This window comes from Klebsiella sp. HN106, assembly GCF_051209435.1.
GTDB lineage: Bacteria > Pseudomonadota > Gammaproteobacteria > Enterobacterales > Enterobacteriaceae > Klebsiella > Klebsiella oxytoca.
The window spans coordinates 1-57,029 of record NZ_JBLURD010000019.1 but is presented as its reverse complement, the minus strand read 5'-3'; the positions used below and the strand labels follow the sequence as shown (position 1 = coordinate 57,029).

Here is a 57,029-nt window from a genome sequence, read left to right as displayed (position 1 = left end):
GTTTACGCGCCGCGCAATCAGGCCAGCGCCTGGCTGAGCTATGATGTGAAAAGCGGCCCGCTGGATGGTCTGACGCTGGGTTCCGGCGTGCGTTACGTCAACGGTATTACCAGCGACCGCTTGAATACGCATACCCTTCCATCCTATACGCTGGTGGATATGACGATTGGCTATGACCTGTCGCAGGTCGGGATTAAAGGCCTTAGCGCGCAGCTGAACGTCAATAATCTGACCGATAAGAGCTACGTTGCCGCCTGTAACTCGCTCTCTTACTGCTACTTTGGCGCAGAGCGCAGTATCGTCGGCAGCGTCTCCTGGAAGTTCTGATCGTGCTAAAAAGCCCGGAGTTTTTGCTCCGGGCTGCAGGTTAATCTTCCGCTTTATGAGCCCACGCGGGCATGGCCGTTAAATAGCGCATCGCTCGCTTGCGCGATTCCGCAGGCCCAACTTTCTGCCAGGAATCGAGGAACTCAGCCAGGCCGGAAACGGCATCCTCCCAGGACTTAAGCTTCCCCTCGCTATCGCAGCACCAGGCGCAGTAATCGTCGCTTGCGCTTTTCGCCTCCTCGGCGGACATCGGCATTCCGCAGGCCTGACAAAACCGTTCTTGCTGTGACATAGGGCGCTCCTTTCTCGCAAATTGAGCATAAAAAATACAGCATTGTTTGCACAATAACGTTCTGCCAGTTCAAATATCCGTAAATTATTGAGGGTTATTGTTGTATCACCCAGCACTGCTCCCGGTTCTCTGAACGCGTTCGTCTACACTAAACAGGGACAGGTGTTTGACGCAGCTGATTCAGGCGCATCCACGGTTTAAAACAAATCAAGACAGGACGCAATCATGCAACTTAACGACCCTACCCTTTTTCGCCAGCAGGCATTTATTGACGGACGCTGGCGCGACGCCAGCAGCGGAGAAACCCTCGGGGTTACTAACCCCGCCAACGGTCAGCAGCTGGGCAGCGTGCCCAAAATGGGTGCCGAGGAAACTCGCGAGGCGATCGATGCCGCCGCTCGCGCGCTGCCCGCGTGGCGCGCCCTTACCGCCAGGGAGCGCGCCACTATCCTGCGCCGCTGGTTTGATTTGATGATGGAGCATCAGGACGATTTAGCGCGCCTGATGACGCTGGAGCAGGGGAAACCGCTGGCCGAAGCAAAAGGCGAGATCGGCTACGCCGCCTCCTTTATCGAGTGGTTTGCCGAAGAGGGTAAACGCATTTACGGCGACACCATTCCCGGTCATCAGGCCGACAAACGGCTGCTGGTGATTAAACAACCGATTGGCGTAACCGCCGCTATCACTCCGTGGAATTTCCCCTCGGCAATGATCACCCGTAAGGCGGGCCCGGCTCTGGCCGCAGGCTGCACGATGGTGCTCAAGCCCGCCAGCCAGACGCCGTTCTCCGCGCTGGCGCTGGCGGAGCTCGCTAATCGCGCCGGGATCCCCGAAGGCGTATTTAACGTGGTGACCGGTTCGGCCAGCGAAGTGGGTAACGAGCTCACCGGTAACCCGCTGGTGCGCAAACTCTCCTTTACCGGCTCGACGGAAATAGGTCGCCAGCTGATGGAACAGTGCGCGAAAGATATCAAGAAGGTCTCGCTGGAGTTGGGCGGCAACGCGCCGTTTATCGTTTTTGATGACGCCGATCTGGATAAAGCTGTCGAAGGCGCGTTGGCCTCCAAGTTCCGCAACGCCGGACAGACCTGCGTCTGCGCCAACCGCCTGTACATTCAGAATGGCGTCTACGATCGCTTCGCCGAAAAGCTTCAGCAGGCGGTCAGTAAGCTGCAAATCGGCGATGGCCTGCAGCCGAACGTCACCATCGGGCCGCTGATTGACGAGAAAGCGATCGCCAAAGTGCAGGAACATATTGCCGATGCGCTGGACAAAGGCGCGCGGGTGGCTACCGGCGGGAAATCCCATGAGCTGGGCGGAAACTTCTTTCAGCCCACAATTCTGGTGGACGTCCCCAGCGATGCGAAAGTAGCGAAAGAAGAGACCTTTGGGCCCCTCGCCCCGCTCTTCCGCTTTAAAGATGAGGCAGATGTTATCGCTCAGGCCAACGATACCGAGTTCGGCCTGGCGGCTTATTTCTACGCCCGCGATCTGGGCCGCGTCTTTCGCGTTGGCGAAGCGCTGGAATACGGCATTATCGGTATTAATACCGGCCTTATCTCCACCGAGGTGGCTCCCTTCGGCGGCGTGAAATCCTCCGGCCTCGGTCGCGAAGGTTCGAAGTATGGCATAGAGGATTACTTAGAAATCAAATACATGTGTATTGGGATTTAATCAACCCTCGCGCCAGCTTCTGCTGGCGCAGCTTATTTAGCGGTCATTTCCCTCGGTAATAGCTGGAAATACGTTTCGCGGCTGGGTTCATGAGGACATCCCGATATCCTGCCCGTCTCAGCGCCATTCATTATGCTTAATAACAATGCGAAAAAGGGCGTTGGCTATAAGAAAAAGTTATCAATCATCCATTCCGGGCAGGTTCGACATAGGATTAATCGTAGGCTACAATAATCAACGCCGGTCTGAAGCTTAATTTCTTAATAGATTCATAGAGATAAATTTTGCTTTTCAGCGGGATATGACATCATTTTATTGACTATAAAACGAGCAAAAAGATGACGGATAGCACAATTAAAATTTATAACGCCCGCTACAGTAAGCTAATGAAGCTACTGGATTTTTTTGCCGTTAACCTGTTCATTTTTGCTTATTTAAAATACTTTCTCGTCGAACCATCTACGGCCTCTCTGTTCCTCGGAATAATATATTCCCTGATTTTTATCCGGGCCAACGAGCACTTTCAGTTATATTCAGGCCAGTTTAAAGGTCAGTATTTTAAAAAATTAACGAAGCTTTTTTTTAGCGTCTGTATTAGCGGGCTGCTGACGTTTTTATTGTTTGTGATTGCTGAACTATTAATGAACAATCATGCCAGTACGAACGCGCTGCTGCTGGCTGAAGTGATTGCACTATGCTCGCTGGCCATATTCATTAGTATGTTTCTTATTCGTATTATCTCCAGCCGCTATTTTTTCAAATCCAGACTCAAGGTGGCTATTTTAGGTATTACGCCAGCCGGGTTGGCCATTGAGCAGGCGCTGTTTAAGGAGTATACCCATAACGGTATTGAAATTACCTTCTTTGAGGACCGCGCCGTACAGCGCGACAGCCGCCTGCTCAGCATTGAGAAAAAAGGCAACTCGCGCGACCTGCTGGCGCTGGCAAAAGCAGGCGAGATAGATGAAGTCTATATCGCCCTGCCGATGGTCGCCCAGCAGCGCATTCGCCAGTTCTTAAACGAATTTTCCGATACCACCGTAGATGTGTTTCTGGTACCGGACCTGTTTTCCTATAGCTCACATATTTCGCAGCTGCGGATGTTTGGCAATATCCAGACCATCAGCATTTTTACGTCGCCGTTTGAAGGTGAAGGCGCGGTGCTCAAGCGTATCGAAGATATTGTTCTCGGCACCTTGTTCACCCTCGTCAGCCTGCCGGTGATGCTCGCGGTGGCCATCGGCATCAAGCTGACGTCGCCAGGCCCGGTGCTGTTTAAACAAAGTCGTTATGGTCTGAACGGTAAGCAGATCGCGGTATGGAAGTTCAGAACCATGCGCGTGATGGAAAACAGCGCGGTCGTCACCCAGGCCACGCGTAACGATCCGCGTATTACCCGCTTCGGCGCCTTTCTACGCAAAACATCGCTTGATGAACTGCCGCAGTTTTTTAACGTGCTGCAGGGAACCATGTCGATAGTGGGTCCCCGCCCGCACGCGGTCGCGCACAATGAGCAATATCGCGTGCTGGTGGAAAACTACATGATTCGCCATAAAGTGAAGCCCGGCATTACCGGGCTGGCGCAAATTCACGGCTTTCGCGGCGAAACTGACACGATTGATAAAATGGAAAAACGCATTCAGTACGATCTGGAATATATTCAGTCGTGGTCGCTGCTGCTGGATATCAAAATTGTATTTTTAACGTTTTTCCGCGGATTTGTGGGCAAAAATGCGTTCTGAACTCACTTTCCTCGCAGGTCTGCTGGCGATACCTTGCGCATGGGCGGACCTGCAGGCAAAACCACATACCGGCGTGGCTGGCATCGATTTCGAGAGCCAGGTGGGTTATGACGTCGGTTACAATGACAACGTGACCTGGCAACGCTACGGCGGCAACGAAATCGCTTCCTCCTGGCAGGGTATTAAGCCGATTTTTAAAGCGATCGGCGAGCGCTATGAAGACCGCTATTTACTGATGTACTCGGGCGATTACCGCCGCTACGCCAGCGATAGCGCTGATAACCGTGATAACCATTTTTTTATGTTTAACGGTAAGTGGCGCTTCGGCAGTATGCATGGCCTGTCGTTGGATCTTGATGAAACGTTCGGCCATGAAGAGCGCGGCCGCGATACCACTGAGGGGTTTCTGCCCGAGCAGTTCAAAGAGTTTGGCATTAATAAACCCATCGCCACGCGCTTCTTTAACAGTGAACTACGCTATAGCTACGGGGCGCCGGAAGGGCGCGGCAAAGCTGAAGTTGCGCTGATGCATAAACAGCTGCGCTTTCGCAATCTTGACAGCATTGAGGACGCCAGCGCCGACTTCCATTACTACATGCACGATCAGGAGTGGCATGAAAACAGCCTGGTCGCCGAGCTTTTTGATCAAAAAGCCAAAACGCTGCGCTACCGCTACAGTTTTATTACCAACCAGCGTCGCTATGAGCTCAACCCGTTAAAAGACAGTAATGAATACTATCTGCTGATGGGTATGAAAAACCGCCTTTCCGGCAAGACCGAGATCAACGGCAACGTCGCATGGCTGTATAAAGATTTTATCCATAACCCCGACTCACAGGGGTTCAACGGCCTGAACTGGGATATTAATGCCGACTGGAAACCGCTTGAACAGATAAAACTCAACTTACACAGTTCACAACGGATAAAAGATCCTACCGACTCCGGCGGCTATATTCTGGTATCCAATTTTGGCCTGGGCTACGAGCACCACTGGCTGGTCGACAGATTCTCCACCCTGGTTGATTACTCTTATATTACAGAGGATTACAAGCACCAGACCAACGGACGCAAAGATCGATCAAACCTCGTATCGCTGACCTTCAACTACGACTATCGACCATCCGTTAATTTTCAGCTGAAGCTGCAATGGAACACGATGCATTCGAATAAAGAAAAAGATGCCTTTTATATTGGGCCAGACTATGACCATGAGGTCGAGCGCACGCTGGGCTACAACGACTCGGCCATTATTTTTATGACGCAGGTACAAATATGATCCTTAGCTATGGAAAACGGGCGGTGATTTCTCTTCTGGCGCTATGGCTGGCGGGCTGTTCGGCGCCAGCGCAGACGATCCGAACGCCGCCGGATGCCGTTTATCATCTGGACCAAGGGGATGAGATCAATATCGCGGTTTCCGGCGAGCAGGATCTCACTATGCGCGTAAAAATCGATAATAGCGGCAGCGTTGATTATCCTTATATAGGCTCCCTGATGCTGAAAGGAAAAACGCCCGAACAGGTCGGCAATGAAATTGCCGATAAGCTGCGCGGAAGCTATCTGCAGGCGCCAATGGTCACCGTGAGCATTGCCGAATACCGTAAAATTTATCTGTTAGGCGAAGTCAAAAAACCGGACGGCTACGCCTGGGAGCCCGGCTTAACGGCGGAAAAAGCCATTGCGCTGGCCGGAGGGTTCACCGACCGCGCCGATCGCCATGACATCCGCATTCGCCAGTTTCGCAGCGGTAAACTGCTGGAAAACGTCGCCGCCGACTCCGCCGTACAGGCCGGAGATACCATCATCATTGGCATGAGTTTCTTCTGATATGGCTATTTCATTAGTTGAAAATGGAAAGAAGAAAGAAGGCTTTATCGACTTCACGCCTTATTTCAACAAAATCAAGCACAAGCTGATTTGGTGCCTGGTGGTGGTCGTGGTGGCTGCGGCGGCGTCGTGGATCCTGACGCGCTTTATGTCATCCAGCTATACCGCAACCGCAACGGTGCTGTTTAAAGCGCAGTCGCAGGATGTAACCCCCCTGCCGCGGCTGGAAAACTACGATTCCACCCGCAGCGATTACTATGAAACCAAATACGCGCTGATGGGCTCCCGCGTGGTACTGGAAGCCGCAGTGAAAGCGCTAAAGCTGGATCAGGACCCGGAATTTAACGGCGGGGATAAGCTTGATGAGGCCGCGCGCGTCAATAATGCCGTGCGCGCCCTGCAAAAAAACCTGACCATCTCCGGCGTGCGCACCACGCAGCTGGTATCCGTTTCGATGGAGGCGAAATCGCCGCAAAAAGCCGCCGATATTGCCAACGGCGTGGCGCAGGCCTTTATCGATTACAGCCTGGCGCAGAAGCAGAAAATCTTACTTCAGGCTCAGGGCTGGAACGAAAAAATGATGGACGATCTGCGCAATAAACTCGATCGCCAGAAAGCCGATATCGATGATTTTCTCAAACAGAACGGTCTGCTGACTTTTCGCAGCATGGATGGCTACGAAACCGAGCGCCTGGGGATCGTGATTAACCATCTGGCTGACGCGACCCAGCGCCGTTTGAAAGCGCAAACGGTATGGGACAAAGTGCGCCGCCAGCAGGGAAAAGCGCCGGAAGCGATCATCTCACTGCCGGAAATTTCCGGTCATCCGCAGATTCAGGATCTGCGGATCGCGCTGATCCAGACGCGACGTAACTTATCGGAAGCGGCAAAACACTATGGCCCTAAGCATCCGAAATACCTCCAGGCTCAGGCCCAGCTGCAGGTCGTTAACGGACAAATAGGCCAGGTGCTGGGTGAACTGCTCAATGGGTTACGTCAGCAGTATCAGATTGCGCTGGACGATGAGCAGCACTATCAGCAGATGCTCAACGATCAGAAAGCCGACTTCCAGGCACTGGGCGCTAAGCGCGATAAATACAACACCATGATGACCGCGCTGAACAAAACCGAAGAGCTGTATAAATCGCTGTATCAGCGGGCGAACGAGCAGAAGCTCTCCGAGAGCTTTTCGGTTCCTGATGAAGTGATCTACGATGCCGCCGTGCCGCCAAATCAACCGTCTAAACCGCAGCGCGGTCTGCTTATCGTGATGGCGACCCTGATGGCGCTGGCGCTGTACATTATGTACCTGATTGTCAGCACCGCGCTGGATAAAACGGTCAACAGCATCAGCGAACTTAAAGCTAAAACGGGCCTTGATGCCAGCGGTGAATTCCCGCAATTGCCTCAGGCGAACAGCGCGAAGCTGACGTTCCAGAACCTGCTGTATGCCGACATGATCCACAGCCTGCGCCTGGCGCTGCTCGGTCAGAATAATCATGGCGGGATGATACTGGTGACCTCGGCGCAGGCCGATGCCGGCAGCAGCCTGATTGCCGAAATGCTGGCGTGGTCCGCCGCTAAGTCAGGTAAAACGCTGCTCATTGATGTGGACTACCTGGCAAGCGATGGGCTCTCCGCGCGCTATCCGCAGCATAAAACGGGCTTTAGCGAGCGTCTTGATGGCCGCAGCGCCGCGCCTCAGGCGGTGGTCCCCCTGGCCGACACGCTTGATTTTATGCCGCGAGGCGAGCTGAGCGACTCCGCGCTGCTGCTGTTCACCTCTGAGCGGCTCCCGGCGCTGCTGACGACGCTGCGGCAGACCTACGATTATCTGATTATTAATGCGCCTTCGCTCGGGCTGGCGCAGGACGCCCTGCTGCTGGCGCCGCACGTCGATATTACCCTGCTGGCGATCAACGCTGGCGAGCAGGCGTCGCGCATTCGCGACGCGCAGAATCGTCTGCAAACCGCCGCGCCTACGCCAGTCGCCACCATGCTTAACCGGGTTCAAGAAGAGAATCTGGAGACTCAGGAAGGCAAACGCCTGCCCGAGCGCGGCATGGGCGAACTGATTTCACCGAAGTAGCGATTATGAATTTAATTAAGAGTATTTCTTCAATCGCCAGCTCCTCGGTTCTTTCGCAGGCGATCGGCGCATTTTCCGTGTGGCTGATTTCCCATCGCTACGGCATGGCGGAAGTCGGACACTATGCGATGATCTACAGCAACGTGCTGATTGGCGCTCAGGTTTGCACCTTTGCGTCGCAGCTGCTTATCCCGCGCCAGGAGGAGCATGAGCTGGGGCAGAACGTAGTGTTTTGCCTGCTACAAAGCCTGATTCTGGCGCTGCCCTGGGCGGTCATCACCGGGCTGATTTTCCATCTCAATATTGCGTTTCTCTATCTGCTCACCTTCGGCTATGCGCTGGTTTTGATTGCCGAGAACCTCTCGCTGCGCGGCGGCAACTATCAGTTTCTGACCTTTCAGCGCATCGCCGTGTCGCTGGTCGTAGCGATAGCCCTGCTGGCGATGCCGAATACCACGCTGTTCTATATCGCCTGGATGGCCGGTATTTTGCTGCTGCTCAGCCTCTGTCTGCTGCGCTTGTTCCGCTTCAGTACCCTGACGCCAGCGCATTTTTCTCCGCGCGCGAACGCTCTTTTTGCGCGTCAGCACTGGCAGCATCTCAGTCGCGTCGGCAGCGCGGAAGTGCTGGCGATGGCCAGTAATAACCTGCCGACGATGTTGATAAATGTCTGGTTTTCACCGCTGGTCGCGGGCTATTTCTCGGTGGTAAGCCGCTTCTGTTTATCTCCGGTGATGATTGTCGGTAACGCGGTGCGCAACTCCATCTTTTCAAAATGGTCGATGGATTTTCGCAACCGCACCTTTAACTATCCGGAGTACAAAAAGATTCGCCTGCTGCTGATGGCCGCGGCGCTGATCTGTATCCTTGGGATCTGGATTTTCTATCCGCTGGTTATGCGCCTCGGCTTTAGCCAGGAGTGGCTCAATTCCATTCCGACCTCACGCTATATGTTGCCCTATCTGTTCGCCGCGCTGGCCGTCAGTCCGCTGACCGTTATTGAGCTTATCTTTGGTTCTAAACGCTATTTTTTACGTATTCAGATAGAGCAGTTGCTAATCATCGCCGTCGCTTTTGTCGTTCTGCCTAAGTTGGGCCAGAGCTATGAGATAGCCCTGCTGACGTTCTCTCTTCTGACCAGCATTCGCTATCTGTTCATCCTGCTGAAAATGAACAAACGGGCGCTACAGCTCTCCCGGCAGGAGCAGAAAATATGCAGCTAAATACCGGCCGCTATCTGGAAGCATTCGCGCTGACGACCATCGTCTTCTGCGGCACGATTCAGTATTTCACCGGCGTGGCAGCCGTACTGTGGCTTCCTTTTTTCATGGTGCTGGTGATGGTGATTCTGCTGATGATGCAAAGCCGGGCGCAGCCGCTGGCGCTTAGCGCGCGCGAGAAGGTGGTGCTGGCGCTGTACCTGACTTTTATCATCCTCAGCCTCTGCGCCACGGTTTTACAATCCGGCATCGTCACCGCTATCGTCGGCTTTAAAAACGAACTGGCTCTGTCGCTGGTGATGTTTTGCATGCTGCTCGGCATGTTTCGCGAGTCGCAGCTGCATCGCCTGACACAGCTTTTTTACTGGCTATTCTACGTCCAGTTCCCGCTGGCTATCTATCAGGTGCTGGTAGTGGTGCCAAAACGCGTGGCGCTACGCGGTGAGGATGAAAAGTGGGATTCGGTGGTCGGCACGTTTGGTGGCGACCCGATGGGCGGCGGCAATACCGCAGCAATGGGGATGTTCTGCCTGCTGATTATGCTGCTGAAGGTGTCCGAATTTAAGCACGGTATCTGCTCGTTCAAGTCGATGGCGACGCATATCGTGCTGGCCTTTTTCCTCTGCGTGGTCGGCGAGGTAAAATTCGTGATTCTGCTGTCGCCGTTCTTACTGGCACTGCTGTGGATCATGCCCGCTTACGTTAGCGGTATCAGTAAAGTCACCCTGCGCTCATTGATGATTATCGCCGCCGGCATGGTGGTATTAATTTTTGCCGCTATCACTATTCTGGCGTCCAACTACTCGTCGGCCTTCGGCGGAGATCCGACAAAAAGCGCGCTCTCGGTATTTATCGATTCCCTCGGCTATATCTTTGATACCAACTACATTATGGAAAGCGGCGAGCTCGGCCGATTTACCACTATTTTCTTCTGGCTCCAGCATAACGAACTTTTTGGCCCCGGCGGAATGCTGTTTGGTTACGGTCTGAACGCCACCAACAGCGGCAGTACCGTCTCCCCCGGCTATATTGGCGCCTGGTATCACCTTATTCTCGATTCCACCGCGCTGAGCATGCTGTTGTGGGAAGTCGGTATTATCGGCGTGATCTTATTTATCGCCATGATTGCTTCTATTCTCGTCGGTATGCGGCCGAAAGAGACCTTTTCCCGCTACGATCTTAAACGTGAAGATTTACAGCTGCTCAGCTCCGCGCCTGCATTTTACGTCTTTGCCATTGGCTGTTTGCTCAGTCTTCCCTACAGCCAGATCCTGATGATCATTCCCATGCTACAGTTTTTATTATGGCTGGCCCTCGGGGCGCTTATTGTCATTCATCGTTCTGTCCGTCTGAATTCCGGTACCCAATATGAATAAAACGCCATCAATTACCGTCAGCATTAAAACCCTCAACGAAGCGCAGGGTATTGAAAAAACGATCGACAGCGTCCGCAAGCAATTGCAGCCTTATCCGCATCAAATTATCGTCGCCGATAGCCTGTCCACCGACAATACCCGGGAGCTGGCCGTCGCCAAAGACGCGATGGTGGTCTGCCTCGATAACGCGAAAGATCGCTGCTGCGGCGTGGGTCATCAGCTGGGCTGGTTGTTCAGCGAAGGGGATTACCTGCTGCTGCTGGATGGCGATATGGAGCTGGAGCCGGGTTTTCTCGACACCGCTGTGGCTTTTCTCGAAACGCATCCCGAGTATGCGGGCGTGGCGGGCAGCGTCGAGATGGATGACGCCGCTAACTATGAGTTTAAATCGCGCAAGCAGCGTCTGCATCTTATCTATCCGCAGGGCGATACCGATCATCTTGGCGGCGGCGGGCTCTATCGCCGTTCAGCAATCGAGAAAATAGGCTATCTGACTAATCTGAACCTTCACGGTTATGAAGAAGCTGAACTGGGGATCCGTTTGCAGGCCGCGGGCTATAAGCTCCATCGTCTTGCCGCACCCTATTTTAGCCATGCATCCTATACCATGCCGACCTTCAAAATGCTGGCCTATCGCTGGAAGAACGGCTTTTTATGGGCGCCGGGTGAACTATTACGCAACTGCTGGGGAAAAAAGCATTTCCCCGCCGCGCTTAAGATTGTTCGCAACGAACTGATATTCACGCTGTATATCCTGATATTGATTATTTGCCTGCTGACGTTCAATCCCGGGGTGATTATCATCGCCCTGCTTCCGCTGCTGGCGTTTATCGCGCTGAAGGCGATTAAAAATAAATCGCTGCGCGACGGCGTCCAGAGCGTGATCAACTTATCGTTATTTTCCGCAGGCATGGTGCGAGGCGTCATTAACCCCGTTCGCGATCCGCTGAAACAGCCCGCCGTGACCGTCTCTAACCCAAAACATATCCAGACAGAACATGAAAATATTATTCGTTAATAAATTCTTCTTTATTAAGGGCGGAGCGGAAACCGTTTTTTTTCAGGAACGAGACGCCATGCTGCAAGCCGGCTATCAGGTTGTCGACTTTAGCATGCAGCATGCGGAAAATAAGCCTTCGCCCTGGGAGAATTTCTTCGTACATAACGTGGATTATCATCAAAGCCATGGCCTGACGGGTAAGCTCAAAGCGGGTATCGATTTTATCTACAACGCCGAGGCCTGCAATAAACTCAATACGCTGCTGCTGGAACAGCGCCCGGATATTGTGCACTTTCACAATATCTATCATCAGCTGACGCCCGCATTGATTGGCGTCGCTAAACGCTTTGGCTGCAAAACGGTACTGACGGCGCACGATTATAAAATCGTTTGTCCATCTTACACCATGCTGCGCGATGGCCACGTCTGCGATGACTGTCTTACCGGTTCGGTGAGCAATGCCTTTCGCCATCGCTGCCAGCAGGGAGACACCTTTAAAAGCCTGCTGCTCTCGCTTGAGGCCTACTGGCAAAAGTTCGCGCAAAATTACGCCATGCTCGATTGCATTATCGCTCCCAGCGAATTTATGCGTCAGACGCTGCTGCGTAAATTACCCAGGTCGCGGATCGATGTGATCGTCAACGGTATTGATGCCAGCACCACGGTCCCGGGCGATACTGCGGGGGATTATTTCCTCTATATCGGCCGCTTGAGCCGTGAGAAAGGCGTGGCTACCCTGGCGCTGGCGCAGCAAAAAATGCAGCAGTCCATGCCGCTGAAAATCGTCGGCGATGGCCCTCTCGGCAGCGACCTGCGCGCCCGCTTTAGCGGTCCGGAATTTCTCGGCTATATGCGCCATGGAGAAGCGCTCAACGCGCTGATTCGCGGCGCGCGAGCGGTGATCGTCCCTTCCGAATATTATGAAAACTGCTCGATGTCGGTGCTGGAGGCGATGGCGTTCGGCCGCCCCGTCGTCGGCGGCAATATCGGCGGTATTCCGGAGCAAATTCGCGATGGCATTGATGGCTATCTGGTGGAACCAGGAGATGCCGACGCGCTGGCGCGCATCATGGATAGCCTGGCCGCCAATCCTCAGCAGGCGCGTGAAATGGGCATTAACGCACGCCAGCGGTTAGAGGATAAATACGATCTCGCCCGACATATGCAGGTTCTGCAGGAACTCTATCAGCAGCTTGTGGGGGAAGCGAAATGAAGCTTAAAGTGACGGTGCTCGGCACCCGCGGTATACCGAACGTCCAGGGCGGCGTGGAGACCCATTGCCAGAATTTGTATCCCGAAATCTATCAACAGAATCATGCTGATATCTGCGTCATTGCCCGCTCGCCGTACGTCGACTACCGCCGTAGCGAATATAAAGGCGTACAGCTGAAAAGCCTGTGGGCGCCCAAAAGCCGCAAGTTCGAAGCCATTATTCACTCTACGCTGGCCGCCTTCAGTACCCTGTTCGACGGTTCAAATGTCGTGCACGTTCACGCGGTCGGGCCTGGCCTGGTGGTCCCGCTGCTGCGCCTGCTCGGCAAACGCGTCGTTTTTACCCACCACGGCCCGGACTATGACCGGCAGAAATGGGGGAAAATGGCGAAGGAGATGCTGCGCCTCGGTGAAAAATGGGCGGTGAAATATGCCAACGAGGTCATTGTTATCTCGGAAGTGATTAATACGTTGATTCAGACCAAACATGGCCGTTATAACGCGAACGTGATCTATAACGGCGTGCGCCAGCCGCAGCTTCCCGCCGAAGAGGCCCGGCAGGCCACGTTGGATCAGTACTCTCTCAAAGCCGGGCAATACGTTGTCGCCGTCGCCCGCTTTGTTGAAGAAAAAGGGCTGCACGATCTGATTGCCGCCCACAAAGCCGCCAACTGCTCGCAGCCGCTGGTGCTGATTGGCGATGCCGATCATCCGGATGAGTATAGCGAGCGGCTGAAGAAACAGGCGGCCGCTACCCCGGGGGTGATCATGACCGGTTTTATTAGCGGCGATCCGTTGCATACCCTGTTCTCACAGGCCGGGCTTTTTGTTCTACCGTCTTACCATGAAGGGCTGCCTATTGCCCTGCTGGAGGCCATGTCCTGGTCACTGCCGGTTATCGTCAGCGATATCCCCGCTAACCTGGAGATTGGCCTGCCTGCCGGGGACTATTTCCCGGCAGGTGATGTCGCCGCGCTGGCGCAAAAGTTGCAGTCCTGGAGCGGCGAGGAGACCGTGGATTACAGCCAGTTAATGCCCAAATACCGCTGGCCGGACATTGCAGCGAAAACGGCTCAGGTCTATCAGCGATTAACGAATAAGAGTCAACCGTGACAAAATCAACATCCGACCTGGTCATCGAGCGCTTTTATTCCGCGCTTGACCCGGAAACAGAAGCCTCATTAACGCCGGAGCAGAAACGCGGTATCGAACAGGCGCTGGTGAGATCGAGCCTGGCGTCGCGCCATCGTATCGACTTTCGCCATAGCTTTCCGTTTCTGCATCGTCGCTATTTTGTAGTCTTTTTATGCGGTCGCGATCTGCGCAAAATTCCGCGAGAAAGCACGCTGCTCGGGCGTATATTTTCCACCCTGGCGATTACGTTTGCCGTACTGTTTGCCATTCTTGCCGTGCTGCTGGCGCTCTATATGCTTAAATCTGCGCTGGGTATCGATGTGTTTAAGAACTTCCACGTGGGTATCTGGACGTGGTTTGTAAACCTCCACGATAAAGTGAATTAACGATGAGCTCTTTTTCACTGCGCCGCGCCGCGCTGCTTTTGGCGCTACTGCTGGCCGGAGTCATACCCTCTGCAGCGGTACTGGCTGAACGTACGGTTGTCACCCCGCCGGCCTTCACCGGTCTGTTAACGAATCCTGGGATCGGCGTGGCCAGTTTCCACGATGGTTATGGTCAGAAGCCCTCTCTGAAAGAGTATCCGGACACCGGATTTGAATACGATCGCTTTTACTGGAGCGATCTGGAGCCTGAAGAAGGCGTCTATAATTTTGCGCCGATCGATCATGCCTTCAGCGTCGCCGCCCAACATCAGCCGGCAATGAACGTCGGATTACGTTTCATGGCGCTCGATGAGCCACAATCAGGCTCGAAAATCCCCGCCTGGCTTATCGCCAAAGGCATTCAGGGACAATGGGTCGAAAATGGCAAAACCTTTGTCCCGGATCTCAGCGATCCGACTTTTATCGCCTATGCGCAAAAGCTGCTTAACGCCCTCGGCGCGCGTTATGACGGCAATCCTGAACTGGCGTTTGTCGATATCGGCATGGTGGGTTCCTGGGGCGAATGGCATAACTCCAATTTCCCTGACGTCGCGCCGTTGATGGAAAAGTACACTCCGCAACAGCTCAATCGCTACATTGATATGCACTTCAGCAGTTTCCCGAAAACGCCCAAAATTATGTTAATCAGCGGCGGCGACTCGCTGGCCTGGGCCAGCCAAAAGGGCGCCGGATGGCGCGCGGACTGCTGGGGAGACTGGCATAACTTTTCCCCGGAGTGGAGCCATATGCGCGATGACTATCCTCAACGCCTGGCCGCAGCGCAGAAGGCGTGGGCCGGTTTTAACACTGGCTGGCAGCACGCTCCCGTTAGTCTTGAAATTTGCGGTTATATGGCGGAGTGGGAAAGCGTTCAGCACTATACCCGCGAGGAGGTTCAGGCCAGCTTTGACTGGGCATTAGCGCAGCACGCCAGTACCCTGAATCTGAAATCGCGTCCGGTACCGGCCGCCTATCGCGATATCGTTGATAACGCATTATTGCGTATCGGCTATCGCTACCGGGTGAGCCGGCTGGAATTTGATACGCCCGTGCGTAGCGGCACTCCGCTTACGCTGAATGTTACCTGGCGTAACGACGGCGTCGCTCCAGCCTATCTCCCGTGGCTTGTACAGTGGCGAATAGTGAATGATGCGGGTACGACGATGACGCAAGTCCGTACGTCGGACGATGTTCGCCAGTGGCTGCCCGGCGACCATCAAAGCAACGTCACGCTGCCGCTGCCTGCGGGCCTGCCTGACGGCCAGTACCGCCTGGAAGCGGCGCTGACCAACCATCAAAATCTACCGCGTATACAACTTGCTAACGAAGGTCAAACCGGTGACGGATGGTATTCACTGGCTTCGTTTAACCTTAAGGAATAACCATGTTTGAGGCTATCAGGCTGGTCGGCCGGGAAATCAAATCCTGCGGCGGCATTAAAGCGAAAATCGCGCTTCTGCTCTATCGTCTGGCAACGCTCTACCGCAGTCGTAACCCGCTGTGGAAGATCTGCGCAATTCCCTTCGTTATTCTCAATATCGTGATTAACGAGTGTTTATTTTGCATTGAGCTGCCGTGGCGAGCGCGCATTGGATATGGGCTGAAGCTGTTTCATCCGCACTGCATCGTTATTAATCGGGGAACGATCATCGGCCAAAATTGTACTCTGCGCCAGGGGGTCACTATTGGCAGCGTGACCGATAGCCAGGGTCAGGAAGGCAACAGCCCGCGAATCGGCGATAACGTAGAATTTGGCGCCCACGCCGTGGTGATCGGCGCGGTCACGCTAGGCGATAACGTCAAAGTCGGGGCAGGCACGGTAGTGACCAAAGATCTGGCCGCAGGCATGATTGCCGTCGGTCAACCCTATCGGGTATTAAACGGCAATTAGTGTGGGTTTGCCTGGGGACAAAACCCACGCTGGTAGAAACGCGGGTTTTATTGCTAGCCGGATGGCAACAGAAGGTTGACTCTTAGGCTCTCAGCTTAACCGGCTCGCTAAAATCATCAGCAGGTTCCAGCTTAAGGTTAAACGTTGCCAATAGCGCTTCGGCTCGTTGGTGAAAATCGCGCAGCGTCTTTTCGAGCTTTTCGGTGACTTCAGGATCGTCAATCGCGACCGGACGCCAGTCGCCTTCTTTATCGAATAATCCAAACTGGTAGCTATAGGTGAAGCGCGATGCCTGCGCTTCCATCTCCATCCACCATCCCCAGAACTCGCGTTTTTCAGGCGCCGGTTTTACGTTGACGCAAACTGCCAGGCAATCGAAAAAGAAGCGGTTGTCTTCACATTGCTCCTCACGGATGTAAGGGCCTAGCGCCGTGAATTTCTTAATCAGCTTACTCTTTAGGTGTCCACTCGGTAACGTCATTGCAATCTCCTTTGGTGATGCCATGACGTTACCAAATCGATAGAATTTAGCAATATATTAACTAAATCTATGGCTAATCCAGCGGGCGATCTGCCGCAGGGCGTGATCGAAATTGCGATAAACCGGATTGAACGGGATCTCCAGCAGCTTGCCGTCGGATGAGGATGAAGTGATCAATCGCGACTCCTCTTCCGGGCTGAACGGATCGTCTTTCCAGAAGCCCGAAAGCATTGGCGTAGGGCAGCGGCGCCCCAGCAGTCCCTGAACCTTCAGGGAGTAGCGGTTAAGCTCCACGCGCAGCGCTTCGTCGGAAGCATCGTGCATTCCCAGACGCGAAGCCAGAACGTCAAGATACATTTCCGGCACCCGTCCCTGATGCAGCGGATCCACCAGCAGGCCGTGCACCACCGGGCCCAGGCAGGCAACCGCCTTCAGGCGCTGAGATTCCAGATAGCCCAGCCGTACGGCAATGTTGGCGCCAAAACGGAAACCAAAGGCGGCCACGCGGGTATGATCGACCCATGGCACATTGGCCAGATGCTGCAGCACATACTGGTGCAGCATACTGGTATCCTGGGTCAGCTTGCATTTTGACGAGAAACCAATTGAAGGCATATCCACGGTCAGCATAGCGATGCCCAATGGCGCAAAATAGTTCTCATACAGGTTGTAATAATCGGTCTGGAGCGCGTCAAGGCCGCCGCACATCAGCACCGTCGGGAACGGCCCCTCGCCTGGCGGCATATGCAGGAACCCGGTGATCGGCGCCGCGCCAGGGATGGAAAACTCCAGCTCGCGCAGCTTGCCGGGCAGCCGCTGAGCCGCCTCTTCGTAAGCCCGGTATGCCAGCACCTGCGCCTGTTCCGCCAGCTCATCGCCTTTAATGTGCGGATAGGCGGCAATGCTGTACAGGTTTGCCGCATGCAGCCAGTGGCGGCCGCTGATGAGCAGATCCTCTTCCTGGCCGGCCTTTTGCTGCCAGTCCATCGCCTGTTTCGCCCATTCAAAGATCCAGTTGCCACCGCGATAGCCGACAACCGTATCGTAAAGCTCCGGATCGGTTCGCTCCGCATCGCTCATGACGATGCGCGCCTGCACGTCGAGGATTTCCTGCGGCGTCACGCCACGCCAGATCCACATCAGGCGATTAATCAATCGATACCAGTGATCAACGTTATTGCCGCTGAGCGCGGACTGGATCGGTTGCTGCGCTCCGGTATTGAACCGGCGCACCAGCGTAGAGGTTTCCGGATGTTTGAATCGGGGTTTAAACAGCGTTTCGCTAAGGTTAGCCTGGGACATGTGCAGCCTCCATCATGTTGCCACTGAAGCTATTGTAACCTGCGCAAGGGTAAAAAAAACCACGCCCGGCAAAACCGGGCGTGGTAATTAGCATTTATGCGGGAAATTAACGGCCTGCGATAGGCGGTACGAACACCACGCCCATATCCCACGGCTGTTCAATCCAGGTATCCTGCGGAATATCAATAACATAATCGTCAACCAGCGGACGGCCGGCCGGTTTTGCGAAAATAGTGACAAAATGCGCTTTAGGATACATTTCGCGGATAGCAACGGCGGTACCGCCGGTATCGACCAGGTCATCGATAACGATGAAGCCTTCGCCGTCGCCTTCTGCACGTTTCAGAACCGTCAGCTCACGCTGGTTATCGTGGTCGTAGCTTGAGATGCAAACGGTGTCAACATGACGAATACCCAGTTCACGCGCCAGTAGTGCTCCCGGTACCAGACCGCCGCGGCTAACGGCAATAATGCCTTTCCACTGTTCAACCGGCAGCAGGCGGGTTGCCAGCTTGCGGGCGTGAATCTGCAACATGTCCCAGGTGACGACGTATTTTTCGCTCATGTGAAGTGTCCCAGCCTGTGTAATACGGCTTAAATAATGTTCGAGGGGGAAAATGGTTGCGCGAGATTATAGAGATCTGACGCGCTAAAAACCAGCGTTAAGCGGCCACGACGACTCTTTTTACGTGGTTTACACTACCAGAGTACGCGGAAAGTGGTATTCTCAACCCCATCGCGCAAGCCCGGGCTTGTAGTGTATTTGATTGCTAACCCTCGATCTGCAAACGACTTTTGCAGATGATTGTAAGGAGACTCATCGTGTCTGAACTGTCTCAATTATCCCCTCAGCCGCTGTGGGATATTTTTGCCAAAATCTGCTCTATTCCCCACCCGTCCTATCACGAAGAACAGCTCGCTGAGCACATTATGGGCTGGGCAAAAGAAAAAGGCTTACACGCGGAACGCGACCAGGTTGGCAACATTCTGATTCGTAAAGGCGCCACTGCCGGTATGGAAAACCGCAAACCGGTAGTGCTGCAGGCGCACCTCGATATGGTGCCGCAGAAAAACAACGATACCGTTCACGACTTCACTCAGGACCCGATTCAACCTTACATCGACGGCGAGTGGGTCAAAGCGCGCGGCACGACTCTGGGCGCCGATAACGGTATCGGCATGGCTTCCGCGCTGGCGGTGCTGGCTGACGACAACGTTGTTCATGGCCCGCTGGAAGTGCTGCTGACCATGACGGAAGAAGCCGGTATGGACGGCGCCTTTGGCCTGCAGCCCAACTGGCTGCAGGCGGATATCCTGATCAACACCGACTCCGAAGAAGAGGGTGAAATTTACATGGGCTGCGCGGGTGGGATCGACTTCACCTCTGACCTGGCGCTGACCCGTGAAGCCGTTCCGGCCGGTTTCCAGAGCTTTAAACTGACCCTTAAAGGGCTGAAAGGCGGCCACTCCGGCGGCGAGATCCACGTCGGTTTAGGCAATGCGAACAAACTGCTGGCACGCTTCCTGGCGGGCCATGCTGAAGAGCTCGATCTGCGCCTGGTCGATTTCAATGGCGGCACCCTGCGCAACGCCATCCCGCGCGAAGCGTTCGCGACGGTAGCCGTAGCCGCGGACAAAGCGGAAACGCTGAAAGCGCGAGCGAATGAGTACCAGGAGATCCTGCAAAACGAGCTGGCGGCTAAAGAGAAAAATCTCGCTGTGCTGCTGGAGTCGGCGGAAAATGGCCAGCCTGCGCTTACGACTCAATCTCGTGATACCTTTGTGCGCCTGCTTAACGCCACGCCGAACGGCGTCATCCGCAACTCTGACGTGGCAAAAGGGGTGGTGGAAACCTCTCTGAACGTCGGCGTGGTGACCATGACCAGCGACAACGTGCAGATTCACTGCCTGATTCGTTCGCTGATTGACAGCGGTAAAGATTACGTCGTGAGCATGCTGGACTCTCTGGGCAAGCTGGCCGGTGCGAAAACCGAAGCCAAAGGCGCCTATCCAGGCTGGCAGCCGGACGCCAACTCTCCGGTGATGCATCTGGTACGTGAAACCTATCAGCGTCTGTTCAACAAAACGCCGAATATCCAGATTATCCACGCGGGCCTGGAGTGCGGTCTGTTCAAGAAACCGTATCCGGAACTGGATATGGTTTCCATCGGGCCAACCATTACTGGCCCTCACTCTCCGGATGAACAGGTGCATATCGAAAGCGTGGGCCAGTACTGGACGCTGCTGACTGAGCTGCTGAAATCCATTCCGGCGAAGTAAGACAACAAAGGCCCACTCCTCAGGAAGTGGGCCTTTTCTTTATAACGACTCGCTCATTAACGCCCGCTAAACGTTCGCAGCGGATTACCGCGCTCAATCTGATGATGGAACATTCTCCGCTCAGACTTCAACGCCGCACTCTCATTCTGCCGCTGCTGTTCCAGCTTCCAGGCAATCAGCAGACGCGCCAGCCGTTTGTTCGCATGCTGACTCCGCTCCGACTGCACCTTTACGCTGATGCCGCTTGCCGTATGAATGGCGCGCACCGCGGAATCGGTCTTGTTCACGTGCTGCCCGCCAGGCCCGGAAGAGCGCAGCGTTTCAAAACGGATCTCGCTGGAGAGCATCTGTTCATCGCAGGAAAAGCGCCCTACGCCAACATACCAGTTTTTGCGCCCGTGATGCGGCCTGAACGGACTGGAAAAGACCCATTGCAAAGTGCCGCGCCAGCTTTCGCTGAAAGCAAACGCGCCGTCGCCATTCAGCGAAAGCAGAACAGAACGCAGGGTGCCGGCATGACGTCCTGGCTCACTTTCCAGCAGCGTCAGGGAAAGCCGCCGCTCTGCGGCTTCCTTTATGAGCCGCTCCAACGTCAGTTTCACCGCCAGACAGCATTCATCCGGCCCCTGAGCGGAAGAGAGTTGCAATAAAATCATGCGCTTTTCCCTCCGCTGGTTTTCAGCGTCAGCAGCGGACGCAGACGGGCGATCGGTTCGACCAGTCCGGCCTGCACCAGACAGTTAAGTACGCTTTCCACGGATTTATACGCCTGCGGCGCTTCTTCATAGATCAGCTGACGATCGCGGCAGATCACCCTGCTTCCCAGCTCGGTGCGCGCCAGCTGAGCCGGCGTATATTTGCCGGACAGGCGCCCTTTGCATTCGGTTCGCATCCATTTCCGCCCGGCGCCATGCGCCAGCGAATGCAGGGTCTCCTCGCGGGTAACAGGCTGCACCAGCCAGCTGTGGTCCCCGCGAGAGCCCGGGATTATCACCAGGCCCCGGTCGTCCGGCGTAGCCCCTTTGCGATGCAGCCAACCCTGCAGCCCGTCAACAGAACAGGACTCGACAAAGTTATGCGCGATATCCAGTACGCTCCGTCCGTCGGCCCGTATCTGTTGCAGGATGCGGGTGGCAATCAGATAACGATTCACGCGTGCAAAAGCCAGCGCATCATCATGTTCTGCCAGATAATCCCGAGCCGCAGCGCTACCTTCCGCCAGGCCATCGTGCGAAAAAGCCGCAATATGGCGCTGCAGTATGGATTGCCCGAGGCCGCGCGATCCGCTGTGCGCCAGCAGCAGCAGGCGCTGAGCATCAAGGCCGGCCTGCTGGAAACGGTCGTTATCCACAACCTGCTCCACCTGCTGCAGTTCAGCGAAATGGTTACCGCCGCCAATCGATCCCAGGGCGCTGCGCCAGGGATGGGTCAATAAATGTTCCGGCAGATGCTCGTCCAGCCAGCTTGCTTGCGCAACGTCCTCCATAGCGGACAGTTTCTTCTCAAACTTATCCGCATTGTATTTTCGCGCGAGGATATCCGTTTGCCACAGCGCCATGCCGCAGCCGATATCGTTACCCACCAGTGCCGGGTAGAGATGGCCCAGCGAGAAGAAGACTGCGCCGATGGGATAGCCACGCCCGGGATGTAAGTCTGGCATTCCCACCACGCGCTGCATGTGGGGTAAATTTGCCGTCGTGTGTAATTGTTGGATCGCTAAACCTTCGATCCACAGATCGTCTGAACGAATATAAGAAATAGATTCAGACGTATAATGAACATTATTGCCCATATACCAATCCATATTAAAAAATAAATAAAGGATGTGGCAGACGTTACCAGGGCAAAAAAGAGAGTTATTCCTGGGAAGGCCTGCAAAGTGCGTTCTGGAAATCTGTATTCATGGTGAACCTCCTTTGCAGTTAATAAATAGGTGAAAGTGCGCGTATAGTAATCAGGCGTTAAATCTATTGCAAGCCGATTTGCCGCCGCATCAAATAATTAAGAAAACGTTCACCCCGCGCCTCCACTTCCTGTGGCTGAATAACCGTGAAGCCATGACGCGCAAAAAAGGGCTTTGCCGTAATACTGGCCTCTACCGTATAAATGCGCTCAGGAAGCTGCCTCAATAGCGTATTGAGCAGCGCGCTGGCGACGCCCTGGCGGCTATAGTCGGGAGAAACGAAGAGTAAATCGATATAGTCATCTACGGCGGTAATAAACCCGACCGGCGAGGCATCATTTATTGCCACCAGTACGCGTGACGCCGCGAGTTTTTGCCGCCAGCGGGCTTCATCAACCTGCGCCCAGGCGGCAATTTGCCGGGGGGAATAATCGGCGCTGGCTGTCTCTTTAACGGCGCGTAAAAATAGTGCGCATAGCGCCGGAAAATCCCGCTCTTCGTACATTCTTATTGTTAACATTGTTACAGTCCCAAAACGAGTTGTCGCTCCAGCTGCGGATCAAGCAGCGTCACATGTAGCCCCACCAGCCTGACTCCCCGACCTCCGCGCCGCTCGTGCCAGGTTTTATGCGCGGTAGAAATCAAATCATCTTTATTCAGCCGGGGCCAGACATGCTCCTGGGTCGTGAGCTGGAAATCATTAAACTTCAGCTTGACCCCCTGGCGAGCAATCCGCAAATCCGGTTTAACTTTCGCCAGGCGCCGTTCAAGTTCTGGATAGAGGTTCTCAATAATCGACTCACACTCCGCCCATTCGTGGATATCCTCTATCAGGGTTCGCTCAACCCCCACCGATTTGCGCTGGCGCTCGCTGCTGATTTCTCGTTCATCAATGCCGTGGCTGCGTTCCCACAATATTCGCCCGAATTTACCAAAGCGCTTGAGCAACATTGCCAGATCGCTGTTCTGTACATCTTCGCAGGTTCTCAGGCCCATGCTTTCCAGCTTCGCGGCGGAGACTTTGCCGACGCCCGGGATCTTCGACAGCGACAGCGTTTTGACAAACTCCGCTACCTGGTGCGGCGCAATGACAAACTGGCCGTCAGGTTTATTCAGATCCGAGGCGATTTTTGCCAAAAATTTTACCGGCGCAATGCCGGCAGAAGCAGTCAGATTGAGCTCGCGATGGATGGTCTCACGGATCTCCTGCGCCATCAGCGTTGCTGACCCCTGACAATGGACGCTGTCGCTGACGTCAAGATAGGCTTCATCCAGCGATAGGGGTTCGATTAACGAGGTATAGCGGGAAAAAATCTCCCGGATATGGTTCGAGGCCTCTTTGTAAGCGTCGAAACGGCCGGGAAGGAGCGTCAGGTGTGGGCAAAGTTTCAGGGCGGTGGCGGTAGGCATAGCGCTGCGCACGCCGAACTTACGCGCCGGATAGTTAGCCGTACTGATAACGCCGCGCTGTACCCGACTGCCGCCAATGGCGATAGGGATATCGCGCAGCGCCGGGTTATCACGCATTTCAACCGCTGCGAAGAAGCAGTCCATATCTACATGGATGATTTTACGCATAGCCAAACCTTAGACTGTACATGCATACAGTATAGCAAACTATGGCGAAATTTAATCTTTTTAAATCCACAACCTTAAAAAACGTGCTACAACATAAAAATGCAACAAATATGATTTATTTTTCATATAGTTATATTAATAAATAAGGTAAAACCCAATCATGAAATCAATAGTAACTGCGCTCGGTTTACTTATTGCCAGCAGCGCCTGCGCAGCACCTCAGCTTATTGCTCATCGCGGAGGTACCGGCGATGCCCCGGAAAATACACTTCCAGCAATAAAACTCGCCCTGGAAAATAAGGCCGAGGCGATCTGGATAACGGTGCAATTAAGCCAGGATGGCGTCCCGGTTTTATATCGTCCTGGCGATCTTTCCGCGCTGACTAATCATACAGGGAAAATCTCAAGCTATAGCGCAGCCGAACTGGCACGCATGGACGCGGGGTGGAAATGGGGCGATGAAACTCACCCCTGGCGCGGTAAAAATGCAACGATTCCCACGCTACAATCGGTGCTGGAACAGTGGCCGGAGACCTTCTTTTATATCGATATCAAATCGCCTGATGCCGACCCTGCGATAATGGCGGCTCGGCTTGGCGATGTGTTAAATAAAACCCATAGCCTCGCCCGCGTACGCGTGTATTCAACGGACGCTCGCTATATCGCAGCGCTACCAGAGTCAATTCCCCATTTCGTCAGCCGGGACGAAACGCGAACAAAGCTGGCGACCATTTCTCTTAGCCACCAGTGTCAGCCCACCAACTCACCAGGGGACGAGTACTGGTACGGCCTTGAGCTGAAACGCAAAGTAGAAGTCATCGAGAAGTTCACCCTGGGCGAAGGCGTATCGCCGGCCACGCTCACCTGGGATAAAGAAGCGATGGACTGTTTCCGCTCACAGGGCAAAGCCCATATCATATTCTTCGGCATTAATAATGCTGATGATTTTCGTACGGCAAGCGAGCTTGGCGCCGACGGCGTAATGGTTGACTCACCGGCAAAAGCGAAAACGTGGTAAATCAAAAAAGGCCGCATGGTGCGGCCTGCTAGTTAAATGATGCGATCCTGATTGCGCTGCGCTTCGCGTGCCATGCGTTTTTTACGCGCATCGCAGGGCTCAGGGCAGTCGCAGACCTTTTCCAGACCCAGCGATGAGATCCCCCCGCAGCTGCCCTGGATAGTTTTTCGCTTGATCAGATACCCGAGCGACATTCCCAGAATAACCAGCGCGAAAATCACAAAGGTCGCGACAAATACCGTCAGCATCATTAGCCTCCAAAATCGTCGAGCATGATGTTTTCATCCTCAACGCCGAGATCTTTCAGCATTTTGATGACCGCGGCGTTCATCACCGGCGGCCCGCACATATAGAATTCACAATCTTCCGGCGCCGGGTGATCGCGCAGATAGTTTTCATACAGGACATTGTGAATAAAGCCGGTATGACCGGTCCAGTTATCTTCAGGCTGCGGATCGGAGAGCGCCACGTGGAAGGTAAAGTTCGGATTTTCACGTGCCAGCTGCTCGAATTCGTCATCATAGAACATTTCTCGCAGAGAGCGCGCGCCGTACCAGAAGCTGATTTTACGCTTACTGTGCAGGCGCTTAAGCTGATCAAAAATATGCGAGCGCATCGGCGCCATTCCGGCTCCGCCGCCGATAAAGACCATTTCAGCGTCCGTTTCTTTGGCAAAAAATTCCCCAAACGGCCCGGAAATCGTCACTTTATCGCCCGGCTTCAACGACCAGATGTAGGAAGACATAATTCCCGGAGGCGCATCAGGTACCTGCGGCGGCGGGGTTGCGATACGCACGTTGAGCATGATGATGCCCCTCTCTTCCGGATAGTTAGCCATGGAGTAGGCGCGTAACGTAGGCTCTTTTACATCCGAGACATAGCGGAAGAGATTAAATTTATCCCAATCGCCGCGATACTCATCCGGAACGTCAAAGTCAGCATAAGCGACCTTGTGCGATGGACATTCGATCTGAATATACCCGCCTGCGCGGAACGGAACCGCGTCGCCGTCCGGCACGCGCAGCTTCAGCTCTTTGATAAAAGTGGCTTTGTTATCGTTCGAGATAACTTCACATTCCCACTTCTTAACGCCAAAAATCTCCTCCGGCAGCTCAATTTTCATGTTCTGCTTCACCGCGACCTGGCAGGCCAGGCGGCAGCCCTCTCTCGCCTCACGCTTGGTGATATGAGAAAGTTCGGTAGGCAGGATATCACCGCCGCCCTCTTTCACCGTCACCCGGCATTGGCCGCAGGAGCCGCCCCCGCCGCAGGCCGACGAGACGAAGATTCCGTTGCTGGAGAGCGTATTCAGCAGCTTGTCACCCGCCGGAGTACGGATCTGTTTATCCGCTTCGTTATTGATTTCAATGACCACATCGCCCGCATTCACCAGCTTCGAACGCGCGGCCAATATCAGCCCGGATAGCACCAGGACGATCAGCGTGAACATCACTACGCCAAGAATTATTTCCATACTTTCCGCCCTTATAGCTGCACACCGGAGAATGACATAAAGCCCAGCGCCATCAGACCCGTGGTAATAAAGGTGATCCCTAACCCGCGCAGACCAGCAGGCACGTTTGCGTATTTCATTTTTTCGCGAATACCCGCCATCGCCACAATCGCCAGCAGCCAGCCGACGCCGGAACCAAAGCCGTAAACGATGGATTCGGTGAAGTTATAGTCGCGCTGTACCATGAAGGAGACGCCGCCAAAAATCGCACAGTTAACGGCAATCAGCGGCAGAAAGATCCCCAGCGCGTTATAAAGCGTCGGGAAGTACTTATCGAGGATCATCTCCAGAATTTGTACCAGCGCGGCAATCACGCCAATAAAGGTGATGAAGTTCAGAAAGCTTAAGTCAACGCCTTCCACCAGCGCGCCATCGCGCAGCACGAGGTTATACACGAGGTTATTGATCGGTACCGCCAGTCCGAGTACGACCGTTACCGCAACGCCGAGACCGAAAGCGGTTGAGACCTTTTTCGACACGGCGAGGAAGGTACACATTCCCAGGAAGAAGGCCAGTGCCATGTTTTCAACAAACACGGCGCGGACAAACAGGCTAATGTAGTGAGCCATGGTCGGTTACTCCTTTTCCTGCTGTTCAGGCTTCCAGCTGCGCACCGCCCAAATCAACAAACCGATAATGAAGAACGCACTGGGTGCCAGAAGAAACAGACCATTTGGCTGATACCAGCCGCCGTTCTGCACCGTTTCCAGCACGGTAATACCGAATAGCTTACCACTGCCGATCAGCTCTCTCAGGAAACCGACGATGATTAGGATCGCCCCGTATCCCAGACCGTTGCCAATACCGTCCATAAAGCTCGCCAACGGCGGCGACTTCATGGCATAGGCTTCGGCGCGCCCCATCACGATACAGTTAGTGATGATCAAACCGACGAAAACCGAAAGCTGTTTCGAGATCTCATAGGCAAAAGCGCGTAGCACCTGATCGACGACGATAACCAGCGAAGCGATAATCGCCATCTGTACAATGATGCGCACGCTATTCGGAATGTGGTGGCGAATCATGGAGATAAACATGCTGGAGAATGCCGTAACCAGCGTCACCGCAATGGTCATTACAAAAGCGGTCTCCAGCTTGGTGGTCACCGCCAGCGCGGAGCAGACGCCCAGTACCTGCAGAGTGATAGGGTTATTAGCGATAAGCGGCCCCACCAGCACGCGCTTCATTTCTTTCATGTCGCCCAAATCAGCCATTATTCAGCTCCCCTTCTCGCACCTTTTGCAGGAATGGGCCAAAGCCCAGTTTGCCCATCCAGAAATCAAAGCTATGCTGCACACCATTTGACGTCAGCGTTGCGCCCGACAGGCCATCAACGGCGTGCAGGTCGCCAGGACGCGCGCCGCCTTTGACGATTCTCAGCGCAGGCATCCCTTTATCATCAAGCACCTGTTTACCGACGAACTGCTGACGCCAGTTGGGGTTTTCAATTTCACCGCCCAGCCCCGGCGTTTCGCCATGATCGTAATAAGTGATCCCTTTTACCGTACGGCCATCGGTTTCCAGCGCCACAAACGCGTACATCACCGACCACAGACCGTTGCCGTAAATAGGGAGTACGACTTCCTGAATCTGCTGTTTTTCATCACGCACAAGATATATTTCGGCGATATTACTGCGGCGTTTAATACCCGCCGGATCCTGGCTGGCTTCCAGCTGCAAGCTCTGCTGCGGATCTTTCAGGGCCTGGGCCTGATTAAATTTGCTCGGGTCTTTATCCAGCAGCTCCCCGCTAGCGAGATCGACTAATCGTGGAGAGATGCGGGCCTTAAAAATATCGGCCACTTCATCTGCGCTCATTCCCTGCTTCATCAGACCAGCAACCGCCAGGATATTGCGCTGTTTATCAAGCGCGCGCTGCTCCTGCTGGCGTGATTTTAGCCCGACGGCAGAACCGGCGACCACGATTGAGCAGACCAGACAAAGCACCAGCACCACCAGCAGCGTTTTGCCGATGCTATCGTTACTTTTATTCTCAGCCACGCGACTTCCTCCGCTTAATATTGGCCCGCACCACCAGGTAATCGAACAGCGGCGCAAAGAGGTTGGCGAAGAGGATCGCCAGCATCATCCCTTCCGGATAGGCCGGGTTGACGACGCGAATCAGGACGCACATCACGCCGATCAGCAGGCCGTAGCTCCATTTACCCTTATCCGTAAACGACGCGGACACCGGATCCGTCGCCATAAACATCATGCCGAAAGCAAAACCGCCGAGAACCAGATGCCAGTACCACGGCATGGCAAACATCGGGTTGGTATCAGAGCCAATGAAGTTAAACAGCGTCGCGGTAGCCACCATGCCGAGGAATACCCCAGCGACAATGCGCCAGGAAGCCACGCGACCGAAAATGATGATGGCGCCGCCGATCAGAATCATCAGCGTCGAAACCTCGCCAATCGAGCCCGGAATATTGCCGAGGAAGGCATCCATCCAGCTTACCGGCTGTCCGCTTGTGACATTAACCAGCGATTCACCGCCGCCGCTAGCCCACTGGGACAGCGGCGTCGCGCCGGAAAAGCCATCCGCTGCGGTCCACACCAGATCGCCGGAAATTTGCGCCGGCCAGGCAAAGAACAGAAAGGCCCGCCCCGCCAGCGCCGGGTTGAGAAAGTTACGCCCGGTTCCGCCAAAGATCTCCTTGGCCATGACGACGCCAAACGTGATCCCGAGCGCAGCCTGCCATAGCGGCAGCGATGGCGGTACAATCAGCGCAAACAGGATTGAGGTCACGAAGAAGCCTTCGTTTATTTCGTGCTTACGCACGATAGCAAACAGGACTTCCCAGAACCCACCGACAAGAAACACGGTGATGTAGATAGGCAGGAAAAATACCGCACCCAGCGTCATCATACTGAGCCAGCCGGCATCAGCGGTGAAGTTTACCCCCAGCCACTGGGCAATGCTGTAGTGCCAGTTCCCGGCGATGACCTGCTGCAGCTGTTCAGCGCTATATAATTTAGCCAGCGCCGGTATGGTCTGCAGACCAACGTTATACATTCCCCAGAACATCGCCGGGAAAACGGCGAACCACACCAGTATCATCATCCGCTTAAGGTCGATGGCGTCTCTGACGTGCGCCGCTCCGCGCGTCACCTGACCGGGTGTATAGAACAGGGTCGCCGTCGCTTCGAACAACGGGTAGTATTTTTCCAGCTTGCCGCCGTGCGTAAAGTGCGGCTCAAGTTTGTCAAACAGTTGCTTTAAGCCCATCACTTATCCTTCCTGCTCAATCTGGGTTAACACGCTGCGCAATGCCGGACCATATTCATACTTGCCGGGACAAACGTAGGTGCAAAGCGCCAGGTCTTCTTCATCCAGTTCCAGACAGCCCAGCGCCTGCGCGCTGTCGGTATCTCCCGCCAGCAAATCGCGCAGCAGTATGGTGGGCAGAATATCCAGCGGCATCACTCGCTCATAGTTGCCAATCGGTACCATAGCCCGCTCGCCGCCGTTGGTATCCGTCGAGAAATTAAATAGCTTACGCTTCAGAAAGTGGCCGACGGTGGTACGGGTAATGGAGAATTTATCTTTCCCCGGCATCACCCAGCCGAATAGCTCTTTCTCGCGCCCCTCTTTCACAACGCTTATCTGTAAATGAAAGCGTCCAAGGAAAGCATGAGGCCCGCACGCATGGGTTCCGCTGAGGACTGAACCAGAGATAATGCGGTTTTCATCGTCCAGCAGCTCATCTTCAAGCAGTTCATCAAGGCTGGCGCCTAAGCAGGTCTTTAACAAACGAGGCTCTTTGACCTGCGGGCCGCCAAGAGCAACGATGCGTTCGTTGTACAACTCCCCTTCAAGGAACACTTTGCCGACGGCGATAACATCCTGATAGTTAAGATGCCAGACCTGCTTTTTCAGGCTGACCGGCTCAAGAAAATGAATGTGAGTCCCCGCCAGCCCGGCCGGATGCGGACCGGCAAACTGATTAAAGGTCACCTGGCCGACAGGATGCCCGCCAAGCTTGCCGCCGCCGGCCTGACACACGTGAACTTTACCGTCGGTCAACCGCGTCAACAGCGTCAAACCGGCGTCAAACGCTTCGCGCTGGGCCAGAATGATTGGCTGAGGATCGGCCGCCAGCGGATTCGTGTCTATCGCGGTGACAAAAATGGCCGCAGGAACGCTGCCCGGCGCAGGTATTTTACTGAAAGGGCGGGTGCGAAATGCCGTCCACAGCCCGGACTCCAGCAGCTGCTGCTGAACGCTCTCGCGCGTCAATCCGGCAAGATCGGCTAATTCATAGCGGGGAAAATGAACGGACTCTTCGCCATCCACATCAATAACGACCGACTGCAGAACCCGGCGCTCGCCGCGATGAATGGCGCTGACGGTTCCACTCGCAGGTGCTGTAAAACGCACGCCAGGATTTTTTTTATCTTCGAACAGAAGTTGACCTTTTTGCACCCGGTCCCCTTCACGCACCGCCATTGATGGGCGCATACCGATGTACTCTTCACCCAACAGCGCAACGCGCTTGACCGCAGTCTTCGAAGAAATCTGCTGTGATGGCATGCCAGCTATGGGCAAATTCAGCCCTTTCGTGATTTTAATCATATCGTTAGCAGGTATCCGTTACTTAAACCCCGGTTTCGGGCCGAGGCCAGCATAATTAATGGAATATATGAGGAAGAAAGGAACATCATAGTCCTGGTGATTCACAAGACGGGAGAGAAGCATCCTTTCTTACCCTGAACAGTTAGCGGGCCAAGTGTAACATTTCGTGAGCGGCGCCTGTAGACAAACCGCCACTAAGTGGTTCTAAAATGCGAGCTATTACGCAAAGTTCTGACTGCGCTTTGCCCCAGGATTCGCTATAACGGAAAACTCAGACGTAAACGCAGCACGTCGTGCTTGCGAAAAAATGCCGTGATGCTAATGTGAGCGCTCTAAAACCAGAATACTCTGATTTCGGGTCTCTCTTGCCGTCCTGGCAATGTGGTTATTTGTTTTATCAAGGAACAAGTAGTATGCGCAAAATCGCATTATTTATTGCGATGCTTCTGTTGCCATGCGTTTCATTCGCAGGGCTACTTAGCAGTAACAGCTCGACAACGCCGATGAGCAAAGAGTATAAGCAGCAGCTCATGGGCTCGCCGGTCTACATTGAGATCTTTAAAGAAGAGCGCATGCTCGATCTTTACGTCAAGATGGGCGAAACCTGGCAGCTTCTCGACAGCTACCGCATTTGTAACTACTCCGGCGGTCTCGGGCCAAAGCAGCGTCAGGGCGACTTCAAAAGCCCGGAAGGTTTTTACAATGTTTCCCGTAACCAGTTAAAACCCGATAGTCGTTTCTATAAAGCGATCAATATCGGCTTTCCGAACGCCTACGATCGCGCGCATGGTTACGAAGGAAAATATCTGATGATTCACGGCGCCTGCGTATCGGTCGGCTGCTACGCCATGACCGATACCGGCATTGACGAGATTTTCCAGTTCGTCACCGGCGCCTTAGTTTTTGGTCAGCCCAACGTTCAGGTGAGTATTTATCCTTTCCGCATGACCGATGCCAACATGGCGCGCCACAAGTTTTCCTACTTCGCGGATTTCTGGAAGCAGCTGAAACCCGGGTATGATTACTTCCGCCTGACGCACAAGCCGCCGGTGGTTTCCGTAGTAGATGGCCGCTACGTAGTGAGCAAACCGCTCAGCCACGAAGTCGTTCAGCCACAGCTTGCTTCAAACTACACGGTCCCCGAGGCAAAATAGCGCCCACTCGCCTGGCATGATTTTATGCCAGGTTTCGTTACCGGTCAGCGGCTGGGTGGCGATAACGGTGACCACATCATTCGGTGTGGTCTCGCGTTGAAAGTCAATCTCGACATCCTGATCCAGCAGCGTCGCTACGCCAAACGGCGCCCGTCGCGTAATCCAGTATAAATTCGTTGAGCAAAACGCCATGACGTAGCGCCCATCGGAGAGCAGCATGTTAAACACGCCTTTTTCACGCAGCTCCCCGGCGAGCGTGGCGATAAACCGGAAAACCTCAACCATGTCTCCCGGCATTTCCGGATAGCGTTCGGTGATGCTATGTAGCAGCCAGCAGAACGCCTTTTCGCTATCGGTTTCCCCGACAGGATACAGATTTCCCGTCTCGAGAGACTCATACCCCTCCAGCTGGCCGTTATGCGCATAGGTCCAGTTACGTCCCCAGAGTTCGCGGGTAAAGGGATGAGTATTTTCCAGCGCGACAATACCGCGGTTGGCCTGACGAATATGGGCGATAACCGAGCAGGATTTAATGGGGTATTCCTGCACCAGCTTAGCGATGGGCGATTGAAAGCTAGGCTGCGGATCTTTAAATGTGCGACAGCCTTTACCTTCATAAAAGGTAATTCCCCAGCCGTCCTTATGCGGCCCGGTTCCGCCACCGCGCTGAACCAGCCCGGTAAAGCTGAAACAAATATCAGTTGGCACATTCGCGCTCATCCCGAGCAGTTCGCACATAGATCACCTCATACCACTTACTGAAACATAAAAGGCGTTACTGGTGCTGTCAGTTTGGACACGGCCAGCGCACAGAAACCGGAGCGTACATCATGTACGTGAGGATGATTCGCTACGCTCACCCTCCGGGCCGCCCTGAAGGGCGTTCAAAACTCGGTGAGTTTTGTCTGAGCACTGACCGGGTTCAAAATGGCTAACAAAATAGCCTCTTAAGCTTTAACCATCTCTTTTTCGATCAGCATAATCAGGATATGAATCACTTTAATATGGATTTCCTGAATGCGGTCGGCATAGCCAAAATGCGGTACGCGGATTTCAACGTCCGCAGAACCTGCCATTTTACCGCCGTCTTTACCGGTCAGGGTAATAACTTTCATGCCCTGAGCGCGGGCAGCTTCGATCGCTTTGATGACGTTACCAGAATTTCCGGAAGTGGAGATCCCCAGCAGTACGTCCCCTGCACGCCCCACAGATTCCACATAGCGAGAGAAAACATATTCATAGCCAAAATCATTACTCACGCAAGAAAGGTGGCTCACGTCTGAAATCGCAATGGCCGGATAGCCGGGGCGATTTTCACGATAGCGCCCGGTCAGCTCTTCCGCAAAGTGCATCGCATCGCAGTGCGAACCGCCATTACCGCAGGAGAGCACCTTACCGCCGGCCTTAAAGCTATCCGCCAGCAGCACCGCTGCGCGCTGAATCGCATGGATATTGGCTTCGTCCTGCAGAAAATTGGCCAGCGTTTCGGCGGCTTCGTTCAGTTCGTTACGAATAAGATCCTGGTACATGAGGATAATCCTTCAGTATGGGTGGGATAACCCAGGCAGTTTACCGGATAGCCGGCGAAGCGAGAAGCCGCAGGCGCGGTTATCCTCTGGCGTTTTGCTTTTATGTGCCGCAATTCCGTACAACAATGTGAGCAAGGTTGTAATTATTTTGTAAACACATTGCTAAAACAAATTACATCCACTACAACCATATCATTACAAGTGGTCAGACCTCCTACAAGACAGGGAGCATTTCTCTATGATGATTTTGAGTATTGTTGCAACCGTTGTTTTACTCGGTGCGCTCTTCTATCACCGAATCAGTCTGCTGCTCAGCAGCGCGATTTTGCTGCTCTGGACCGCCGCGCTCGGCGTTGCAGGGCTGTGGAATATCTGGCTGCTGGTCCCGCTGGCCATTCTTTTACTGCCGTTCAATTTTGCGCCGATGCGCAAATCTATGATTTCAGTGCCAGCCTTCCGCGCTTTCCGTAAGGTCATGCCGCCGATGTCGCGTACCGAGAAAGAAGCAATTGATGCCGGGACAACATGGTGGGAAGGCGATCTGTTCCGCGGCAATCCCGACTGGCAGAAACTGCACAACTACCCGCAGCCGCGCCTGACTGCCGAAGAACAAGCCTTTATTGACGGCCCGGTTGAAGAAGCCTGCCGAATGGCGAACGACTTCGAAATCACTCACGAAATGGCGGATCTGCCGCCGGAGCTGTGGGCTTATCTGAAAGAGCATCGCTTCTTTGCGATGATCATTAAGAAAGAGTACGGCGGGCTGGAGTTCTCCGCTTATGCACAGGCTCGCGTTCTGCAAAAGTTGTCGGGTGTCTCCGGTATTCTGGCGATTACCGTCGGCGTGCCTAACTCATTAGGCCCGGGCGAGCTGCTGCAGCATTACGGTACGGAAGAACAGAAAAATCACTATCTGCCACGCCTGGCTCGCGGCCAGGAAATTCCCTGCTTCGCGCTGACCAGCCCGGAAGCGGGTTCAGATGCCGGCGCGATTCCGGATACCGGCGTGGTCTGCATGGGCGAATGGCAAGGCCAGCAGGTGCTGGGTATGCGTCTGACCTGGAACAAACGCTATATTACGCTTGCCCCTATCGCCACCGTGCTGGGGCTGGCATTTAAACTCTCCGACCCCGACCGTCTGCTGGGAGGTGAAGAAGAGCTGGGTATTACCTGCGCCCTCATCCCGACAACCACGCCGGGCGTTGAGATCGGTCGTCGTCATTTCCCGCTGAACGTTCCATTCCAGAATGGTCCGACCCAGGGAAAAGATATTTTCGTTCCTATCGACTACATTATCGGCGGCCCAACCATGGCCGGCCAGGGCTGGCGGATGCTCGTTGAGTGCTTATCCGTAGGTCGCGGTATCACCCTGCCATCGAACGCCACCGGCGGCCTGAAGTCTGTCGCCATGGCCACCGGCGCCTATGCGCACATTCGCCGCCAGTTCAAAATCTCCATCGGTAAAATGGAAGGGATCGAAGAACCGCTGGCGCGTATTGCAGGCAACGCCTACGTAATGGATGCTGCCGCCTCGTTGATTACCTACGGCATTATGCTTGGCGAAAAACCTGCGGTACTGTCGGCAATCGTGAAGTACCACTGTACCCACCGCGGCCAGCGTTCGATCATCGATGCAATGGATATTACCGGTGGTAAAGGCATTATGCTCGGCAGCGGAAACTTCCTGGCGCGGGCTTATCAGGGCGCGCCAATCGCCATCACCGTTGAAGGCGCGAATATTCTTACCCGCAGCATGATGATCTTCGGCCAGGGGGCGATTCGTTGCCATCCATACGTGCTGGATGAAATGGCGGCGGCGCAGAATAACGACGTTAACGCTTTCGATAAGCTGCTGTTTAAACACATCGGCCACGTAGGAAGCAACAAGGTACGCAGTTTCTGGCTGGGCCTGACTCGCGGCCTTACCAGCAGCTCGCCGACCCGCGATGCCACTCGTCGCTACTATCAGCATATGAACCGCCTGAGCGCCAACCTGGCTCTGCTGTCCGATGTCTCAATGGCGGTACTGGGCGGTAGTCTGAAGCGTCGTGAAAGAATTTCTGCGCGTCTGGGCGATGTGCTGAGCCAGCTCTACCTGGCGTCGGCGGTCCTGAAACGCTATGACGATGAGGGGCGTAACGAAGCGGACTTACCGCTGGTGCACTGGGGGGTGCAGGATGCGCTGTATCAGGCCGAGCAGGCGATTGACGATCTGTTGGTGAACTTCCCGAATCGTCTGGTAGCGGGCGCGCTTCGCGTGGCTATCTTCCCGACCGGACGTCATTACCTGGCGCCTTCAGACAAGCTGGATCATAAAGTCGCGAAAATCCTGCAGGTTCCGAGCGCGACACGTTCTCGTATCGGCCGCGGTCAGTATCTGACGCCGAGCGAGCATAACCCGGTCGGTCTGCTGGAGGAAGCGCTGCTTGATGTGATGGCGGCAGATCCTATCCACCAGCGTATCTGTAAAGAGCTGGGCAAGAATCTGTCCTTTACCCGACTTGATGAACTGGCCCGTAACGCGCTGGCAAAAGGGTTAATCAATCAGGACGAGGCGGACATCCTGGTCCGTGCTGAAACCAGCCGTCTGCGCAGCATCAACGTCGACGACTTCGCCCCGGATGAACTGGCGACCCGACCGGTAAAGCTGCCGGAGAAGGTTCGCAAGATTGAAGCGGCCTAAAACTAAAAAATAATCACATCACGATCGAGGCGGGCCTCCCGCCTCTCTTTTTTCTGGCAGTTCTCCATAAGCGATATCCCGTCCTGTCATTTCTTTGACAAACTATTCCGTGAGCCCTCCGCCTGCTGATATGGTGTTAAAGTATTTATCATTCCTTTCACAACGCTGGAGTTACCACCGTGCCCGGACTGAAAATTACCCTTTTACAACAACCGCTGGTGTGGATGGACGGTCCCGCCAACCTGCGTCATTTCGATCGTCAACTGGAAGGGATTACCGGGCGGGACCTCATTGTTTTACCCGAAATGTTCACCACCGGTTTCGCGATGGAGGCGGCAAAACAGTCGCTATCGCAAGAGGAAGTGGTTGCCTGGATGGGAGCTAAAGCCGCGCAAACCAATGCGCTGATTGCCGGCAGCGCGGCGCTGCAAACGGAACGCGGGCCCGTTAACCGTTTTTTGCTGGTGGAGCCCGAGGGTAAAATCCATTTCTATGATAAACGACATCTGTTCCGCATGGCGGATGAACATCACCATTACCAGGCGGGTAACGAACGGGTCATTTTTGCATGGCGCGGCTGGAGGATCCTGCCGCTGGTGTGCTACGACCTGCGCTTCCCGGTCTGGTCGCGCAATCATAACGACTACGATTTAGCGCTGTATGTTGCCAACTGGCCCGCACCACGCTCAACGCACTGGCAGTCGCTACTGGTGGCCAGGGCTATCGAAAATCAGGCTTATGTTGCCGGATGCAATCGCGTCGGTACCGACGGCAATGGCCACCATTACCGGGGCGACAGTCGGATAATTACGCCGCAGGGCGAAATTATCGCCACCGCCGAGCCGCATCAGGCCACTCGCCTTGACGCAGAGCTTTCATTGACGGCGCTGAACGAGTATCGCGAGAAGTTTCCAGCCTGGCAGGATGCCGACCCCTTCACGCTCAATTAAAGACCGCATATCAGGGAGCCTGTGCTCCCTTTCTTTATGCCTTAAACCCCCGCGATAACGCGCCCCTGAGACCCCAGAGAAAACTCACGCTGCTCAGAGCAAAAGCGTTAATGCGGCATACCGCTCGCTGGCGAAAAGAGGGAAGAGTAATGATTCAGCAGGCTAAAACGACGAAAGCCTGAATCATTTCTGATTCAGGCTTTCTGAATAGTGGCGGAACGGACGGGACTCGAACCCGCGACCCCCTGCGTGACAGGCAGGTATTCTAACCGACTGAACTACCGCTCCACATACTGTTCCGTTGGGAACGAGGCGAATATTACGGTTTCCCCTCTACTCCGTCAACGCTTTTTCTTCATTTTTGAATCGCTTGCTGCAAAAATCACCCATCAGATTATTTTTAACGCGTTTACTGCACAATCATGCCCGCCACAGGCAGCTTCCGCCTTTCTTTTGTACCAGATCGAGGCGGGATTCATGGTTCACCAGCTCTTCATCAGTGGCATAAACTACGCGTAGCTTACTGGCTGCCCGGACAACGCGCTGTATTCCCGTATCTCCGGCCTGCCGCTGCCCTTCCCCTTCCATAGAGAAAGCCATCGTCGTCTGACCGCCGGTCATCATCAGATAAACATCGGCCAGAATCTGGGCATCGAGCAGAGCCCCATGGAGCGTTCGCTTGCTGTTATCTATTTCATAACGCGAGCAAAGAGCATCAAGGCTATTGCGCTTGCCCGGGAACATCTTACGCGCCAGGGCCAGGCTGTCGGTCACCTTGCAAAAAGTATCGGTCTTCGGAATGCCGCGATTCAGCTTGCTAAATTCATAGTCCATAAAGCCGATATCGAACGATGCGTTATGGATGACCAGCTCCGCGCCGCGGATGTAATCGAGAAACTCATCGACAACATCGCCAAACACGGGCTTATCCATGAGGAATTCGTCCGCAATACCGTGGACGCCAAAAGCTTCAGGGTCCACCAGGCGATCCGGCTTAAGATAGACGTGGAAGTTGTTCCCGGTCAGGCGGCGGTTGATCACCTCTACCGCGCCGATCTCGATTATCTTATGCCCCTCATAGTGCGCACCAATCTGATTCATACCGGTGGTTTCGGTATCGAGAACGATCTGTCGTGTAATTGCAGTGCTCATAGCGGTCATTTATGTCAGACTTACCGTTTTACGTATCGATTTCAATTACAGGAAGTCTACCAGAGATGCTCAAACAGGTAGAAATTTTCACCGATGGTTCCTGCCTGGGCAATCCAGGCCCCGGCGGCTACGGTGCAATTTTACGCTATCGCGGAAAAGAAAAAACCTTTAGCGAAGGCTTTAACCTCACGACGAATAACCGCATGGAGATGATGGCCGCCATCGTCGCCCTCGAAGCGCTGAAAGAACATTGCGAAGTGATCCTCAGTACCGACAGCCAGTATGTGCGTCAGGGTATTACTCAGTGGATCCACAACTGGAAAAAGCGCGGCTGGAAAACGGCGGATAAAAAACCGGTCAAAAATGTCGATCTCTGGCAGCGCCTGGACGCTGCGCTGGGTCAACACAAAATAAAATGGGAGTGGGTCAAAGGCCACGCGGGGCATCCGGAAAACGAACGCTGCGACGAACTGGCGCGCGCGGCCGCCTCTCATCCCACCCGGGATGATACCGGTTATCTGGCAGAGCGCTAATTTTGCCCCTTGCGCCACTGACGTGTGGCGCCCACCGCCTGCGGTATCCGTTTTTTTGCTTTGCCCGATTTCATCGGGTTTAGCGTCAAGGGGATCGTACGTTTACGGGCAATAATGAGCTGTAAACATCCTAAAGCAGGTAAATGGGTGCTGAGCATTTTCCCCCCGTGACGAGACCAGGGAAGGACCTGGTAGCAACCGTGATGCATCACTTCAAAATTCAGCAGCGCCAGCCAGTCCATCTGACGCGTTAAAGTAAACATGCGGCTGTTATAGGGGGGCTTATTGCGCAAGACCGGCACCAGCTTGCGTAATCCCATCAGGCTCATGGGGTTAAAACTGGTCAAAATGATCCAGCCATCGTCAATCAGCACTCGGTCTGCTTCCCGCAGCAGTCGATGCGGATCGCTACACCAGGGTAAGGTATGCGCCAGCAGGCAGGCATCAACCGACTTCTCGGCAAAAGGCAAATGCAGCGGATCGGCCTTTACCTGCACGGGATTACCCTGTAAAGAGACATTCACCTGATGGGAAATCGCGCAGGACTCCGTATTGATTTCCGCGCTCAGATTGCCAATCTTAAGTAAATGAAAGCCATATAATTTAGCCAGCCACGGTTTCATCTGCCGTTCCAGCGATTCGCGGTAGTATTCGCCCCAGGGCATGCTGGACCAGTGCTCTGGCGCTGTAACTGTCTGAGGTATCCTTGCCGGCTTCATCGCAACCTTCCGCTACGCTTTAGAGGTAATTTATGAATCTTATCAGTATTCCCGCATTTCAGGACAACTACATCTGGGTTCTCAGTGAAGATAGCGGCCGCTGTCTGATAGTCGACCCGGGAGAAGCCGCGCCGGTGCTCGCCGCGATAGAACAAAACCGCTGGCAGCCGGAAGCCATCTTCTTAACGCATCACCATCACGACCACGTTGGCGGCGTAAAACAACTATGTGAAAAATTCCCGGCAATAGCGGTTTACGGACCGGCAGAAACCCAGGATAAGGGAGCAACCTGCATCGTAAAGGACGGAGAAAGCCTGTCCGTTTTGGGCCGCGAATTTTCTATTTTTGCTACGCCAGGTCACACTTTAGGACACATCTGTTTCTACAGTAAACCTTATCTATTTTGTGGCGATACAATGTTTTCCGGCGGCTGCGGCAGACTCTTTGAAGGCACACCAGACCAGATGTATCAATCATTTAAAAAGATTAACGCCCTTCCTGATGAAACGTTAATATGTTGCGCACATGAGTACACTTTAGCAAATATGAAGTTTGCAATGAGCATCTTGCCCCATGATAAGGATATAAATGATTACTATCGCAAAGTTAATGAGTTACGCGCAAAAAAACAAAAGACACTACCCGTAACTCTGAAAAATGAACGTCGTATAAATTTATTTTTACGTACAGATGATCATGATTTAATTGAAGAAATAAACAAAGAAACAAATTTGCAACACTCTGTTCAGAGATTTGCGTGGTTAAGGTCAAAGAAAGACGACTTCTGAGATTTAATTCTTGTCTTCGGGGGACTTCACCGTTATCCTTGCTCGTCTTTTAAGCAACTATTGACACACACATGAAGGCACGAGCGATTTTACTCGCCTCTGTCCTGCTGGTGGGGTGCCAGGCGTCTAAGAACGATGGCACCGTACAACAGCACGCACAGAGCCTTTCTGCAGCGAGTCAAGGGGAAGCAAGCAAGTTCACAAGTCGAGCGCGCTGGTTAGATGATGGAACCTTCTACGCGCAAGACCAGGATCTGTGGACTTCGATAGGCGACGAGCTAAAGATGGGAATTCCGGAAAACGTCCGGATTCGCGAACAAAAACAGAAGTATTTAAGAAATAAGAGCTATCTCCACGATGTAACTTTACGGGCAGAGCCGTATATGTACTGGATAGCCGGGCAAGTTAAGAAACGTAACATGCCGATGGAACTGGTATTACTACCCATAGTGGAGAGCGCTTTTGACCCGCACGCAACGTCTGGCGCCAATGCCGCAGGCATCTGGCAGATCATTCCGAGCACCGGGCGCAATTATGGTTTGAAACAGACCCGCAGTTACGATGCGCGTCGTGACATCGTTGCCTCAACCACGGCAGCGTTAAACATGATGCAACGTCTGAACAAAATGTTCGACGGCGACTGGTTGTTAACCGTTGCGGCGTATAACAGCGGCGAAGGCCGGGTCATGAAGGCGATCAAAGCGAACAAAGCGCGTGGTAAACCCACCGATTTCTGGTCGCTGTCTTTGCCGCATGAAACCAAAATATACGTACCGAAAATGCTGGCCCTGAGCGATATCCTCAAGAACAGCAAGCGCTACGGCGTGAGGCTGCCGACGGCAGACGAAAGCCGGGCTCTGGCGCGCGTACGTCTCGACAGCCCGGTTGAGATTTCACAGTTAGCCGATATGGCAGGAATGCCGGTCAGCAAGCTGAAGACCTTCAATGCTGGCGTCAAAGGATCAACCCTGGGCGCGAATGGGCCAAACTACGTGCTGGTGCCGCAGAAGCACGCCGCACAGCTGCGCGAATCGTTGGCTTCCGGCGATATTGCAGCCGTGCAGCCGACGCTGCTGGCTGACAACAAGCCGTTAACCAGCCGTAGCTACAAGGTGCGTTCCGGCGATACGATTTCCGGCATTGCGTCGCGTCTCGGCGTATCAACCAAAGATCTGCAGCAGTGGAACGGTATTCGCGGTTCTAACCTGAAGGTTGGTCAGAATCTGGTGATTGGCGCAGGCAGCAGCGCCGAGCGTCTGGCTAACAACAGCGATAGCATCACTTATCGCGTGCGCAAAGGCGACTCCCTGTCGAGCATTGCGAAACGCCATGGCGTCAACATTCGTGATGTCATGCGCTGGAATAGCGATACTGGCAACCTGAAGCCCGGCGATCAGCTGACGCTGTTCGTGAAAAACAGCGACAGACCAGAATCCTGATGATTCATCAGGCATGATAAAGGCACCCATGCGGTGCCTTTTTTTATCCCGGCGTCAGGCCGCCTTGTGGGCCTCAAACATAATCGTATCGCTGGTGAACGAACCATCGTGCTGCAGGGCAAAATAGGCCTTAACCTCAGCCGATGCGCTCTCCTGATATAAGCGAATCGCTTCCGCCAGCGCCGCTGGCGTTCGCATGCGCGCAATCCATGAGCCAAACTCCAGCGGCAAGCGGTCGGTCAGCAGATGATTAATCACCAGACCCGCCTCACTCGTCATTGCCAGCCATTCGCCGCTGGAATAGTTGCGGACATGGGAAGTATCGCGCAGGGCCTCAACGGTCTGCAGCCAGACGTCGCGAACCGGATGCCCGGGCGACATCACATCCATAATAATCATTACTCCGCCCGGCTTCAGCACTCGCTTCACTTCACGCAGCGCCAGACCGACATCGTGCCAGTGATGCGCAGAATAACGACTGATCGCTACATCAAAGCTGGCGTCAGCGAAAGGCAAAGACTCGGCATATCCCTGCTGAGTGGTAATATTAGCAAAACCTTTATCACGTGCGGCCTGAGCCACAACGTCCAGCATCTGGCTGGATAAATCATACGCCGTCACCTGTGCAACCTGCCCTGCCGCCGCAAAGCTGGCGTGGCCGGCGCCGCATCCCATATCCAGCACGTGCGCTTGAGGAAAATCCGCCAGCCTTTCGGCCAGACGTTGCAGATCGCGCCCGGAGGCGTGTACGGCGCTGGTCAGGTAGGCGCTGGCCTGTGAGCCAAACTGCATTTCTACATGGTCATGATGAGAGCGTGTTGTCATTGCATTGTCCTTCGGTTTTTTTGAGTAATAAAGGCAGCACCATGCATACGCAGGCCTGCCCCGTGGCAGGCCTGACATACCTTAATTAATCAGGCTTGCCGGGACTGAATTCGACTAGTAGAGGGTTGTGGTCGGAGGCACGCGTCACCAGTACGGAAGCATCGTGTACGCTTAACCCACGATAGAAGACAAAATCAAGCGGGCGGCCAAACGTACGGCGGCGCTGATCGTCAGAGAAACGAACTTCGCGCAGCGACATTTCGCGCGCAAAGCGGTACAGGGCATTCATTCGCGGGCGGCTCCAGGCATTAAAGTCGCCTGCCATAATCACCGGCCCGCTGTGATGGGCGATCTGATCGCCAATCGGCAGCAGCTGCTTGCTGTAGACATCGACGCCAAGGCTGAAGTTAACCGCATGAATATTGACCACCATCAGCAGGCGGGAATCCGGTAACGGATACACGGTCACTAATGCCGACTTCGCCAACCGCAGGATAGGCTCGCGTTCACGCAGAGGACAACAGTAGATAGGATGCGCAGAGGCTAACGTCATCACGCCGGAAGGATGCTGGGGCAGCACCAGCGCCGGAACCTGATCCGCTGCAAGGTAGTTGGACGTGGCAAACTTCACTAATTCAGGTGTAGTTTGCGCTTCCTGTAACAACACCAGGTGCGCATCTTTACCAAAGTTGTTAAGAACTGATTTCCACTCGGCGCGCTGCTGCTTGAAGATGTTCCACACCAGTACGCGGATTTTTTCATCCGAACTTAACGGTACTCCCGCCGGAAAAGCCGGAGTCATGCCTGCAAACGACCCCGGAGGTAAAATTCTCTCCGCAGGCTGTCCGGCGACATAGCGCATGGCATAGGTATTCTTTCGCAATTTAGGCATCAAACCTCGATAACAGGAAACCAGCCCGACTGCAGCTGGTTCTTCTGTTATAGGGATTTTTGTAGACACTTTCAATGCAATTTGCCAGAAACCTTTAGCCTTCTACGCCAGGGCCGTTAGCGCGAAGTCCTGGCTTATCAAGCCGGCCGCTAATTCCGACCAGTAAAAGCGCCACCAGCACAATCAGAGCGCCGATCCACGGCGTCTGGGCCAGACCATAATGCGCTACGATCTGCCCGCCAATCACCGAACCTAACGCAATGCCAATGTTAAATGCCGCAATATTCAGGCCAGAGGCAACGTCAACCGCGCCAGGGGTGTATTGCTCCGCTTTCTGCACCACGTACACCTGCAGTCCCGGAACGTTACCAAAAGCAAAGATCCCCATCACCAAAACCGTCGCCAGGGCAGCATAATGCACACTGGCCGTAAATTGAAAGATCGCCAGTAGCGCAGACAGGGCGGCAAAAATCAGCTTCAGCGCGGGCACGGCGCCATGTTTATCCGCCAGCCTTCCGCCCCATACGTTACCTATCGCCACTGAAACACCGTAGCCCAAAAGGGTCCAGCTGACGGCCGATGGGCTAAATCCGGCAAGATCCTGCATCATCGGCGCCAGGAAGGTAAATGCCGTAAATACGCCGCCATACCCCAGAGCAGTGATCGCGTAGATAATCAGTAAACGCGGATGAGTCAGAACCTTAAGCTGAGCGCGCAGACCCGCGCTGACGCGGCCCGGAATGTTATTAGGCACCAGAATAAGGCTGCTCATTAACGCGATTACGCCAAGAATAGACACGGCCAGGAATGTTTCACGCCAGCCAAAGTGTTGGCCAATGAAGGTGCCTAACGGCACGCCGGTCACCAGCGCAACGGTTAACCCGCCGAACATAATCGCAATCGCCGAGGCCGCTTTCTCCTTCGCGACCAGACTGGTCGCAATTGTCGAACCGATCGAAAAGAATACCCCATGCGCCAGCCCGGTCAGCAGGCGCGCCAGAACCAGAGTCTCGTAACCCGGCGCCTGCCATGCCAGCAGATTGCCAGCGGTAAACAGCGCCATTAACGCCAGCAGTAGCTGCTTACGCGGCATACGCCCGGTCAGCGCGGTGAGCACAGGAGCCCCTATCGCTACGCCCAACGCATAGATAGAAACCAGCAGCCCTGCAGAGGGTAGCGAAATAGCTAGTTGCTCAGCGATGTCAGGCACCAGGCCCACAATGACAAATTCAGTCGTGCCAATCGCAAAGGCACCGATAGTTAAGGCAAGTAGCGCCAGCGGCATAATGTACTCCGTATCAACAGGATTAAGATGACACGTAGTATGAAGAGATGTTTTAATGACAAAAATAGCCAAAGTATCAATATAATTTTGCCACAGGTGCAACAATGAGAGCTACCTCAGAAGAAATCGCCATTTTTGTCGCCGTGGTAGAGAGCGGCAGTTTTAGTCGCGCTGCCGAACAGCTTGGTCAGGCTAATTCCGCCGTCAGCCGGGCAGTAAAAAAGCTGGAGTCAAAGCTCGGCGTCAGCCTGCTTAACCGTACTACCCGCCAGCTAAGCCTGACCGAAGAGGGCGAGCGTTATTTCCGCCGAGTGCAGGTTGTGCTTCAGGAGATGGCCGCCGCCGAAAATGAGCTTCTGGAAAGCCGAACGACGCCAAGAGGATTACTTCGCGTTGATGCCGCGACGCCGGTGATATTGCATTTTCTGATGCCTTTGATCAGGCCCTTCCGTGAGCGCTACCCGGAAATGAGCCTTTCGCTGGTCTCGTCAGAGACCTTTATCAATCTGATTGAGCGGAAAGTGGACGTCGCGATCCGCGCCGGCACGCTAACCGATTCCAGCCTGCGCGCCCGACCGCTGTTCAATAGCTACCGCAAAATTATCGCCTCGCCGGACTATCTTGCCCGGCACGGAACGCCGCAAAGCGTCGCCGAGCTAAAACATCATCAGTGCCTCGGCTTTAGCGAGCCCGTATCCCTGAATACCTGGCCAGTTTCCTGCTGCGATGGCCAACTGCTGGAAATCGAAAGCGAGATATCTTCCAATAGCGGGGAAACGCTCAAGCAGCTGTGCCTGGCCGGTAACGGTATAGCCTGTCTGTCGGACTATATGGTGGATAAAGAAATTGCTGAAGGGGCGTTTGTCGAACTGCTGGCTGACAAACGGCTGCCGATTGAAATGCCGTTTAGCGCGGTGTACTACAGCGACAGGGCGGTAAGCACGCGGATCAGGGCTTTTATCGACTTTCTTAGTGAGCATGTAAAACAGCTCCCGCAGGAGCTGTAAGAGGGTTGTAGAGTACAGAGGGGTTAGCTTAATCCCATTCAGGCGCCAGACCTTCCGGGCTAACCAGACGATCGTGACAGTCCAGCGCGGCGATCGCCAGGCGATCGTCTTCATCAAGCTGCAGCTCCTGAGCTTTCAGGTTGCTTGCCAGGTTTTCGCGCCTGGTCGAAGATGGGATCACCGCATAGCCTTCACCCATTGCCCACGCGAGGATAACCTGCGCCGGAGTGGCATTGTGTTTCGCCGCAATCCGGGCAATGGCTTCATCTTTTAACGCTTTACCATAAGCCAGAGTCATATAAGAGGTAATGTGAATGCCATGCTCAGAGGCCCAATCGACGACCTTACGATTTTGCAAATAAGGCGACAGTTCAATCTGGTTGGTCGCGATATTCTCTACCCCAACGGCAGCAATGGCGCGCTCCATCAGCGGAATAGTGAAGTTAGAGATACCCATCTGGCGAGTTAGTCCCTGGCGTTTCGCCTCCAGCAGAGCAGCCATGTACTCTTCCACGGCAACCGCATCGTTTGGCGACGGCCAGTGGATCAGCGTGAGATCGACATATTCGGTGCGCAGCTTCTGCAGACTCTCTTTCAGGCTTGCGATGAGCTTATCTTTGCTTAAATTTTCAATCCAGATCTTGGTGGTGATGAACAGTTCATCGCGCGCGACGCCGCTTTCTGCGATAGCCTGGCCCACGGCCGCTTCATTGTCATAGATTTGCGCGGTATCAATGGCGCGATAGCCCAGCTCAAGCGCTGTTTTTACAGATGCGATCACTACGTCATCTTTCAGACGGAAGGTCCCAAGACCAAATGCAGGGATTGTCATGATTTTCCTCATTATTTATCAATAGCGGTTAATGAGAAACATTATGACCAACGAGAGGATCGAGAAAAAGATCGTTTAACGCAGAGGATTTTTGCTAAAACAGCAATAATCAAATGGCGGGCTGAAAAAATCCTGGGCCAACTTTTCCCGTCTGTTTTTACTCTACCGCAGCCGACATCCTACTACTGAGGGTTCGGTTTCACTTCCGTGCTATCCAGCAAAATAGCGTAGCGGCTTAGCAACTGCTTAAAATGAAAATCAATCTGCATTTGCAGCACCGGTGAGAGACTTCCGGCTCGTACCTGAGCCTCCAGTTGCCTGAGCTGTTCTTCCAGCGGCGGCGTCTGTAACAGCTGCCGGATGCTGAAAATTGCCGATTTCAACTCAGAAGCAGTCATATACCGCCCCTTGCGTTCATCCAGCGCATCCAGCCTTAGCGAAAGCTGCCGTAGCTTCGCCTGCGCCTGGGCATAGCGCTGTAATTCAAGCACCGGCAGCGCGCTGGCTTCCCGCTGCTTACGCCACTCGGCGCTCATCGCCTTAATTTGCGAATTATTCGGCCAGCGGCGTTCAAGGGCCAGGAGCAGCGCCTCTTCCTGGCGCAGGGGCCACAGCGGCGGCAGGTCATTCAGCCTCTTCAGCTGCGCGCGGGTCGTCGCCATTCCCTGCGCCCAGCTCAGCATCTTGTTGCCATCCCTCCCCGGCGCTGAGGGCAACGCCAACACCGACGTCGCGGTCTGTGCCTCACGTAGGCCCATTTCTGGCGGGTTCAGCCATGACCAACCCCAGAAACCGCAACCTCCCAGGCAAACCATCGTCAGCATCCCGGCGATAAAGCCGGGCCATACCCGCCGCTGGCGAGGACTCTCCGTAGTTTTCTTCAATAACAAGCTTTCGTCATGCTTTCGCGATGCCTGCGCTTCAGCGGTTTTTTTGGCCCCATTTTTTACATCTCTCGGCCAGGGGCGCTCCCTGGCGATTTTCTTCGCCGCCGTTTTTTCGCCCTGCGGCGCCAGCCGCTCCAGGCGCATCGCCGCATTTCGCAACTGAACGGCCAGTTGCTCCAGTTTTGACATATGCCAGACCTCGCACCGCCGCAGCACGTTCTCTATTTCCGTCAGGTGCTGGCTGCAGTGGTTAATCTGCGCCAGATCCTGATACTGAAGATCCTGCGCGCGCAGCGCCTGCTTCATCTTCTCGGCAAGCCACGCCAGCAGCGCGATCCTTGAATGGACCTGCAGCGGCCAGAAATCTCCCCAGCGCTGGTTTATCAATGCCGCGAGGGCATCCAGAGCGTCCACCATTCCTGCTATCCCATACTGCCGGGTCCTCGCCAGCGCGTAACAGACCAGCGTTTGCAACTCCACGCCGTTTTGCCGAAACAGAGCCAGACTCAGGCTCTCTACCCTGCCCCAGTCCACATCCGGCCGCGCCGGATGCGTAAGTTTGCCTATTTCGGCCTGCAGTTCGCCGGCCTCCCGAAAGGTACAGGGATCGCCGCCCGTGCGGAACGGGCTGATAAATGAAGAGTGCGGCGTCTTCATATACGCTCCTGTTGCTGCAAATAATGCATAATCGCCCGGCAATAGTGAGTACATTGCATATTATGACTCCCTGAAAGAAGCCGCCGATCCTTTTCACTGCCCTGAGCTCGCGGCCATTCATGATTGAAATTAAACGTCGGCATTGGGTTTAACGAAGCGATTTCCATACTATTTTTATCCTTTAGCGGAAACAGCCGCTGCTTGCTATTTATCTTCTCAATGGCGCGCGGTCAGGGTAAGCCGGGCATAGTCTCTGTCGGCTTCTTATCGGTAGCGTATTTCGGCTTTGCAATAACGTCAGGATTGGCGCCTTTAAACTCGATACCGGGTGAGTTCTCAGTCTTTATATTGCGTATCACAAAGTACTGCCGCCCGCGCAGGATCCATCGCCACCAGCGCCGCCAGCAGATTTTCCATTTTCCGCGCCAGATGGGCTTTATCTGCATAGCGGTGCGCCCGCAGGCGCAGCAGCTTCAGCTGTCGTGCCGTGACTTCGAAAATTAACTCCGGCTCCCATTGTGTCAACGTCAGCCCCTGCGCAGCGCCATGCAGCTCTTCCAGCAGCAGCAGCGCCATTTCGCTTTTACCGTACTGCTCCGCTATGCGAGCCATCAACAGACGCAACAGCAAACGCTGGCGTGCCGTGACGATCCCCGCACGGGACTGGAGCCAGCCCAGCGCAGCATCAACGCCCTCGCGGTCCGCCAGCGCCAGCGCCTCCGGTTCCAGCGCCAGCACATCGTTGTCCGGCTCTTCCACCGGGGCCGTTGGCGTCCTGCTAAGCCAGTTCCCCTCATCTTGCGGCAGCACCTGCCGGGTAATCCAACTGCGGGTCACCTCATCGGCAAACGGCGTGCCGTCGTTCCACGCCAGGCTCTCCAGCCCAGGTAAACGCTCAAGCAACAGCATCAGGTCCTGGCGGATAATTGCCGTCCACTTGTCCCACGGCGCGCCCGCTTTGCCCAGCGCCTGATACAAATACCATTGAATATCAAACCAGAAATGATTGACCCCGGCGCTGAACATCAGGTCGGCCTGTTCCAGCAGCTCGGTCCAGTTCTGTTGCGAGTACAACCGTTTAAGCTGAGTACGTGACTCGCTACGCGGCGGAGCCAGTCGGGTTCTGCCATCCACATCAGGCGGCAGTTCATGCACGGTGTCCCAGCGCAGAGTTTTCATCAACCGATGCGCCGCCAGCCAGCCCTGCGGCTGCGCGTTCAGGTAGCGGGCCAGCGCTTTTGCCTGATCCAGCAGGTCGCGCCCGGAACTGATGGACTGTATCTGTAGCGAATTTGTCGGAGGTGAAGCGGTTGCCGCGCTGTTCTGCGGCACCACCGCGCTCATCCCGCCCGACTGCGCCAGCCGCGACTCCAGCGCCTGGATCAGCGGTATCAGGGACGGCGGCTGTTGTTCTTCCGGCCATGTAGAAAAAGAAGCGTCCAGCAGATTGAGAGCCGCGACAATATTGGCAAAGTCTTCTTTTGCCACTTCCGGGTAACGCGCCAGGCTGTCGAGTATCTTTTCGCCAGTTAACCATTCCAGCGCCATTTTCCGGCCCGCCGGACGAGAGGGAAGCAGTTGCGTCCCGAAGCGCTGCACCAGCCCGGCCAGTAGGGCGAGACCTTCCGCTAATCCGCGTTCGCCGTCGCGGTGCAATCGCGCCCAGATATAGCAGGTGGCGATGCGTACATCTTTTGCCTGAGTGAGCAGCAGGGATTCCGCAAGCTGACAAATCAGAGCGGTATCCGCGCCGGAAAGCTTATTCAGCTCGTCGCGCATCAGCTGGAAATCGTCGTGGTAGACGGGGTCTCTCCCGACCGGAGACTCCGTCGTCACTGGCAGCAGCCACGTCTGCCACAGCGCCGCCTGTTGTTGTCCCGCCTCAAGCGCATTCCGATCGGGAAAACAGCTGCGGGTTAACTGCTGCAGTAATTCACTCATTCGCATCGCCCCCTCACTTAGGCTATCGGTTATGATTTTTTCCGGTCCGGAATATTTTCCCGGCGAGGGGAAGGCTTGCATCACTATCGGCCATGACGGGTTTCGGGATGAACGGGAAACGGCAGTCGTAACGCCCAGAGCACAGCGCATTCATCGCCATCCCCGTTATTCCGTATCTAATTCCAGTACGATACCGTCCTCTTGACTCCAGCCGAGCGCCAGCAGCCTGGGTTGCCGTCGCGCCGCCTGATTCGCCAGCAGCTGCTGGCTCAGTACAGGCAGAATCTGCTGGTTCAGTAAGCTGTCGATATTACGCGCCCCGGTATCCGGCAGCAGACAGGAGGAGGCCAGTTGATCGTAAAGACTGGCCCCGATCACCGTCTCCATACCGTAATGTTCGCGCAGGCGGCGGCTCACTGCCGCCAGCTTCATTTCCACAATGGACCGCATCGCCTCCCACCCGAGAGGGCGGTAAATTACCGTTTGGAAACGCGCCAGCAGCGCAGGCTGGAAGTGCTCCCGCAACAGCGGATACAGCAGTTCCTGCAGATCCCCGTCCGTGGCCGCCGGCCTCTTTTCCAGCAGTTGTATAATGTGATCGCTTCCGAGATTAGCGGTCATCAGGATAATGGTGTTGCGAAAGTCGATTTCCCTGCCTTCCCCATCGCGCATAAAACCGCGATCGAACACCTGGTAAAAAAGGTTCATGACGTCGCGGTGCGCCTTTTCTACCTCGTCGAGCAGAACCAGACTATACGGACGTTTTCTGACGGCTTCCGTCAATACGCCACCCTGGCCGAAGCCAACATAACCCGGCGGCGCTCCCTTGAGCTGAGAAACCGTATGTGGTTCCTGATACTCTGAGAGATTGATGGTAATAAGCGACTTTTCGCCGCCGAACAGCGCATCCGCCATCGCCAGCGCAGTTTCGGTCTTACCGGTGCCGCCAGGACCGGTCAGCAGAAATACGCCCTGCGGGCCATTTTCCGGCGTGAGCCCGGTTTTTGCCGCCCGCAACCGCTGCGCAATAGCCTTTAGCGCACCATCCTGGCCTACCACCCGCCTGGCGAGCATCTGTTCCATATTCAGCAGCTCGCTCTGCTCATCTTTCAGCAGGGAAGTGAGCGGTACGCCGGTCCAGTCAGCTACGACGGTAGCGACGGCCCGGGCATCCACATCCAGCGCCAGCAATGGCGTTAATCCCTGTTGCTGTAGCAGCTGCTGTTGTAGTTGAGGTAACCGTTCACTGTCCGGACTTTCCCGGCGTAGCGCTATAATCTGCTGCACCAGCGCTTTTTCTTGTTGGTACTGATACTCCAGCTGATCCGCCTTTTGCTGGAGTTGATCCCGCTGGTCGGCGAGCTCTGCCAGTCGAGCCTGCGCGGATGCAGGATAAAACGCGCGATCCTTTTCAAGCGCCTTCTGCTCAATATCCAGCGCGGCCAGATGTCCCTGAAGCTGAGTTAACGGCTCCGGCAGGGTATCAAGACTCATCCGGACACGCGCCCCGGCAGTGTCCAGCAGATCTACCGCCTTGTCAGGCAGCTGGCGTCCGGACAAATAACGCCGTGACAGACGTACCGCGGCCTGAATGGCGCTATCCTGGATGTGCACCCCATGGTGCTCCGCGTAGTAGGTCTTCAGCCCGCGCAGCATCAGGCAGGCCGTGTCGTCATCAGGCTCGTCCACTTTGACCAATTGAAAACGGCGGTCCAGAGCGGCATCGCGCTCAAAATATTGTTTGTACTCGCTCCAGGTCGTCGCTGCGATAGTGCGTAGCTCACCGCGGGCCAAAGCAGGTTTCAGTAAATTAGCCGCATCTGCGCCGCCCGCAGGATTTCCCGCGCCGATGATAGTATGGGCTTCATCGATAAACAGCAGCACCGGCTCCGGCGATGCCTGCACCGCGTCGATGACGTTTTTTAGCCGCTGCTCGAATTCCCCCTTAACGCCAGCCCCTGCCTGTAGCAGCCCCAGATCCAGCGAGTGAATATGCACGATTTTCAGGCTATCCGGCACGTTGCCATCTACAATACGCAGCGCCAGCCCTTCCACCAGCGCGGTTTTGCCGACGCCAGGCTCGCCCACAAGCAGCGGATTGTTCTTGCGACGGCGCGACAGAATATCCACCATCTGGCGGATCTCAACATCGCGGCCAAACACCGGATCGATCTGGCCCATCCGGGCCTTTTCTGTAATATTCGCGGTGAAACGTTTAAGGACCCCTCGATGCGCATCATCTTGTCTATCATCCGCCGCAAGCGCAGAAGAATTTGCACTTATATCTTCCGCCAGCGGTTCGCCAGCCTGCCTTTGCCGTACCGGACACTCTTCCGACTGCTCGTCCAGTAGCGCACGCAGCCGCCCTAACTGGACGCGACCCACGCTCAACAACACCCACAGATCGTCGCAAGCCAGCAGTTCGGGCTTCTCCGTCAGCGCCATCAGCAAGTGCTGACTACGGATCTGCGGCTCGTTGCTCTCCAGCGAAGCGAACAACCATGCCTGCGTCATCAGTGCCGTCAGGCGTTCAGAAAGCTGCGGACGCTCACGTACCGAGCGTGGAAGCGTTTCAAGATGCCCCAGCAACGCTTGCCAGAGAATCTCCATATCCCACTCATAGCGCCGGGCAACGACGGTGATATCCCCTTCTCCCTGTTCCAGCAGCTTCAACAACCAGTGCTCAATAGTAATCTCGGCGTGAGCGCGGGTCTGGCACAGCGATGCGGCGGCGTCCAGCGCGCGGGCGCAGAACGGGTTGAGGCGGCGTAGCAGTGCAGCTGGCTGGTTTACGGTCATAGATATCCCTTCTTCAATGTAGTGATTTTTCCTTTACTGAATCCTGTTCAGGCACGCTACCGCCCGTAGCCGTAACCCTGTGCCTGGCAGGTTTCTGTCAGAATGTGATAGGGTTTGCCCCACCGGAAGGACCGGCTTATCAGCAAATACGCATAAAAAAGCAGACAGTTGCCTGTCTGCCGCGGTTATCAGGCCGAAGGACGTTCATTCCATGCATCGGAATGAACGATGTTTCCGTCCTTGTAGGTCCAGGTAATCTTTTCGTAACGGAATTCGATACGCTCCAGATGATTGTGCCTCTCGCGCGCAGGATCCTTAATGTCGTGCATCAGCGGAGCCACTCTGACCAGCTTGACGTTATCCAGCGTAATGTTGAAATACTCAACTTCCTGACCGGCGTCATTTATCCGGTAAAACTTGAACTCTGCCGTTTTCAGAGTCTGACCCGTCGTGACGGCCTTGTAGAGATACGGGCTGGATACGTCGATTTCCTTAGTGAAGGTAAATGGCTTATGGGTACGGGTGCCGGTCAGTTTGCCGGTATTGTTATCCGTCGGGATATACACATCGTGGTCCAGCGCCACGACCTCGATGCTGCCCTCACGTCCCTGTACGTCTACGGAACCTTTGATATCCGCGCCACCGTCATCTTTCAGCCAAAGGTAAGCAGGTATTGCCATGAGAATTACTCTCCTTGTTAGTGTGATTGAGGTACCGCCGCCTCCGACGGTATGTTCTGCTCCGCGCCCACCGTATTCTCTTCCGCACGCGTATTCAGGTCGCAAGCAGAAGAGAGCCCATCTGATACTTCCGTACCATCAACGTATCGTTGGGGAAACACAGGCGCAGGAATGGCATCTTTAAGTTTTTTCAACGCCAGCACCGCGCTATCTAACGCCACAGCAGCCACTCCGATGGAGGGTAGATGGCGAGTTGAGCAATGCCATTATTACTGAAGGTTTCCCAACGAAACGCCGCTGAGAGGAAGGTCGATCTCCTCAGCCCGCAGCAGACGAGAGGTTTTCATCGCGCCTGCGGCTTACGATTTAGCCTTCGGCATTTGCGATACCAGCGACAGGCTGATATCCATTCCTTCAATCTGAAAATGCGGCACGGCATAAAGCCTGATACGGAAGAAGCCCGGATTGTCCTCAATATCTTCCACAACCACTTTTCCATCGCGTAGCGGGTGCGATGCCTGAAGCGCATCACCAGGATCGGTCATTTCCGTCACCAGATTACGCAGCCAGGTATTAAGCTCCAGTTCCAGCAAACGTCGGTCTTTGGTGGTACCAATATTCTCGCGCTGAATAATCTTCAGATAGTGCGCAATTCGCGACAGCAGGAAGACATACGGCAGGCGGGCATTAATGCGGCTGTTAGCAGTGGCATCCGCCGTCTCATACAGCGCCGGTTTCTGTGCCGAGTTAGCCGAAAAGAAGCATGCGTAATCACGATTTTTGTAATAAGAGAGTGGAATAAATCCAAGGTTGGCAAATTCGAATTCACGGGTCTCCGGGATCATCACCTCCGAGGGGATCTTGATCTGATTGCCGGTACCGAGGTCGTAAAGATGGATCGGTAAATCGGTGACTGCTCCCCCCGCCTGCGGTCCGCGTATTTGTACGCACCAGCCGTTGTTAACAAAGCTTTTCACCATATTCGCCGCAAAGGCGAATGACGCGTTGGTCCAGAGATATTTTTCGTGATCGGGCCCTTTCACCTCTTCCACATAGTTGAAACTGCGGACGGGAATCGTATCCGGGCCATACGGCAGACGGCCAAGTACACGGGGCATTACAAGACCGATATAGCGGGAATCATCAGTGTCGCGAAAACTTTTCCATTTGATATATTCGGCACGATCGAAATAACTACCGATATCTTTTATGGCAGCCACCTCTTCCATTGAGTTTTTAAGGAAGAATTCAGGTCCGACGGAACCAATAAACGGCATATGCGAAGCCGCGGCCACACGAGAGATATTACGCAGCAACGCGATGTCCTGCGGGCTGTTATCAAACTCATAGCTGGAAATCACTGAGGCTATTGGCTCGCCGCCGGGAGTGTCATATTCCTGCACATAAGTGTGGTGATAAAGCCCGCTCTGGACAATTTCCGGCGCATCATCAAAGTCCTGACGTAAGTCTTCCTTGCTGACATCCAGAAGCTCAATTTTGGTATTCTTTCGAGGGTCGGTTCGCTGGACGAGAAACCACAGGCCGCGCCAGAGCGATTCGAGCGCCTGAAAGTCCGGGTGGTGCATCACGGCATCCAGCTGCTGGCTGATTTTTCGATCCAGCTCGCTTATATGGAAATCCAGCAGTGATTTATCTAACTTTTCAACATTTTTTCCGGATTTCGCCACGCAGGAAAGCAGTACCTGAATGGCTGCAGAGACCCTCTCTTCCGTTGATGCTTCCGCCATTGCTTCACTATCTTGCCACTCTCCGAGTTGTTTCAGAGAAGAAACCGGCGTAAGGTGAATTTTTTTAAACAGAGACTGATAAACATTTTCTCTGGTCACAGCCTGCGCCTGCGCTACCGGTGCGTCATGTTCTTGTACAGACATCAGCATGCCCTCCTCTTCATTTCCTTGATGAACCGTATTTATTCCGGTCGTTGTCCATTACTTTTTTACGGTGCGAGTGCCGTTAGATCTGCGCGTAGTTCACTACTCATCGCAGGATCTTTCATAATCTTTTCCAGTTCACGACGGAACTCGACGTTATCCAGCAAGTTGGATTTGAGATCGCGTAGTAAATTACGCATAGAAATCAATGCACGAAGCGATGGGATATTGCGAGCAACCTGTTCTGGTTCAAAATCTTTGACGCTACCAAAGTTAAGTTTAATATTTTCTACCCGGGCTTCTCCTGACAGAGTGCTTTCGACCAGCAAATCGACCGTAGGTAAGAGTTCAGCCATTACGCTATCAAAATTGTTTTTATTGATATTTATTTTATTTCTTTCAGATAAAGACCGTTGTTCTTTTCCGTTACTAAAATCACCTACCGCAAGTAACTTTAACGGTAACTCGCTTTTCTTTCCCGCCCCGCCAGTGTGAAGATCCAATTGAAGATTAACTCGAGATTTTGGCACCTCATTTTGAAAACTGTTACCCATATTACTCCTCCTCAGGATATATACCCACCAGAAAGTGAGCAAAAACAAAATATCACCTCACCAATACAAATTGCAATAATTGAAGATAGATGCACTATGGTCTCGATTAATATTATACTTGCAAAGAAGTCTTTATATCTCACAAAAAGCTCTCAACTAAAACAAACTTCAAAAACCTTCACAATTAAAAAAATACCACTTAAAAAACAAAGGGATTAATTATGATTCATATGAATTTATAGTACTTCATCTCATTCTTAAAGTTCTTAACATGAAATTCAATGCTAGCTGACCACTCTGAAAAATATATTTTCACTCCATTAAATAATAACCATAAACGCTAATAAATGATAAAAATCACATTAATGAATCAGTTCATCATCGTAATATAATAAACATTTAAGCGAAATATATTCCCGGGATAGATATATCAAACGTTATTAAAATTTGAAAAGATAGTTTCATTTTAAATCATTCTGTATTAAATGAATAAAATGATGCAGCCTGATACCAAATAACAGCTTCGAGGACCGCGAATGTTCCGCCGGAAAGAGCTCCTGAAGCGGCGACAAAAAGTAAAAAGGCCGGAGAACATATCTGTGTTCTCCGGCCTTGCAAGCGGCGATCGTTGTACGATGACAGATACATTATGATTGGCTATCCGTCTGCCTGACAGACTGCCGGGTCTGTAATTTTTCAGCCCGCGTTAAGCGTTAAGCGTTAAGCGTTAAGCGTTAATGATAGATTGTCGTAGATGTAATCTGCAATTACTTTAGGTCCAACAACGATCTGCATACAAAAACAAAAAAACCGCAAGTCACGTCAATGACTTGCGGTTCTATGTAATAAGTGGCGGAACGGACGGGACTCGAACCCGCGACCCCCTGCGTGACAGGCAGGTATTCTAACCGACTGAACTACCGCTCCACCGAATACTTCTGTAACCACCGGATTTATGCACCGGCTTA

At 54.1% G+C, this 57,029-nt stretch carries 53 protein-coding genes and 2 tRNA genes (1 of these 55 running past the window's edge); 23 read left to right on the top strand and 32 right to left on the bottom strand.

The genetic code is table 11. The annotated features are described in order from the left end of the window. Positions 1–327 carry the end of a ferrioxamine B receptor FoxA gene (gene foxA, locus ACSIPU_RS27160; protein WP_016809599.1) on the top strand. It extends 1,782 nt beyond the left edge of the window, so 327 of the gene's 2,109 nt are visible here — the last part of the coding sequence; the start codon falls outside the window, past its left edge; its stop codon occupies positions 325–327. Positions 328–367: 40 nt separating this feature from the next. On the opposite strand, the gene ACSIPU_RS27155 is transcribed toward foxA, so the two are convergent. Next, positions 368–619, bottom strand: a complete 252-nt coding sequence (locus tag ACSIPU_RS27155) for a zinc ribbon domain-containing protein (protein ID WP_004099220.1) — start codon at positions 617–619, stop codon at positions 368–370. 225 nt (positions 620–844) lie between these two features. On the opposite strand from ACSIPU_RS27155, the gene gabD reads away from it, so the two are divergent. The 13 genes from gabD (at position 845) to ACSIPU_RS27090 (ending at position 16,209) form a co-directional block, all read left to right on the top strand. Beyond that, positions 845–2,293 carry an NADP-dependent succinate-semialdehyde dehydrogenase gene (gabD, locus tag ACSIPU_RS27150; RefSeq protein WP_024273761.1) on the top strand — a complete coding sequence of 483 codons (1,449 nt, stop codon included), beginning with the start codon at positions 845–847 and terminating at the stop codon, positions 2,291–2,293. Positions 2,294–2,631: 338 nt separating this feature from the next. Beyond that, the gene (locus tag ACSIPU_RS27145; protein WP_004099218.1) at positions 2,632–4,035 is read left to right on the top strand and encodes an undecaprenyl-phosphate glucose phosphotransferase; all 1,404 of its coding nucleotides are present in this window, start codon (positions 2,632–2,634) and stop codon (positions 4,033–4,035) included. Further along, positions 4,025–5,311 carry an outer membrane beta-barrel protein gene (locus ACSIPU_RS27140; RefSeq protein WP_004099216.1) on the top strand — a complete coding sequence of 429 codons (1,287 nt, stop codon included), beginning with the start codon at positions 4,025–4,027 and terminating at the stop codon, positions 5,309–5,311. Before ACSIPU_RS27145 ends, ACSIPU_RS27140 begins: the two co-directional genes overlap by 11 nt. Next, entirely contained in the window at positions 5,308–5,862 is a 555-nt protein-coding gene (locus ACSIPU_RS27135) for a polysaccharide biosynthesis/export family protein (protein WP_004099214.1), read from the top strand. The genes ACSIPU_RS27140 and ACSIPU_RS27135 overlap by 4 nt, the downstream gene beginning before the upstream one ends. A 1-nt stretch (position 5,863) precedes the next feature. Continuing rightward, positions 5,864–7,951: a GumC family protein gene (locus ACSIPU_RS27130; RefSeq protein ID WP_004099205.1), complete on the top strand. Its 2,088-nt coding sequence runs from the start codon at positions 5,864–5,866 to the stop codon at positions 7,949–7,951. A gap of 5 nt (positions 7,952–7,956) precedes the next feature. Then, positions 7,957–9,174: a lipopolysaccharide biosynthesis protein gene (locus ACSIPU_RS27125; RefSeq protein ID WP_004099203.1), complete on the top strand. Its 1,218-nt coding sequence runs from the start codon at positions 7,957–7,959 to the stop codon at positions 9,172–9,174. Beyond that, positions 9,165–10,547, top strand: a complete 1,383-nt coding sequence (locus ACSIPU_RS27120; RefSeq protein WP_004099201.1) for a hypothetical protein — start codon at positions 9,165–9,167, stop codon at positions 10,545–10,547. The genes ACSIPU_RS27125 and ACSIPU_RS27120 overlap by 10 nt, the downstream gene beginning before the upstream one ends. Then, positions 10,540–11,565, top strand: a complete 1,026-nt coding sequence (locus tag ACSIPU_RS27115) for a glycosyltransferase family 2 protein (protein ID WP_004099199.1) — start codon at positions 10,540–10,542, stop codon at positions 11,563–11,565. Before ACSIPU_RS27120 ends, ACSIPU_RS27115 begins: the two co-directional genes overlap by 8 nt. After that, the gene (locus tag ACSIPU_RS27110; RefSeq protein WP_016809607.1) at positions 11,546–12,760 is read left to right on the top strand and encodes a glycosyltransferase family 4 protein; all 1,215 of its coding nucleotides are present in this window, start codon (positions 11,546–11,548) and stop codon (positions 12,758–12,760) included. Before ACSIPU_RS27115 ends, ACSIPU_RS27110 begins: the two co-directional genes overlap by 20 nt. Then, a complete protein-coding gene (locus ACSIPU_RS27105; protein ID WP_004099196.1) occupies positions 12,757–13,872 on the top strand; it encodes a glycosyltransferase family 4 protein in 1,116 nt (371 codons plus the stop codon). Before ACSIPU_RS27110 ends, ACSIPU_RS27105 begins: the two co-directional genes overlap by 4 nt. Next, the gene (locus tag ACSIPU_RS27100) at positions 13,869–14,279 is read left to right on the top strand and encodes a hypothetical protein (RefSeq protein WP_004110797.1); all 411 of its coding nucleotides are present in this window, start codon (positions 13,869–13,871) and stop codon (positions 14,277–14,279) included. The genes ACSIPU_RS27105 and ACSIPU_RS27100 overlap by 4 nt, the downstream gene beginning before the upstream one ends. Before the next feature lie 2 nt (positions 14,280–14,281). Further along, positions 14,282–15,700, top strand: coding sequence for a DUF4832 domain-containing protein (locus ACSIPU_RS27095; RefSeq protein ID WP_004099192.1), 1,419 nt, complete (start codon positions 14,282–14,284; stop codon positions 15,698–15,700). Between the two features lie 2 nt (positions 15,701–15,702). Next, on the top strand, positions 15,703–16,209 hold the full coding sequence (locus ACSIPU_RS27090) for a serine acetyltransferase (RefSeq protein WP_004099190.1): 507 nt from the start codon (positions 15,703–15,705) through the stop codon (positions 16,207–16,209). An 82-nt stretch (positions 16,210–16,291) separates the two neighbouring features. Here the strand turns inward: ACSIPU_RS27090 and crl are convergent, their stop codons facing one another. The 3 genes from crl to gpt form a co-directional block, all read right to left on the bottom strand. Further along, positions 16,292–16,690, bottom strand: a complete 399-nt coding sequence (gene crl, locus ACSIPU_RS27085; RefSeq protein WP_004099188.1) for a sigma factor-binding protein Crl — start codon at positions 16,688–16,690, stop codon at positions 16,292–16,294. A 57-nt stretch (positions 16,691–16,747) separates the two neighbouring features. Further along, entirely contained in the window at positions 16,748–17,992 is a 1,245-nt protein-coding gene (frsA, locus tag ACSIPU_RS27080; RefSeq protein WP_004099186.1) for an esterase FrsA, read from the bottom strand. Positions 17,993–18,098: 106 nt separating this feature from the next. Next, the gene (gene gpt / locus ACSIPU_RS27075; RefSeq protein WP_004099178.1) at positions 18,099–18,557 is read right to left on the bottom strand and encodes a xanthine phosphoribosyltransferase; all 459 of its coding nucleotides are present in this window, start codon (positions 18,555–18,557) and stop codon (positions 18,099–18,101) included. 257 nt (positions 18,558–18,814) lie between these two features. Here gpt and pepD point away from each other — a divergent pair, with 257 nt between their 5' ends. Continuing rightward, a complete protein-coding gene (gene pepD, locus ACSIPU_RS27070; protein ID WP_004099176.1) occupies positions 18,815–20,272 on the top strand; it encodes a cytosol nonspecific dipeptidase in 1,458 nt (485 codons plus the stop codon). A gap of 56 nt (positions 20,273–20,328) precedes the next feature. Here the strand turns inward: pepD and prfH are convergent, their stop codons facing one another. From prfH to dinB, 4 genes are all read right to left on the bottom strand, one after another. Then, the gene (prfH, locus tag ACSIPU_RS27065) at positions 20,329–20,928 is read right to left on the bottom strand and encodes a peptide chain release factor H (RefSeq protein ID WP_004099175.1); all 600 of its coding nucleotides are present in this window, start codon (positions 20,926–20,928) and stop codon (positions 20,329–20,331) included. Continuing rightward, complete coding sequence (locus ACSIPU_RS27060) at positions 20,925–22,064, bottom strand: RNA ligase RtcB family protein (RefSeq protein WP_004099174.1); 1,140 nt, start codon at positions 22,062–22,064, stop codon at positions 20,925–20,927. The genes prfH and ACSIPU_RS27060 overlap by 4 nt, the downstream gene beginning before the upstream one ends. A gap of 175 nt (positions 22,065–22,239) precedes the next feature. Next, entirely contained in the window at positions 22,240–22,695 is a 456-nt protein-coding gene (locus tag ACSIPU_RS27055) for a GNAT family N-acetyltransferase (protein ID WP_004099173.1), read from the bottom strand. Between the two features lie 2 nt (positions 22,696–22,697). Next, entirely contained in the window at positions 22,698–23,753 is a 1,056-nt protein-coding gene (gene dinB / locus ACSIPU_RS27050; RefSeq protein ID WP_004099172.1) for a DNA polymerase IV, read from the bottom strand. Between the two features lie 160 nt (positions 23,754–23,913). On the opposite strand from dinB, the gene ACSIPU_RS27045 reads away from it, so the two are divergent. Further along, entirely contained in the window at positions 23,914–24,771 is an 858-nt protein-coding gene (locus tag ACSIPU_RS27045) for a glycerophosphodiester phosphodiesterase family protein (protein WP_016809611.1), read from the top strand. Positions 24,772–24,803: 32 nt separating this feature from the next. Here ACSIPU_RS27045 and nqrM read toward each other — a convergent pair whose 3' ends face one another. Genes nqrM through ACSIPU_RS27010 form a run of 7 tightly spaced genes read right to left on the bottom strand, consistent with a single transcriptional unit; the run spans position 24,804 to position 30,863 of the window. After that, on the bottom strand, positions 24,804–25,019 hold the full coding sequence (gene nqrM / locus ACSIPU_RS27040) for a (Na+)-NQR maturation NqrM (RefSeq protein WP_004099168.1): 216 nt from the start codon (positions 25,017–25,019) through the stop codon (positions 24,804–24,806). Positions 25,020–25,021: 2 nt separating this feature from the next. After that, on the bottom strand, positions 25,022–26,245 hold the full coding sequence (gene nqrF / locus ACSIPU_RS27035; protein ID WP_004099166.1) for an NADH:ubiquinone reductase (Na(+)-transporting) subunit F: 1,224 nt from the start codon (positions 26,243–26,245) through the stop codon (positions 25,022–25,024). An 11-nt stretch (positions 26,246–26,256) separates the two neighbouring features. Next, positions 26,257–26,853, bottom strand: coding sequence for an NADH:ubiquinone reductase (Na(+)-transporting) subunit E (nqrE, locus tag ACSIPU_RS27030; protein ID WP_004099164.1), 597 nt, complete (start codon positions 26,851–26,853; stop codon positions 26,257–26,259). A gap of 6 nt (positions 26,854–26,859) precedes the next feature. Then, positions 26,860–27,498 (bottom strand): NADH:ubiquinone reductase (Na(+)-transporting) subunit D, encoded by a 639-nt coding sequence (locus tag ACSIPU_RS27025; RefSeq protein ID WP_004099162.1) that lies wholly within the window; start codon positions 27,496–27,498, stop codon positions 26,860–26,862. Then, complete coding sequence (locus ACSIPU_RS27020; RefSeq protein WP_004099160.1) at positions 27,491–28,285, bottom strand: Na(+)-translocating NADH-quinone reductase subunit C; 795 nt, start codon at positions 28,283–28,285, stop codon at positions 27,491–27,493. Before ACSIPU_RS27020 ends, ACSIPU_RS27025 begins: the two co-directional genes overlap by 8 nt. Further along, the gene (locus ACSIPU_RS27015) at positions 28,278–29,516 is read right to left on the bottom strand and encodes an NADH:ubiquinone reductase (Na(+)-transporting) subunit B (protein ID WP_004099158.1); all 1,239 of its coding nucleotides are present in this window, start codon (positions 29,514–29,516) and stop codon (positions 28,278–28,280) included. The genes ACSIPU_RS27020 and ACSIPU_RS27015 overlap by 8 nt, the downstream gene beginning before the upstream one ends. A gap of 3 nt (positions 29,517–29,519) precedes the next feature. Beyond that, complete coding sequence (locus ACSIPU_RS27010) at positions 29,520–30,863, bottom strand: Na(+)-translocating NADH-quinone reductase subunit A (RefSeq protein WP_023320364.1); 1,344 nt, start codon at positions 30,861–30,863, stop codon at positions 29,520–29,522. Positions 30,864–31,276: 413 nt separating this feature from the next. Between ACSIPU_RS27010 and dpaA the strand changes: the two genes are divergently transcribed. Beyond that, positions 31,277–32,017 carry a peptidoglycan meso-diaminopimelic acid protein amidase gene (dpaA, locus tag ACSIPU_RS27005; RefSeq protein ID WP_004099152.1) on the top strand — a complete coding sequence of 247 codons (741 nt, stop codon included), beginning with the start codon at positions 31,277–31,279 and terminating at the stop codon, positions 32,015–32,017. On the opposite strand, the gene ACSIPU_RS27000 is transcribed toward dpaA, so the two are convergent. Continuing rightward, the gene (locus tag ACSIPU_RS27000; RefSeq protein WP_004099151.1) at positions 31,988–32,755 is read right to left on the bottom strand and encodes a class II glutamine amidotransferase; all 768 of its coding nucleotides are present in this window, start codon (positions 32,753–32,755) and stop codon (positions 31,988–31,990) included. The genes dpaA and ACSIPU_RS27000 overlap by 30 nt on opposite strands. A gap of 209 nt (positions 32,756–32,964) precedes the next feature. Continuing rightward, entirely contained in the window at positions 32,965–33,546 is a 582-nt protein-coding gene (gene lpcA, locus ACSIPU_RS26995; RefSeq protein WP_004099149.1) for a D-sedoheptulose 7-phosphate isomerase, read from the bottom strand. A gap of 238 nt (positions 33,547–33,784) precedes the next feature. Here lpcA and fadE point away from each other — a divergent pair, with 238 nt between their 5' ends. Beyond that, positions 33,785–36,229 carry an acyl-CoA dehydrogenase FadE gene (gene fadE / locus ACSIPU_RS26990; RefSeq protein ID WP_017146580.1) on the top strand — a complete coding sequence of 815 codons (2,445 nt, stop codon included), beginning with the start codon at positions 33,785–33,787 and terminating at the stop codon, positions 36,227–36,229. A 179-nt stretch (positions 36,230–36,408) separates the two neighbouring features. Beyond that, positions 36,409–37,179, top strand: a complete 771-nt coding sequence (locus ACSIPU_RS26985; RefSeq protein WP_004099144.1) for an amidohydrolase — start codon at positions 36,409–36,411, stop codon at positions 37,177–37,179. Between the two features lie 211 nt (positions 37,180–37,390). Here the strand turns inward: ACSIPU_RS26985 and ACSIPU_RS26980 are convergent. Together ACSIPU_RS26980 and dnaQ are read right to left on the bottom strand one after the other, a co-directional pair. Continuing rightward, a tRNA-Asp gene (locus tag ACSIPU_RS26980) sits at positions 37,391–37,467 on the bottom strand. A gap of 132 nt (positions 37,468–37,599) precedes the next feature. Then, complete coding sequence (gene dnaQ, locus ACSIPU_RS26975) at positions 37,600–38,331, bottom strand: DNA polymerase III subunit epsilon (RefSeq protein WP_085955793.1); 732 nt, start codon at positions 38,329–38,331, stop codon at positions 37,600–37,602. A 65-nt stretch (positions 38,332–38,396) separates the two neighbouring features. Between dnaQ and rnhA the strand changes: the two genes are divergently transcribed. Further along, positions 38,397–38,864, top strand: a complete 468-nt coding sequence (rnhA, locus tag ACSIPU_RS26970) for a ribonuclease HI (protein WP_004099142.1) — start codon at positions 38,397–38,399, stop codon at positions 38,862–38,864. On the opposite strand, the gene ACSIPU_RS26965 is transcribed toward rnhA, so the two are convergent. After that, entirely contained in the window at positions 38,861–39,583 is a 723-nt protein-coding gene (locus ACSIPU_RS26965; RefSeq protein WP_004099141.1) for a class I SAM-dependent methyltransferase, read from the bottom strand. The genes rnhA and ACSIPU_RS26965 overlap by 4 nt on opposite strands. Positions 39,584–39,615: 32 nt before the next feature. Here ACSIPU_RS26965 and gloB point away from each other — a divergent pair, with 32 nt between their 5' ends. Both gloB and mltD read left to right on the top strand, forming a co-directional pair. Then, complete coding sequence (gloB, locus tag ACSIPU_RS26960) at positions 39,616–40,371, top strand: hydroxyacylglutathione hydrolase (protein WP_004099140.1); 756 nt, start codon at positions 39,616–39,618, stop codon at positions 40,369–40,371. A gap of 71 nt (positions 40,372–40,442) precedes the next feature. Then, a complete protein-coding gene (mltD, locus tag ACSIPU_RS26955; RefSeq protein WP_004099139.1) occupies positions 40,443–41,810 on the top strand; it encodes a murein transglycosylase D in 1,368 nt (455 codons plus the stop codon). A 54-nt stretch (positions 41,811–41,864) separates the two neighbouring features. Here the strand turns inward: mltD and ACSIPU_RS26950 are convergent, their stop codons facing one another. The 3 genes from ACSIPU_RS26950 to ACSIPU_RS26940 form a co-directional block, all read right to left on the bottom strand. Then, positions 41,865–42,635: a class I SAM-dependent methyltransferase gene (locus tag ACSIPU_RS26950; protein WP_004099138.1), complete on the bottom strand. Its 771-nt coding sequence runs from the start codon at positions 42,633–42,635 to the stop codon at positions 41,865–41,867. A gap of 85 nt (positions 42,636–42,720) precedes the next feature. Further along, on the bottom strand, positions 42,721–43,518 hold the full coding sequence (locus tag ACSIPU_RS26945; RefSeq protein ID WP_024359141.1) for an endonuclease/exonuclease/phosphatase family protein: 798 nt from the start codon (positions 43,516–43,518) through the stop codon (positions 42,721–42,723). 103 nt (positions 43,519–43,621) lie between these two features. After that, positions 43,622–44,812 carry an MFS transporter gene (locus ACSIPU_RS26940; RefSeq protein WP_004099136.1) on the bottom strand — a complete coding sequence of 397 codons (1,191 nt, stop codon included), beginning with the start codon at positions 44,810–44,812 and terminating at the stop codon, positions 43,622–43,624. 104 nt (positions 44,813–44,916) lie between these two features. Between ACSIPU_RS26940 and yafC the strand changes: the two genes are divergently transcribed. Continuing rightward, positions 44,917–45,819 carry a DNA-binding transcriptional regulator YafC gene (gene yafC / locus ACSIPU_RS26935; protein WP_004099134.1) on the top strand — a complete coding sequence of 301 codons (903 nt, stop codon included), beginning with the start codon at positions 44,917–44,919 and terminating at the stop codon, positions 45,817–45,819. 28 nt (positions 45,820–45,847) lie between these two features. Here yafC and dkgB read toward each other — a convergent pair whose 3' ends face one another. From dkgB to ACSIPU_RS26890, 9 genes are all read right to left on the bottom strand, one after another. Continuing rightward, positions 45,848–46,651: a 2,5-didehydrogluconate reductase DkgB gene (gene dkgB, locus ACSIPU_RS26930; RefSeq protein WP_004099132.1), complete on the bottom strand. Its 804-nt coding sequence runs from the start codon at positions 46,649–46,651 to the stop codon at positions 45,848–45,850. 182 nt (positions 46,652–46,833) lie between these two features. Continuing rightward, positions 46,834–48,195, bottom strand: coding sequence for a VasL domain-containing protein (locus ACSIPU_RS26925; RefSeq protein ID WP_049593488.1), 1,362 nt, complete (start codon positions 48,193–48,195; stop codon positions 46,834–46,836). Between the two features lie 336 nt (positions 48,196–48,531). Next, entirely contained in the window at positions 48,532–50,136 is a 1,605-nt protein-coding gene (tssA, locus tag ACSIPU_RS26920) for a type VI secretion system protein TssA (RefSeq protein ID WP_017146585.1), read from the bottom strand. Positions 50,137–50,301: 165 nt separating this feature from the next. Continuing rightward, positions 50,302–52,935: a type VI secretion system ATPase TssH gene (tssH, locus tag ACSIPU_RS26915; RefSeq protein WP_049593489.1), complete on the bottom strand. Its 2,634-nt coding sequence runs from the start codon at positions 52,933–52,935 to the stop codon at positions 50,302–50,304. A 188-nt stretch (positions 52,936–53,123) separates the two neighbouring features. Next, positions 53,124–53,615 (bottom strand): Hcp family type VI secretion system effector, encoded by a 492-nt coding sequence (locus tag ACSIPU_RS26910; RefSeq protein ID WP_049593490.1) that lies wholly within the window; start codon positions 53,613–53,615, stop codon positions 53,124–53,126. A 17-nt stretch (positions 53,616–53,632) separates the two neighbouring features. Next, complete coding sequence (locus ACSIPU_RS26905) at positions 53,633–53,836, bottom strand: hypothetical protein (RefSeq protein WP_023320361.1); 204 nt, start codon at positions 53,834–53,836, stop codon at positions 53,633–53,635. A 138-nt stretch (positions 53,837–53,974) separates the two neighbouring features. Further along, positions 53,975–55,507, bottom strand: a complete 1,533-nt coding sequence (gene tssC / locus ACSIPU_RS26900; RefSeq protein ID WP_023320360.1) for a type VI secretion system contractile sheath large subunit — start codon at positions 55,505–55,507, stop codon at positions 53,975–53,977. A 65-nt stretch (positions 55,508–55,572) separates the two neighbouring features. After that, positions 55,573–56,061, bottom strand: a complete 489-nt coding sequence (tssB, locus tag ACSIPU_RS26895; protein ID WP_049593491.1) for a type VI secretion system contractile sheath small subunit — start codon at positions 56,059–56,061, stop codon at positions 55,573–55,575. Positions 56,062–56,911: 850 nt separating this feature from the next. Further along, positions 56,912–56,988: transfer RNA gene (locus tag ACSIPU_RS26890), tRNA-Asp, on the bottom strand. Positions 56,989–57,029 lie beyond the last annotated feature (41 nt).

Excerpts from the sequence above, each read along its gene's own strand:
- ACSIPU_RS27155 (WP_004099220.1), bottom strand. The coding sequence starts at position 619 with ATGTCACAGCAAGAACGGTTTTGTCAGGCCTGCGGAATGCCGATGTCC.
- gabD (WP_024273761.1), top strand. The coding sequence starts at position 845 with ATGCAACTTAACGACCCTACCCTTTTTCGCCAGCAGGCATTTATTGAC.
- ACSIPU_RS27145 (WP_004099218.1), top strand. The coding sequence starts at position 2,632 with ATGACGGATAGCACAATTAAAATTTATAACGCCCGCTACAGTAAGCTA.
- ACSIPU_RS27140 (WP_004099216.1), top strand. The coding sequence starts at position 4,025 with ATGCGTTCTGAACTCACTTTCCTCGCAGGTCTGCTGGCGATACCTTGC.
- ACSIPU_RS27135 (WP_004099214.1), top strand. The coding sequence starts at position 5,308 with ATGATCCTTAGCTATGGAAAACGGGCGGTGATTTCTCTTCTGGCGCTA.
- ACSIPU_RS27130 (WP_004099205.1), top strand. The coding sequence starts at position 5,864 with ATGGCTATTTCATTAGTTGAAAATGGAAAGAAGAAAGAAGGCTTTATC.
- ACSIPU_RS27125 (WP_004099203.1), top strand. The coding sequence starts at position 7,957 with ATGAATTTAATTAAGAGTATTTCTTCAATCGCCAGCTCCTCGGTTCTT.
- ACSIPU_RS27120 (WP_004099201.1), top strand. The coding sequence starts at position 9,165 with ATGCAGCTAAATACCGGCCGCTATCTGGAAGCATTCGCGCTGACGACC.
- ACSIPU_RS27115 (WP_004099199.1), top strand. The coding sequence starts at position 10,540 with ATGAATAAAACGCCATCAATTACCGTCAGCATTAAAACCCTCAACGAA.
- ACSIPU_RS27110 (WP_016809607.1), top strand. The coding sequence starts at position 11,546 with ATGAAAATATTATTCGTTAATAAATTCTTCTTTATTAAGGGCGGAGCG.
- ACSIPU_RS27105 (WP_004099196.1), top strand. The coding sequence starts at position 12,757 with ATGAAGCTTAAAGTGACGGTGCTCGGCACCCGCGGTATACCGAACGTC.
- ACSIPU_RS27095 (WP_004099192.1), top strand. The coding sequence starts at position 14,282 with ATGAGCTCTTTTTCACTGCGCCGCGCCGCGCTGCTTTTGGCGCTACTG.
- ACSIPU_RS27090 (WP_004099190.1), top strand. The coding sequence starts at position 15,703 with ATGTTTGAGGCTATCAGGCTGGTCGGCCGGGAAATCAAATCCTGCGGC.
- crl (WP_004099188.1), bottom strand. The coding sequence starts at position 16,690 with ATGACGTTACCGAGTGGACACCTAAAGAGTAAGCTGATTAAGAAATTC.
- frsA (WP_004099186.1), bottom strand. The coding sequence starts at position 17,992 with ATGTCCCAGGCTAACCTTAGCGAAACGCTGTTTAAACCCCGATTCAAA.
- gpt (WP_004099178.1), bottom strand. The coding sequence starts at position 18,557 with ATGAGCGAAAAATACGTCGTCACCTGGGACATGTTGCAGATTCACGCC.
- prfH (WP_004099175.1), bottom strand. The coding sequence starts at position 20,928 with ATGATTTTATTGCAACTCTCTTCCGCTCAGGGGCCGGATGAATGCTGT.
- ACSIPU_RS27060 (WP_004099174.1), bottom strand. The coding sequence starts at position 22,064 with ATGGGCAATAATGTTCATTATACGTCTGAATCTATTTCTTATATTCGT.
- ACSIPU_RS27055 (WP_004099173.1), bottom strand. The coding sequence starts at position 22,695 with ATGTTAACAATAAGAATGTACGAAGAGCGGGATTTTCCGGCGCTATGC.
- dinB (WP_004099172.1), bottom strand. The coding sequence starts at position 23,753 with ATGCGTAAAATCATCCATGTAGATATGGACTGCTTCTTCGCAGCGGTT.
- ACSIPU_RS27045 (WP_016809611.1), top strand. The coding sequence starts at position 23,914 with ATGAAATCAATAGTAACTGCGCTCGGTTTACTTATTGCCAGCAGCGCC.
- nqrM (WP_004099168.1), bottom strand. The coding sequence starts at position 25,019 with ATGCTGACGGTATTTGTCGCGACCTTTGTGATTTTCGCGCTGGTTATT.
- nqrF (WP_004099166.1), bottom strand. The coding sequence starts at position 26,245 with ATGGAAATAATTCTTGGCGTAGTGATGTTCACGCTGATCGTCCTGGTG.
- nqrE (WP_004099164.1), bottom strand. The coding sequence starts at position 26,853 with ATGGCTCACTACATTAGCCTGTTTGTCCGCGCCGTGTTTGTTGAAAAC.
- ACSIPU_RS27025 (WP_004099162.1), bottom strand. The coding sequence starts at position 27,498 with ATGGCTGATTTGGGCGACATGAAAGAAATGAAGCGCGTGCTGGTGGGG.
- ACSIPU_RS27015 (WP_004099158.1), bottom strand. The coding sequence starts at position 29,516 with ATGGGCTTAAAGCAACTGTTTGACAAACTTGAGCCGCACTTTACGCAC.
- ACSIPU_RS27010 (WP_023320364.1), bottom strand. The coding sequence starts at position 30,863 with ATGATTAAAATCACGAAAGGGCTGAATTTGCCCATAGCTGGCATGCCA.
- dpaA (WP_004099152.1), top strand. The coding sequence starts at position 31,277 with ATGCGCAAAATCGCATTATTTATTGCGATGCTTCTGTTGCCATGCGTT.
- ACSIPU_RS27000 (WP_004099151.1), bottom strand. The coding sequence starts at position 32,755 with ATGTGCGAACTGCTCGGGATGAGCGCGAATGTGCCAACTGATATTTGT.
- lpcA (WP_004099149.1), bottom strand. The coding sequence starts at position 33,546 with ATGTACCAGGATCTTATTCGTAACGAACTGAACGAAGCCGCCGAAACG.
- fadE (WP_017146580.1), top strand. The coding sequence starts at position 33,785 with ATGATGATTTTGAGTATTGTTGCAACCGTTGTTTTACTCGGTGCGCTC.
- dnaQ (WP_085955793.1), bottom strand. The coding sequence starts at position 38,331 with ATGAGCACTGCAATTACACGACAGATCGTTCTCGATACCGAAACCACC.
- rnhA (WP_004099142.1), top strand. The coding sequence starts at position 38,397 with ATGCTCAAACAGGTAGAAATTTTCACCGATGGTTCCTGCCTGGGCAAT.
- ACSIPU_RS26965 (WP_004099141.1), bottom strand. The coding sequence starts at position 39,583 with ATGAAGCCGGCAAGGATACCTCAGACAGTTACAGCGCCAGAGCACTGG.
- gloB (WP_004099140.1), top strand. The coding sequence starts at position 39,616 with ATGAATCTTATCAGTATTCCCGCATTTCAGGACAACTACATCTGGGTT.
- mltD (WP_004099139.1), top strand. The coding sequence starts at position 40,443 with ATGAAGGCACGAGCGATTTTACTCGCCTCTGTCCTGCTGGTGGGGTGC.
- ACSIPU_RS26950 (WP_004099138.1), bottom strand. The coding sequence starts at position 42,635 with ATGACAACACGCTCTCATCATGACCATGTAGAAATGCAGTTTGGCTCA.
- ACSIPU_RS26940 (WP_004099136.1), bottom strand. The coding sequence starts at position 44,812 with ATGCCGCTGGCGCTACTTGCCTTAACTATCGGTGCCTTTGCGATTGGC.
- yafC (WP_004099134.1), top strand. The coding sequence starts at position 44,917 with ATGAGAGCTACCTCAGAAGAAATCGCCATTTTTGTCGCCGTGGTAGAG.
- dkgB (WP_004099132.1), bottom strand. The coding sequence starts at position 46,651 with ATGACAATCCCTGCATTTGGTCTTGGGACCTTCCGTCTGAAAGATGAC.
- ACSIPU_RS26925 (WP_049593488.1), bottom strand. The coding sequence starts at position 48,195 with ATGAAGACGCCGCACTCTTCATTTATCAGCCCGTTCCGCACGGGCGGC.
- tssA (WP_017146585.1), bottom strand. The coding sequence starts at position 50,136 with ATGAGTGAATTACTGCAGCAGTTAACCCGCAGCTGTTTTCCCGATCGG.
- tssH (WP_049593489.1), bottom strand. The coding sequence starts at position 52,935 with ATGACCGTAAACCAGCCAGCTGCACTGCTACGCCGCCTCAACCCGTTC.
- ACSIPU_RS26910 (WP_049593490.1), bottom strand. The coding sequence starts at position 53,615 with ATGGCAATACCTGCTTACCTTTGGCTGAAAGATGACGGTGGCGCGGAT.
- tssC (WP_023320360.1), bottom strand. The coding sequence starts at position 55,507 with ATGTCTGTACAAGAACATGACGCACCGGTAGCGCAGGCGCAGGCTGTG.
- tssB (WP_049593491.1), bottom strand. The coding sequence starts at position 56,061 with ATGGGTAACAGTTTTCAAAATGAGGTGCCAAAATCTCGAGTTAATCTT.